The organism is Aquitalea sp. FG25, assembly GCF_057809375.1.
The window spans coordinates 1-56,465 of sequence record NZ_JBMDJV010000020.1; the positions used below are offsets into that span (position 1 = coordinate 1).

At 55.8% G+C, this 56,465-nt stretch carries 53 protein-coding genes (1 of these 53 running past the window's edge); 25 read left to right on the top strand and 28 right to left on the bottom strand.

The genetic code is table 11. The features are described 5' to 3' along the window. Nucleotides 1–21: 21 nt before the first annotated feature. Nucleotides 22–684 (bottom strand): DUF932 domain-containing protein, encoded by a 663-nt coding sequence (locus ACODR9_RS17025; RefSeq protein ID WP_488810589.1) that lies wholly within the window; start codon nt 682–684, stop codon nt 22–24. 411 nt (nt 685–1,095) lie between these two features. Continuing rightward, nucleotides 1,096–2,034 (bottom strand): LysR family transcriptional regulator, encoded by a 939-nt coding sequence (locus ACODR9_RS17030; protein WP_488810590.1) that lies wholly within the window; start codon nt 2,032–2,034, stop codon nt 1,096–1,098. Between the two features lie 70 nt (nt 2,035–2,104). Here ACODR9_RS17030 and ACODR9_RS17035 point away from each other — a divergent pair, with 70 nt between their 5' ends. The 4 genes from ACODR9_RS17035 (at nt 2,105) to ACODR9_RS17050 (ending at nt 9,294) form a co-directional block, all read left to right on the top strand. Next, nucleotides 2,105–3,529 carry an efflux transporter outer membrane subunit gene (locus ACODR9_RS17035; protein WP_488810591.1) on the top strand — a complete coding sequence of 475 codons (1,425 nt, stop codon included), beginning with the start codon at nt 2,105–2,107 and terminating at the stop codon, nt 3,527–3,529. Continuing rightward, nucleotides 3,526–4,620, top strand: a complete 1,095-nt coding sequence (locus tag ACODR9_RS17040; RefSeq protein ID WP_488810592.1) for an efflux RND transporter periplasmic adaptor subunit — start codon at nt 3,526–3,528, stop codon at nt 4,618–4,620. Before ACODR9_RS17035 ends, ACODR9_RS17040 begins: the two co-directional genes overlap by 4 nt. After that, nucleotides 4,617–7,667, top strand: a complete 3,051-nt coding sequence (locus ACODR9_RS17045; protein WP_488810593.1) for an efflux RND transporter permease subunit — start codon at nt 4,617–4,619, stop codon at nt 7,665–7,667. The genes ACODR9_RS17040 and ACODR9_RS17045 overlap by 4 nt, the downstream gene beginning before the upstream one ends. Before the next feature lie 667 nt (nt 7,668–8,334). Continuing rightward, complete coding sequence (locus ACODR9_RS17050) at nt 8,335–9,294, top strand: IS5 family transposase (RefSeq protein ID WP_488810594.1); 960 nt, start codon at nt 8,335–8,337, stop codon at nt 9,292–9,294. 215 nt (nt 9,295–9,509) lie between these two features. On the opposite strand, the gene ACODR9_RS17055 is transcribed toward ACODR9_RS17050, so the two are convergent. From ACODR9_RS17055 to ACODR9_RS17095, 9 genes are all read right to left on the bottom strand, one after another. Then, nucleotides 9,510–9,734 (bottom strand): hypothetical protein, encoded by a 225-nt coding sequence (locus tag ACODR9_RS17055; RefSeq protein ID WP_488810595.1) that lies wholly within the window; start codon nt 9,732–9,734, stop codon nt 9,510–9,512. Between the two features lie 97 nt (nt 9,735–9,831). Continuing rightward, nucleotides 9,832–10,140, bottom strand: coding sequence for an H-NS histone family protein (locus tag ACODR9_RS17060; RefSeq protein ID WP_488810596.1), 309 nt, complete (start codon nt 10,138–10,140; stop codon nt 9,832–9,834). 71 nt (nt 10,141–10,211) lie between these two features. Continuing rightward, entirely contained in the window at nt 10,212–11,309 is a 1,098-nt protein-coding gene (locus ACODR9_RS17065; protein WP_488810597.1) for a YagK/YfjJ domain-containing protein, read from the bottom strand. 239 nt (nt 11,310–11,548) lie between these two features. Next, nucleotides 11,549–12,958 carry a hypothetical protein gene (locus ACODR9_RS17070; RefSeq protein ID WP_488810598.1) on the bottom strand — a complete coding sequence of 470 codons (1,410 nt, stop codon included), beginning with the start codon at nt 12,956–12,958 and terminating at the stop codon, nt 11,549–11,551. Between the two features lie 182 nt (nt 12,959–13,140). After that, nucleotides 13,141–14,148: a DUF3987 domain-containing protein gene (locus tag ACODR9_RS17075; RefSeq protein WP_488810599.1), complete on the bottom strand. Its 1,008-nt coding sequence runs from the start codon at nt 14,146–14,148 to the stop codon at nt 13,141–13,143. Then, a complete protein-coding gene (locus ACODR9_RS17080; protein WP_488810600.1) occupies nt 14,066–14,596 on the bottom strand; it encodes a DUF3987 domain-containing protein in 531 nt (176 codons plus the stop codon). The genes ACODR9_RS17075 and ACODR9_RS17080 overlap by 83 nt, the downstream gene beginning before the upstream one ends. Then, on the bottom strand, nt 14,583–14,828 hold the full coding sequence (locus tag ACODR9_RS17085; RefSeq protein ID WP_488810601.1) for an AlpA family phage regulatory protein: 246 nt from the start codon (nt 14,826–14,828) through the stop codon (nt 14,583–14,585). Before ACODR9_RS17085 ends, ACODR9_RS17080 begins: the two co-directional genes overlap by 14 nt. Beyond that, nucleotides 14,821–15,450, bottom strand: a complete 630-nt coding sequence (locus ACODR9_RS17090) for a hypothetical protein (RefSeq protein WP_488810602.1) — start codon at nt 15,448–15,450, stop codon at nt 14,821–14,823. The genes ACODR9_RS17085 and ACODR9_RS17090 overlap by 8 nt, the downstream gene beginning before the upstream one ends. A gap of 204 nt (nt 15,451–15,654) precedes the next feature. After that, nucleotides 15,655–16,695 carry a tyrosine-type recombinase/integrase gene (locus ACODR9_RS17095; RefSeq protein WP_488810742.1) on the bottom strand — a complete coding sequence of 347 codons (1,041 nt, stop codon included), beginning with the start codon at nt 16,693–16,695 and terminating at the stop codon, nt 15,655–15,657. A 1,025-nt stretch (nt 16,696–17,720) separates the two neighbouring features. Here ACODR9_RS17095 and ACODR9_RS17100 point away from each other — a divergent pair. Together ACODR9_RS17100 and ACODR9_RS17105 are read left to right on the top strand one after the other, a co-directional pair. Then, nucleotides 17,721–17,849 carry a hypothetical protein gene (locus ACODR9_RS17100; protein ID WP_488810603.1) on the top strand — a complete coding sequence of 43 codons (129 nt, stop codon included), beginning with the start codon at nt 17,721–17,723 and terminating at the stop codon, nt 17,847–17,849. Nucleotides 17,850–18,176: 327 nt separating this feature from the next. Continuing rightward, nucleotides 18,177–20,360: a methyl-accepting chemotaxis protein gene (locus ACODR9_RS17105; protein ID WP_488810604.1), complete on the top strand. Its 2,184-nt coding sequence runs from the start codon at nt 18,177–18,179 to the stop codon at nt 20,358–20,360. Between the two features lie 148 nt (nt 20,361–20,508). On the opposite strand, the gene ACODR9_RS17110 is transcribed toward ACODR9_RS17105, so the two are convergent. Beyond that, nucleotides 20,509–21,357, bottom strand: coding sequence for a 23S rRNA (adenine(2030)-N(6))-methyltransferase RlmJ (locus tag ACODR9_RS17110; RefSeq protein ID WP_159876240.1), 849 nt, complete (start codon nt 21,355–21,357; stop codon nt 20,509–20,511). Between the two features lie 50 nt (nt 21,358–21,407). Further along, complete coding sequence (locus ACODR9_RS17115; protein ID WP_488810605.1) at nt 21,408–22,154, bottom strand: tRNA pseudouridine(65) synthase TruC; 747 nt, start codon at nt 22,152–22,154, stop codon at nt 21,408–21,410. A 498-nt stretch (nt 22,155–22,652) separates the two neighbouring features. On the opposite strand from ACODR9_RS17115, the gene ACODR9_RS17120 reads away from it, so the two are divergent. The 5 genes from ACODR9_RS17120 to ACODR9_RS17140 all read left to right on the top strand — a co-directional run bounded on the left by ACODR9_RS17120 (nt 22,653) and on the right by ACODR9_RS17140 (nt 28,275). Continuing rightward, on the top strand, nt 22,653–23,657 hold the full coding sequence (locus ACODR9_RS17120; RefSeq protein WP_488810606.1) for a BMP family lipoprotein: 1,005 nt from the start codon (nt 22,653–22,655) through the stop codon (nt 23,655–23,657). 124 nt (nt 23,658–23,781) lie between these two features. Further along, the gene (locus ACODR9_RS17125) at nt 23,782–25,308 is read left to right on the top strand and encodes an ABC transporter ATP-binding protein (protein WP_488810607.1); all 1,527 of its coding nucleotides are present in this window, start codon (nt 23,782–23,784) and stop codon (nt 25,306–25,308) included. After that, nucleotides 25,305–26,411, top strand: coding sequence for an ABC transporter permease (locus tag ACODR9_RS17130; protein ID WP_488810608.1), 1,107 nt, complete (start codon nt 25,305–25,307; stop codon nt 26,409–26,411). The genes ACODR9_RS17125 and ACODR9_RS17130 overlap by 4 nt, the downstream gene beginning before the upstream one ends. Further along, the gene (locus tag ACODR9_RS17135) at nt 26,411–27,373 is read left to right on the top strand and encodes an ABC transporter permease (RefSeq protein WP_488810609.1); all 963 of its coding nucleotides are present in this window, start codon (nt 26,411–26,413) and stop codon (nt 27,371–27,373) included. Before ACODR9_RS17130 ends, ACODR9_RS17135 begins: the two co-directional genes overlap by 1 nt. A gap of 215 nt (nt 27,374–27,588) precedes the next feature. Continuing rightward, nucleotides 27,589–28,275, top strand: coding sequence for a hypothetical protein (locus tag ACODR9_RS17140; RefSeq protein ID WP_488810610.1), 687 nt, complete (start codon nt 27,589–27,591; stop codon nt 28,273–28,275). 108 nt (nt 28,276–28,383) lie between these two features. On the opposite strand, the gene ACODR9_RS17145 is transcribed toward ACODR9_RS17140, so the two are convergent. Both ACODR9_RS17145 and ACODR9_RS17150 read right to left on the bottom strand, forming a co-directional pair. Beyond that, nucleotides 28,384–29,877 carry a hypothetical protein gene (locus ACODR9_RS17145; protein WP_488810611.1) on the bottom strand — a complete coding sequence of 498 codons (1,494 nt, stop codon included), beginning with the start codon at nt 29,875–29,877 and terminating at the stop codon, nt 28,384–28,386. 255 nt (nt 29,878–30,132) lie between these two features. Next, nucleotides 30,133–30,318, bottom strand: a complete 186-nt coding sequence (locus ACODR9_RS17150; protein ID WP_488810613.1) for a hypothetical protein — start codon at nt 30,316–30,318, stop codon at nt 30,133–30,135. A gap of 305 nt (nt 30,319–30,623) precedes the next feature. Here ACODR9_RS17150 and ACODR9_RS17155 point away from each other — a divergent pair, with 305 nt between their 5' ends. Next, on the top strand, nt 30,624–31,718 hold the full coding sequence (locus ACODR9_RS17155; RefSeq protein ID WP_488810615.1) for a methyl-accepting chemotaxis protein: 1,095 nt from the start codon (nt 30,624–30,626) through the stop codon (nt 31,716–31,718). 45 nt (nt 31,719–31,763) lie between these two features. Further along, complete coding sequence (locus tag ACODR9_RS17160) at nt 31,764–32,393, top strand: class I SAM-dependent methyltransferase (protein WP_488810617.1); 630 nt, start codon at nt 31,764–31,766, stop codon at nt 32,391–32,393. 102 nt (nt 32,394–32,495) lie between these two features. Here the strand turns inward: ACODR9_RS17160 and ACODR9_RS17165 are convergent, their stop codons facing one another. After that, the gene (locus ACODR9_RS17165; protein WP_488810619.1) at nt 32,496–33,845 is read right to left on the bottom strand and encodes a sigma-54 interaction domain-containing protein; all 1,350 of its coding nucleotides are present in this window, start codon (nt 33,843–33,845) and stop codon (nt 32,496–32,498) included. Between the two features lie 175 nt (nt 33,846–34,020). On the opposite strand from ACODR9_RS17165, the gene cydP reads away from it, so the two are divergent. The 4 genes from cydP to cydX all read left to right on the top strand — a co-directional run bounded on the left by cydP (nt 34,021) and on the right by cydX (nt 37,084). Continuing rightward, entirely contained in the window at nt 34,021–34,212 is a 192-nt protein-coding gene (cydP, locus tag ACODR9_RS17170; protein WP_488810621.1) for a cytochrome oxidase putative small subunit CydP, read from the top strand. Beyond that, a complete protein-coding gene (locus ACODR9_RS17175; protein WP_488810623.1) occupies nt 34,202–35,752 on the top strand; it encodes a cytochrome ubiquinol oxidase subunit I in 1,551 nt (516 codons plus the stop codon). The genes cydP and ACODR9_RS17175 overlap by 11 nt, the downstream gene beginning before the upstream one ends. Before the next feature lie 78 nt (nt 35,753–35,830). After that, entirely contained in the window at nt 35,831–36,970 is a 1,140-nt protein-coding gene (gene cydB, locus ACODR9_RS17180; protein ID WP_488810625.1) for a cytochrome d ubiquinol oxidase subunit II, read from the top strand. A 12-nt stretch (nt 36,971–36,982) separates the two neighbouring features. Beyond that, nucleotides 36,983–37,084, top strand: a complete 102-nt coding sequence (gene cydX / locus ACODR9_RS17185; protein ID WP_488810627.1) for a cytochrome bd-I oxidase subunit CydX — start codon at nt 36,983–36,985, stop codon at nt 37,082–37,084. A 19-nt stretch (nt 37,085–37,103) separates the two neighbouring features. Here cydX and ACODR9_RS17190 read toward each other — a convergent pair whose 3' ends face one another. Further along, nucleotides 37,104–38,009: a LysR family transcriptional regulator gene (locus ACODR9_RS17190; RefSeq protein WP_488810629.1), complete on the bottom strand. Its 906-nt coding sequence runs from the start codon at nt 38,007–38,009 to the stop codon at nt 37,104–37,106. A gap of 140 nt (nt 38,010–38,149) precedes the next feature. Here ACODR9_RS17190 and ACODR9_RS17195 point away from each other — a divergent pair, with 140 nt between their 5' ends. Further along, nucleotides 38,150–38,896 carry an SDR family oxidoreductase gene (locus ACODR9_RS17195; protein WP_488810631.1) on the top strand — a complete coding sequence of 249 codons (747 nt, stop codon included), beginning with the start codon at nt 38,150–38,152 and terminating at the stop codon, nt 38,894–38,896. A gap of 22 nt (nt 38,897–38,918) precedes the next feature. On the opposite strand, the gene ACODR9_RS17200 is transcribed toward ACODR9_RS17195, so the two are convergent. Beyond that, nucleotides 38,919–39,431: a diheme cytochrome c gene (locus ACODR9_RS17200; RefSeq protein WP_488810633.1), complete on the bottom strand. Its 513-nt coding sequence runs from the start codon at nt 39,429–39,431 to the stop codon at nt 38,919–38,921. A gap of 11 nt (nt 39,432–39,442) precedes the next feature. Further along, nucleotides 39,443–39,841, bottom strand: a complete 399-nt coding sequence (locus ACODR9_RS17205) for a DUF1924 domain-containing protein (protein ID WP_488810635.1) — start codon at nt 39,839–39,841, stop codon at nt 39,443–39,445. A 163-nt stretch (nt 39,842–40,004) separates the two neighbouring features. On the opposite strand from ACODR9_RS17205, the gene ACODR9_RS17210 reads away from it, so the two are divergent. Beyond that, on the top strand, nt 40,005–40,874 hold the full coding sequence (locus ACODR9_RS17210) for a 2Fe-2S iron-sulfur cluster-binding protein (RefSeq protein WP_488810637.1): 870 nt from the start codon (nt 40,005–40,007) through the stop codon (nt 40,872–40,874). Between the two features lie 9 nt (nt 40,875–40,883). Beyond that, nucleotides 40,884–43,175: a heavy metal translocating P-type ATPase gene (locus ACODR9_RS17215; RefSeq protein WP_488810639.1), complete on the top strand. Its 2,292-nt coding sequence runs from the start codon at nt 40,884–40,886 to the stop codon at nt 43,173–43,175. A 7-nt stretch (nt 43,176–43,182) separates the two neighbouring features. Here ACODR9_RS17215 and dkgB read toward each other — a convergent pair whose 3' ends face one another. Together dkgB and ACODR9_RS17225 are read right to left on the bottom strand one after the other, a co-directional pair. After that, nucleotides 43,183–43,989, bottom strand: a complete 807-nt coding sequence (gene dkgB, locus ACODR9_RS17220; RefSeq protein ID WP_488810641.1) for a 2,5-didehydrogluconate reductase DkgB — start codon at nt 43,987–43,989, stop codon at nt 43,183–43,185. 60 nt (nt 43,990–44,049) lie between these two features. Next, a complete protein-coding gene (locus tag ACODR9_RS17225; RefSeq protein ID WP_488810643.1) occupies nt 44,050–45,276 on the bottom strand; it encodes an MFS transporter in 1,227 nt (408 codons plus the stop codon). Between the two features lie 93 nt (nt 45,277–45,369). Between ACODR9_RS17225 and ACODR9_RS17230 the strand changes: the two genes are divergently transcribed. Then, nucleotides 45,370–46,458 (top strand): LysR substrate-binding domain-containing protein, encoded by a 1,089-nt coding sequence (locus tag ACODR9_RS17230; RefSeq protein WP_488810645.1) that lies wholly within the window; start codon nt 45,370–45,372, stop codon nt 46,456–46,458. A 151-nt stretch (nt 46,459–46,609) separates the two neighbouring features. Here ACODR9_RS17230 and ACODR9_RS17235 read toward each other — a convergent pair whose 3' ends face one another. After that, nucleotides 46,610–47,410 carry an acyl-CoA thioesterase gene (locus tag ACODR9_RS17235; protein WP_488810647.1) on the bottom strand — a complete coding sequence of 267 codons (801 nt, stop codon included), beginning with the start codon at nt 47,408–47,410 and terminating at the stop codon, nt 46,610–46,612. A 116-nt stretch (nt 47,411–47,526) separates the two neighbouring features. Here ACODR9_RS17235 and ACODR9_RS17240 point away from each other — a divergent pair, with 116 nt between their 5' ends. Together ACODR9_RS17240 and ACODR9_RS17245 are read left to right on the top strand one after the other, a co-directional pair. Further along, the gene (locus ACODR9_RS17240) at nt 47,527–48,504 is read left to right on the top strand and encodes a GlxA family transcriptional regulator (RefSeq protein ID WP_488810649.1); all 978 of its coding nucleotides are present in this window, start codon (nt 47,527–47,529) and stop codon (nt 48,502–48,504) included. A gap of 591 nt (nt 48,505–49,095) precedes the next feature. Further along, nucleotides 49,096–49,797 carry a methyl-accepting chemotaxis protein gene (locus ACODR9_RS17245; protein ID WP_488810651.1) on the top strand — a complete coding sequence of 234 codons (702 nt, stop codon included), beginning with the start codon at nt 49,096–49,098 and terminating at the stop codon, nt 49,795–49,797. A gap of 242 nt (nt 49,798–50,039) precedes the next feature. On the opposite strand, the gene ACODR9_RS17250 is transcribed toward ACODR9_RS17245, so the two are convergent. Further along, nucleotides 50,040–50,813 (bottom strand): hypothetical protein, encoded by a 774-nt coding sequence (locus ACODR9_RS17250; RefSeq protein ID WP_488810653.1) that lies wholly within the window; start codon nt 50,811–50,813, stop codon nt 50,040–50,042. A 193-nt stretch (nt 50,814–51,006) separates the two neighbouring features. Here ACODR9_RS17250 and ACODR9_RS17255 point away from each other — a divergent pair, with 193 nt between their 5' ends. Beyond that, nucleotides 51,007–51,351 (top strand): cupin domain-containing protein, encoded by a 345-nt coding sequence (locus ACODR9_RS17255; RefSeq protein WP_488810656.1) that lies wholly within the window; start codon nt 51,007–51,009, stop codon nt 51,349–51,351. 127 nt (nt 51,352–51,478) lie between these two features. Here the strand turns inward: ACODR9_RS17255 and ACODR9_RS17260 are convergent, their stop codons facing one another. The 5 genes from ACODR9_RS17260 to ACODR9_RS17280 form a co-directional block, all read right to left on the bottom strand. Further along, nucleotides 51,479–52,741: a Y-family DNA polymerase gene (locus tag ACODR9_RS17260; protein WP_488810658.1), complete on the bottom strand. Its 1,263-nt coding sequence runs from the start codon at nt 52,739–52,741 to the stop codon at nt 51,479–51,481. Beyond that, entirely contained in the window at nt 52,738–53,154 is a 417-nt protein-coding gene (locus ACODR9_RS17265; protein ID WP_488810660.1) for a LexA family protein, read from the bottom strand. The genes ACODR9_RS17260 and ACODR9_RS17265 overlap by 4 nt, the downstream gene beginning before the upstream one ends. 104 nt (nt 53,155–53,258) lie before the next feature. Further along, the gene (locus tag ACODR9_RS17270; protein ID WP_488810661.1) at nt 53,259–54,353 is read right to left on the bottom strand and encodes an MBL fold metallo-hydrolase; all 1,095 of its coding nucleotides are present in this window, start codon (nt 54,351–54,353) and stop codon (nt 53,259–53,261) included. A gap of 35 nt (nt 54,354–54,388) precedes the next feature. After that, nucleotides 54,389–55,390, bottom strand: coding sequence for an aldo/keto reductase (locus tag ACODR9_RS17275; RefSeq protein ID WP_488810663.1), 1,002 nt, complete (start codon nt 55,388–55,390; stop codon nt 54,389–54,391). A gap of 59 nt (nt 55,391–55,449) precedes the next feature. Beyond that, the gene (locus ACODR9_RS17280) at nt 55,450–56,019 is read right to left on the bottom strand and encodes a TetR/AcrR family transcriptional regulator (protein ID WP_488810665.1); all 570 of its coding nucleotides are present in this window, start codon (nt 56,017–56,019) and stop codon (nt 55,450–55,452) included. Between the two features lie 182 nt (nt 56,020–56,201). On the opposite strand from ACODR9_RS17280, the gene ACODR9_RS17285 reads away from it, so the two are divergent. Then, nucleotides 56,202–56,465: the start of a LysR family transcriptional regulator gene (locus ACODR9_RS17285; protein WP_488810667.1), read on the top strand. Its footprint extends 633 nt past the window's final position; only the first 264 of its 897 coding nucleotides appear in the window; it begins with the start codon at nt 56,202–56,204; its stop codon lies beyond the right edge, outside the window.

Consider the following 56,465-nt stretch of genomic DNA (forward strand, 5'->3'; position numbering starts at 1 on the left):
AGAAGCAATATTTCCAACGGCTCAAGAGTGTCTAGAGAAGCCGGGGCGATTCAGCTTGATGTTGCCGATGAAGCGATCCCAGGCCGACAAACCAAGGCCCAGTGCATCTTTTACCTGTTGCGGATCAAACACGGTGGAGTGGGGCACCTTCACCGCACCGGTACGGTCCTTCACCGCCATCTGCAAGGTGTTGTTACACACCACCCGTACCGAGGTGAACTGGGCGGTGGTGCACAGCGTGCCGTCACAACTGGTGGCTAACAGCAGATAGGCTTTCACCCGGTCTCCGCCTTTGAGCAGTGCTTCTTGCCCGGTCTTGGCCAGTGCCCATAGTTTGCGCCCACCTTTCAATACCCCAGCGGTTTCCAGTTCAAAGCCACCGGCACTGACCAGGTCGCGATAGAACTCCAGTACTTCAGATGGCTGTACCACCTTGTAACGCGGCGACACCACCGACAGCGGTGCCAATGAATCCGACCGATACAGCACCTTGGAATCAGCAAACGGCCGGATGTGCATGCCGTCGTCAGCGACGTTGAACAAGACATCACTCTGCTCGATACGCCAGTCCATACCGGCTTCCGTTAGCCACACTTCCAGCGGTTGCTGGGGAGAAAGCGGATTGCCCAGACCATGCCAGGGCGTGGCCCCGACAAAGGCCATGGATTCGATGAGATGGGACATAGATCACTCCAATGAAAACGCCCCAGACTCAGCTGGGGCGAGGGCATAAAAGACACCCAGAGTGGGTGTCGCTGTGCGGGTTCAAGGGAGTGATATGTGGCTGAAAAAAAATGGATTACATTCTCTTCCAGGCTGGTTGTCGTTCGGCGATTGCTGCCATTCAGCTTACCGGGCTGCTTGACCGGCAGTTGAACAGTTTATCTGGCCACGCTCATCAATGACGTGAATTTGGAAAACTTGTTTGGCTAGATTCAGGCCAATGGTATTGATTGTCATGGTGGGCCACTTTGTCAGTAACACCCCCGACTATCTCATCGGGCAAGCCGGCCAGGGGGGCGTCCATACCATTAACAAAGCCAGCGTAAACTGAATATCTATAATTTTTGTGGGGATTGCGTAAATTGGTGACGTTCAGTGGGCTTTTGGTGGAGTCTTGGCGAGGGGAGTTGAACTTTCCTCATCAGATGCTTCATGCATGTGTGTCATGTTCGTTTTAATAAAATCTATGAATTTTCGTGCAGGAGAATTTGCCAGATTTCTGGACGGAAATACCGCGTAGAGACATACGTCCCTCAGGCGCCATTCTGGCATGATCTTCACCAGCTCTCCTTTACGAACTGCCGGAGTGGCAAGGATTTCAGGCAGGTGGATAATACCCATGCCCGCATTGGCCAGTTGCTGCATGGCGATGAAACTGTTTACGGTTATCTTGTAATTCGGCCTGAGGATTATCGTTTCATTATTTTCACTGTACAGCTCGATTTCGCTCTGGTTACTCATGCCAATCCAGTAGGCGCTGAGTAAGGAGTCCGTACTTTCTATCACACCATATTGATCCAGGTAGGATGGTGCCGCATAAATGTGATGCGTGTTTGACAGCAGTGTCCGGCAAATGAGAGAGGAGTCTGGTTGCTGTCCCATGCGAATGGCCACATCAATTCCTTCCTGTACCAGATTGCGTGGGGTGTCATCAAATTCCAGTTGCATATTTACTTCGGGGTATAGCCTGCAGAAAGCGGCTACATCATCGACAAATGGCCCCAATGAAAATGGTCCTGGAACCTGCACGTGCAGCGTCCCCTTTATTGTTTCATCATTTAGCGTATCTAGCGCACCTTCAGCGGCTTCCACCATCGTTCTGCACGAGTCGAAAAAGTGCTTACCCTTGTCGGTCAGGACAACATGTCTGGTCGATCTATAAAGAAGCTGTACACCCAGTTCTTTTTCCAATTGTGCCACATGATGGCTGACAACGGAGGCGGACAGACCCAGCCGCTCTGCAGCTCGACGAAATGAGCCACTTTCGGCAACGCGGCTAAACACCATCATGCTGCGTATCTTATCAATCATTGTTCGATTTTCTGCAGTAATGAATTCAATTTGATGTGGATTCTAATGCATTTAGAACAGGGGTAGACTTATGAATTGCTTATTTTTGCATTCGAATTCCATGAGATTGACCATATGCATACCGCTTCTTGCCTGCCTTTGTCTGGCGGCCTGTGCCAGTGGGCCGGAATACCAGCGGCCAAAGATGGACCTGTCACCACAGTGGCATGCGCCAACTCCTGAAACAAAGCGCACGCCCCAGAGCAGCAACTGGTGGCAGCAGTTCAATGACCCCACGCTGCAAACTCTTCAAGAACAGGCTGAACATAACAGTAATACCTTGGCACAGGGTCTTGCAGCAATCCGTAGTGCCCGAGCGACACGCCAATCAGATCAGTCAGGACTTTGGCCCAGCCTGACCTTATCTGCTCAGAACTCAAATACCCAAAGCACCACAACGGGTGGTGGCAAGACGGTGACCCGTACCAATAGTGGCACTCTAGATGCTTCCTGGGAGCTAGACCTCTTCGGTAAAACCTCAAGAGCAGTGGAGTCAGATACCGCATTGATTCGTGCACGTCTGGCTGACTGGCATGATGCCCGAGTTTCATTAGCAGCTGAGGTAGCAACCGACTATGTCGACTACCGGATATGCCAGCTAAAGAAGGCCTATTACCTGAACCAGGCAACATCACAGGACAAGACCACCGAGCTGACTTGGGTATCACAGCGTGCCGGACTGACAGCGCTAGCAGATGCACAACTGGAAGATGCCTCTGCTGCAAGTACCCGTGCTTCGGCCTTGTCACAGCACACTGAGTGTGAGGTTCTGGTGAAGACGTTGGTGGCGTTGACTGGCATGCAGGAGCCGGTGTTGCGTCGCACGCTAGAACAAGGTGATGGGCAGCTACCACAACCCGAGGCCTTACTTGTAAACAGTGTGCCAGCTGATTTACTGCGCCAGCGACCAGATGTCGTAGCGGCGGAGCAAGAGCTCATTTCCACCATGGCCCTGATAGGGTCTGCCGAGGCCAAGCGCTGGCCCACACTCTCGCTCAGCGGCAGTGTCGAGCTTTCACGTTCTGTTGGCAGCGCGTTGACCTCCCCGTGGTCATTTGGACCCAGCCTTTCATTACCCCTGTTTGATGGCGGCAGCATCAGTGCTGGTATCGAAACAGCGAAGGCCAATTACGACAAATCGCTGGCTAATTACCGTCAAGTCGTGACTGATGCAGTTAAGGAGGTCGAACAAGCATTGGTAAGACTGGACAACATGGCCGCCCGAGAAGCGGCGCTCAAGCGCAGCGCTGATGGTTATCGTGCCTATCTGAATGCCCAATTGGCATATCAGAAAGTAGGTGGTAGCAGTCAACTAGATATCGAAAGTGCGCGTCGATCCAGTATCAGTGCAGATATCAGCTTGCTGGAGTTGCAGCAAAGCCGTCTGGAGTACTGGATTGCACTTTATAAAGCGGTGGGTGGTGGTTGGCTGGCCCCGCAAGGAGAGCAGAAGTGAATAAAAAGATTTCTTACCCTTATGTCGTAATCGGTGGCTTGTTACTGATGGGGGGCGTGTTCTGGCAGATCCACTCAGTAGCGCCTGCTCAAGCCCAGCAGCCTGCTGTGGCCAAGGCCGTGATGGCCGTTGAACTGGTGCGACCAGAAAGTGCCACTTGGCAGATGCGCTTGGCAGCAAATGGCAATATTGCTGCCTGGCAAGAAGCCATCATGGCCGCTGAAACCGGTGGATTACGTATTGCTGCTTTGCATGCCGAAATTGGTGATAAGGTGAAGCGCGGTCAACTACTGGCCGAACTGGCACGAGACAGTGTGTTAGCTGATATCCGTCGTTACGAGGCTGCTGTGGTATCGGCTCGTGCCACCCTGGCTCAGGCTCACAGTGATGCTGAGCGGGCTCGCCAAATCAAGGGGAGCGGTGCTCTGTCGGAGCAGAAAATCAATGACTACCAGATTACCGAGCAAACTGCACAGGCCAGTTTGGCACAAGCACAGGCACAACTGGATGCTGAAAAGGTGACTCTGTCGCAAACTCGCATCGTGGCTGTCGATGACGGCATTATTACCAGCAAGAGTGCCCTGCTGGGCAATGTTGTGAGTTCAGGGACTGAACTGTTCCGCTTGCAGCGACAGGGAAAGCTGGAATGGCAAGCAGAGGTTGATGCAAAGCAGTTGTCAGCAATTCATCCCGATAGTGTTGCCGAAGTCAGCCTGCCTGATGGCACGATACTGCAGGGCAAGGTACGTCTAGGTGCACCAACGTTATCAACGTCCACTGGCCGTGCCTACGTCTATGTCAGCTTGCCTGCCGGAGCCCGAGCCGGCATGTTTGCCAGCGGATACTTGCAAGCAGGTGAACAAAGCGTAATTACCCTGCCGCAGTCAGCCATGGTGTATCACGATGGTATCAGCTACGTGTATGAACTAGGCTCTGGTAACAAGGTAATCCGCCGACGCGTGAATGTGCTGACGACACGGCAGCAGCGGGTTGCTGTAACTGGCATCAAGGCAGATGCACGTATTGTAAAAGCAGGAGCTGCCTATCTGGCCGACGGTGATCTGGTAACAGTGAGCGGTGGCAGTCGATGAATTTTTCTGCTCTGTCCATTCGCAATCCGGTACCTGCCATTCTGCTATTCATCCTGTTGTCAATTGTTGGCTTTTACAGCTGGCATCGGTTGAGCATTCAGGATTTCCCGGATATGGATTTGCCAACCATCAATATTTCAGCATCGTTGGAAGGCGCCGCTCCGGAACAGCTTGAAACAGAAGTTGCACGCAAGATCGAAGACAAGCTGGCTTCTCTGCCACGGCTGGATCACATCACGACAACAGTTACGGAAGGCTCCGCCTCAATCAGTGTGTCCTTTGAAATCGATAAGGATAGTGAAGTAGCGCTGAACGAGGTGCGTAATGCAGTGGACGCAGTCAAGGCCAATTTGCCGTCCAAAATGAGTACACCAACAGTATCCAAGGTGACTGCTGCCAGCAAAGCTCTGATTACCTATGCCTTGTCAGCTCCAGGTATGAAGGAAGACGAGTTGTCGTGGTTTGTGGACAATGACGTTAACAAGGCCTTGCTATCTGTTAAAGGTGTGGCCTCGGTCGATCGCCTTGGTGGCGTTGATCGCGAAGTCCAGGTTGAGCTGATACCTGCCATGATGGCCGGGCTTAAGGTCAGTGTGGATGATATCCAGACTCAACTGAGTGCCGTACAGCAGAATAACTCTGGCGGGCGTGCCGAACTGGGCGGTGGAATTCAGTCATTCCGAGTGCCTGCCGCCTTACATACGGCCAGCGAAATTGCAGCACTTCAGATTCCGCTTTCCAGTGGTACGCGCATTCGTCTAGATCAGATTGCCCGCGTCAGTGACAACCATGCAGAGCGAACCACACTTGCCTTTGTGGATGGCAAGCCGGTAATCGGCTTTGAAGTGACACGACAAAAAGGCTTCTCCGATGTCACGATTCGGGCTGATATCCGACAGGCAGTGAGTCGATTTGCGCAGGCACACCCCCAGGTCAAAATCAGTGAAATCAGCAATACCGTTGAACCTATCGTAGACAACTACGACGGCTCGATGCATTTGCTGCTAGAGGGCGCCATTCTGGCAGTCATTGTCGTGTGGCTGTTCTTGCGTGATTGGCGTGCAACCTTAATTTCTGCCACCGCATTGCCGCTTTCCATCATCCCGGCCTTTGCCATTATGGATTGGATGGGTTTCAGCCTGAATACTATCTCACTGCTTGCATTGGCACTGGTGATTGGCATTCTGGTCGACGATGCGATCGTTGAAGTAGAGAATATCGCTCGCCATCGCAACATGGGTAAATCGGCTTTGCAGGCCGCCATGGAAGCTGCGGATGAAATCGGCTTGGCTGTCGTAGCCACCACGCTGACTTTGGTCGCCGTATTCCTGCCTACTGCGTTCATGGGTGGCATTCCCGGCAAGTTATTCCGACAATTCGGCATCACCGCATCGGCTGCCGTTCTGGCCTCCCTATTGGTGGCACGGCTCCTGACCCCAATGATGGCTGCTTATTTCATGCGTGCAGATCAGCACACACATGAACAGGCTGATGGGCCGCTCATGACCCGTTATCTGGGCTGGGTACGACGCTGTCTACAGTACCGTGGTCGTACCATTCTGGCTGCCGGTGTCTTTTTCATCTCTTCCCTGGCTTTATTGCCGTGGTTATCAACAGCCTTCATGCCTGCTATGGATGATGGGCAGTCACAAGTCTCCATCGAGCTGGCACCGGGAAGTACGCTGGAAGAAACCGCTGCAGTTGCCCATCAAGTGGAACGCGCAGTACTTAGCCTTCCGGATGTAATGCATGTATTTTCTGCCGTCGGTACCGCCAGTAGTGGTAGTGGGCTGGAAACCTCATCCAGCACGTCAGTGAATACGGCAACCCTCACCGTAGACATGAAGCCGCGCGGTGAACGCCGCAAACAAACCGTTGTTGAGGGGTTGATGCGTCAGCGTCTGGCCAGCATTCCTGGAGCCAAGATAACGGTAGGACGCGGTAATAGCGGCGAACGGCTTCAGGTGACGCTAGCCAGCGATGATGCAGAAGCGCTAGAGCGTGCCGCCAGTAATCTGGAGCATGATATGCGCACCCTTAAGGGGGTTGGAAATGTCACTTCTGGAGCCGCACTACAACGACCAGAAATTCATATCACTCCCGATTATGCCCGTGCAGCTCAACTGGGGGTGACCTCTGAGGCGATTGGTGATGTGGTACGTCTTGCCACCTATGGGGATTACTCATCCAGCCTGAACAAGCTAAACCTGCCGCAAAGGCAGATTAATGTCAGGGTGCGCAATGCTGCCGACTTGAGAATGGATATCGACCGGATCAGCCAGTTACGTGTTGCCGGTACAAATGGTCAGGTAGCACTAGCAAGTATCGCTGACATACGCATGAGCAGCGGGCCGTCACAGCTCGACCGTATCGACCGTTACCGTAATGTCACGCTAACTGTAGAGCTGAATGGCCGCGCACTTGGCGATGTTATGGCGGAAGTCCGCAAGCTAGCCGGGATGCGTAACCTGCCGCAGGGTGTACATCAGGTCGGGCAGGGTGAGCTGCAGAACATGAGCGAAATGATGGGCAGTTTCGGTATTGCCATGGCAATCGGCATTCTGTGTGTCTATTGCGTACTGGTACTGCTGTTCCATGACTTTTTACAACCTGGAACCATTTTGGTAGCGCTGCCTCTGGCAATCGTTGGTGCGCTGGTTGCATTGCTACTGACCGGTGGAAGCTTTGGCATGCCAGCGGTGATCGGGGTTCTTATGTTGATGGGCATTGTCACCAAGAACTCTATCTTGCTGGTTGAGTACGCCATCGTGGCCCGTCGTCAGCATGGAATGTCACGAATGGATGCTCTGCTGGATGCCTGTCATAAGCGCTCGCGCCCCATTTTGATGACAACCATTGCCATGGGGGCCGGCATGCTACCTATCGCCCTGGGAATGGGGGCAGACCCAAGCTTCCGCCAACCCATGGCCATTATCGTGATTGGTGGGTTGTTAACCTCGACCATGCTGAGTCTGCTTGTGGTGCCTGTGGTTTTCACCTACGTCGACGACTTAAAATGCTATATGACTAGCAAATTTTCAAAGTAGACCTTGCCAGACATTTAAAGAAGTATTGACTTTAAAAAAGCAGTTCTTATTTGAATGCTTTTAGTGCATTAAACTAGTGGATAGTGGTTCCATGCATAGTATCCACTGCAGGAAATGCGAATAAATTAGTACGAAGTAATAGTTGGATGGAGTATTCTAGTGTTGAATTATAAGAGGCCGCATTTCAAGTATTGTCAAATATTGAGAGCGATTCATTAAAAAATAACTTGCTATAATTGTGAGATTTACTTCATCTCCTTATTTCTTTGGAAACGGAAGTTTTGGCACTGCTAAAATGGAAAAGAAATGAAAATAAAATTAAATTAGTAATTGATCGCATCGAAATTATTTATAATTATCTTGGCCGTTTTCATTCCTCCAAGAGTGTAAGCACCATTTGCCCGGCAATGCCGGGCTTTTTTTATTTTCTAACTGGAAAGCAGTGAATCTGTTAAGTTAGGCAAATATGCTCATGTGCATATTTAGTTAACCGCTGTTTTTAATATTAATAATTGTAGTTGCTATGGTAAAATTAAATGCATAAAAAGTGCTGCAGGAGTAGCGCTTTTTATGCCCATATTAGGTAGGATCAGATTGCTAGGGAATCTCTGAAGAAGTCCTGGCCTTCCCGTTAAAATCTATCATCCCACCACACCGAGAAGTCGCGATGAACAAGCAACTGAGCTTCACCGATCTCGAACTGACCATCAAGAAAAAGCAGACACGCCGGGAAATCTTCCTGGCCGAAATGGACAAGGTCATGCCGTGGGACAAACTGGAAGCCGCCATCGCACCCTTCTATCCCAAACCCGGCAATGGCCGTCGTTCCTATCCCTTATCCAGCATGCTGCGCATCTATTGCCTGCAACAGTGGTACGCCCTGTCTGATCCAGCCATGGAGGAGAGCCTATATGAAATCGCCTCCATGCGGCATTTCGCACAGATCAATATTGAAGCAATTCTGGATGAAACTACCCTGCTCAACTTCCGCCATCTGCTGGAAAAGAACGCACTCACCGAAGCGCTGTTTCACACCATCAACCAGCATCTCGCTGCCAAAGGCCTGACGCTCAGGCAAGGCACCATCGTCGATGCCACCCTGATCAATGCGCCCAGCTCCACCAAGAATGCCAAGGGTGAGCGCGATCCGGACATGCACCAGACCAAGAAGGGCAATCAGTGGTACTTCGGCATGAAAGCCCATATTGGCGTGGATGCGCAGTCAGGCCTGGTTCATCACGTCCACACCACGCCGGCCAATACTGCCGACGTGACTGAAGTCGATCACCTGTTACATGGCAGAGAAACCGACGTCTTTGCCGATGCCGGTTATATCGGCGTGCAAAAACGTACAGAGCATGAAAACCGCAGTGTGAATTGGTGGATTGCCATGCGTCCGGGGAGGCGCAAAGTGCTGAGAACTAGTGAGGATGACCGCTCGGCTGAGACCGTTGAAAAGGTGAAAGCCAAGATCCGTGCCAAGGTTGAGCATCCATTCCGGGTGATCAAGCAGCAGTTTGGTTTCAGCAAAGTCAGATACAAAGGTCTCTCCAAAAATACGTCCCAGCTGTACATGCTGTTCGCGCTATCCAATCTCTGGCAGGCGAGAAAGACGCTGCTTGGCTGAAATGTAAAGACAAAGGCCTGGTTTCCATTGCCTTGTGGGTATTCATCTTTGTCGGTACTAGCCAAATTGGTTTACTGATCGGTTGGCACATCCCCTGGATGTGCTCTGGCTCAGCAAAATGCAGGCTTAATCAGACCTTCCTAAGAGAAGAGCAATAGCTCTTTTACTGGTGAGTGGAGATAGATAGCGACATGTAGGCGCTAATGCGTCAGTTGTTAGCACGGATTGTTCTTGTCTGCCGCTGTTTGTACAGAAGAGCCCGCCTCTGGCTTGGTTCTCTTTCTATGTTCGATCAGTACTCGACCAAGGCGTTCAAACGCTTCAAATAGCTCTTGGCTCATTTCGCAATTGGAACATTGATAGCCTACGATGATGTCAGATGTAAACGGCTTGGGTCTTGGTCTGAATCGGGTGATTAACCGTTTGATGAACGTAAACATAGTGCTCTCCTTGGGTTGTATGGTCACATAGGATAGGCACCATTAAATAAAAAAAGCGCTACCTTATGGAGCGCTTTTTTACTGGCATACAGTACGATCAGATTGCCAGATCATCCAGGCTGAAACCTTCATCCAGTAGTGCCTGTACCCATACCGGTTTACGACCACGACCAGTCCATGTCTGGGACTCATCATTCGGATTCTTGTACTTGGCTTCTACCGGCTTACGCACAGCAGCAGTCGCTTTGTTCAGTACGTCATCCAGGCTCAGGCCATGCAGCTTAACCAGTTCCAAGATCTGCTTCTTCGCTTCAGCTTTCTCAGCCGCTTGTTGCTGCTCGATGGCAGTAACGACTTTGGCATACAGTTCTTGCAGTTCAGTAAAGCTCAGTTCAGATAGATTCATTTTTGTTTCCATGGGAAGGTTTGTCTGTATTTCAGCAGGCACTACTCACCAAGTCAAGTATAAATAATCCGCTATCTAGTTAATTTAGGTTTCAATTGTGCAGAACAGCCAAAGGTTCTGATGTTCGGTTTGGTAATGCCCATTGCAGCCCCATCCAGGGCTATTGCTGATGCGATCTGGATATCTTCCTTGGCCAGGTAGGGTAGAGCTCGCTCAAGTAGATAGCGGCGTTTCTTAGGGTTTCTAAGATCTACCTTCCCTAAGCCACATTGCAGGTATTTCCGCTTGTCACGATTACAGTTGTAGTAGCTTCCTTTGTTGTCAGTAATCGTCTTAATCCAGTATTGTCCTATCTGATCTGAATAGTAGCAGTCGTTCTGAACTTTATTCCCATCAAAGATAAAAATGCAATGAGCATGATAGTTGCATTCTTCTGTATATTCAATTGACCATATCCATCCCAAGCAGTGCTTAAAGATCTTTGGTATATGACGATGATTCGCCCATAGGCTGCGTAGGTATTGACTAAAGGAAATAGCACTACAGCTTTTCTGGTGTTGATCTCGAATAGAGAGATCGATACGAATAACCAGTAGGCGTGGATAGCCTACCTGTTTGCATGACAGAATAAAACGTTTAGCTGTTGCATAGCTATTGCTTCGCATTGCATTCCAGATAGCCAATTGTTTTTGAATGTAAGGCGATAAAGCTTCACGCTGATATGTTTCAATAGCGTGATTGAAATGTTCAGCTACCACTGTGCCATCAGGAAGTACGCTACCTATCCCCATAGAGCGGCATTCTAGCACATCTAGCTTTGCGACTAGAAGTTCTACAAGAGGATGTATGAAAACATCAGGAAATGCATTTGTGAAGTAATGGAGTCGGGGAGTGCTGACTAGACTGCCTGCATGATCTACATAGTCAGGATTGGTGGTTGTGACATGTGCTAACGACGTCACATTATTACTAATGATGAAGATAGGTAAGGCTGCTGCAGCAAGCCATTCAGCTAGTTCAATTGTTCTGCTATAGGTAAGGATATGGCTGGCAAGAAGGCATCCAACTTGTTGTTGAAGAAGAGGGTAGTTGGATTTACATAAGCTCAGTTCTAAATTTCCTCCTGGTGACAGAGTGTAATTGTCTCTATTGATTGTTGACTTTTTCATTTCTTACACCCTTAGGTTTGTTTCTGGTTTTATAAGTATTCAGTTGTTAATGGTAATATTAATTAAGTTATATATATGCAGGTTGAATGCAATAATAAATATATACCACATTATTCTTGTGGTGATATTGGGTTGATTGTAGTGTTGCTTCCCTTTATTTGTTGAGTTTTATTTTTGCAAGTGCATTAAAAAATCAATTTGGTATGTACATGCTTATTTTCTAGTTAAATTGATTGGTTTTAATATTTGAACCATGAGCCGACTGTTTGTAACTTGTGTTTTTTGATGTTGTTTATTTCTAATAGTGCATCTGGGACATGTAGTCGAAAGTCCTGATCAATCAGGCTGTACATCGGCAATACGTTTTTGCAAAACTGATCAAAATCATGTTTGTTTGAAAAATCATGAGTTCCTATTCCCATTTTACGATAGTGCGAAAATTCATCTTCACAATTGGATACTGTTCCCTTTCCTCTCAAGATGGTGTATTTCCAGTACTCCATTACTTCTTCAATAATCTCACTCTCTGTTTCGTTATCGGTGCCGGTATAGAAGATCATGCAGTGATAGTAGAACCCTTTTCGTTCTAGATATTGAATGTGCCAAATGAAGCCATGGATAGTCGCTGGCAGTTTTTTGTTACGAATGCCTTTCAATAAATCGTCTAACGAGTCGGACAAGAGACGTAGATCATTCGTGTTAAAAGGTTGGCTGACTGTGCTGAGATCAAGCCTTGATATAGTAGGTGTATGATCCGTGTTTTTTAGCATCAAATTAAATTTTGCCACGGTGTCATTGTATTGCTTACTGGGTTCATATTCCCAATCGGTAATTTTCTCTTCGTTTGTGGGCTTTCTTAAGTAAGTACGAAACTTGTCAAGCCATCGGTCAAAGTGAGTTGCTGCCAGTTCGCCATTAGACATGATCTGATTAGGATGGTATCCAAGCCATTCTTCATTGGAAAGTGTTTCATGTAGAAAGATAAGCATCGGATGCAGTTGCATGTATGGCAGCTTTTCTTTAATAAGCCGTAAACTAATCCGATTTGATAGTGCATTGTAAGCTAATTTATGCTTGTCATTTTTAATGAATGTAGCCCTGTTTTGTAATTCGTCTATTTGAAAAAAATATTCACTTCCAATGCCGAGTTGTTTGGAGATTTTTTGTAAGTGCTTCAGGTCGTAGTAGATCTGATTGTGATCCGGGATCATAATTGTTGGTTTTTCATTTTCTGATTTTTTTTGTACTAAATAAGTGTCGATGGAGTAAATTGAAAAGCTGTCAATAGATGGGGCGGGTTGATGCTGTTGATGTTTTATATTGTGTTCGGGTCCATGAATTATTTGGTACTCCATGCTGTTGTATATGTTGCTGGGTGTGTAGATGTCATTCTTCCACGTACTTTCTACAAGCGGTGGATTTAATGGCATATTGATGTTTTGATTAAAAGAATTTGTTATCTGCGGTGTGAAATTTCCCCAGTAATGATTGTTTGGCATGTTCATGTTCATGTTCATGTTTGCTGTTGTTGGGAAAATGCCTGCTGAATTGTTGAAGCGAGTTGTGTACGGATGGGGGGTGATTAAAATTTCCTTCTTCTGGGTGTTATTCCCATTGCCTTTGCGATGTGGACCGGTCATGTATTTCATGGAAAATTCCTTTTTGGTTTAGTGCTGTGTTTCTAACTATCAATCAGTGGCTTTTCTATTGCTTTGACTGCGTTTCGTTGATTATTACACCCTGCTATTTTTGCTATTCCTGCTACAAATAGCAGGAATAGCAAAAATAGCAGGGCAGAGGACGGCTTGGTGTAGTGGCTAAATTTAAATGTCTATGGCAAGACGTATGGTGTTATATATTCTGTCTTTCCGATCTTGTACTGGTGGACCAGGCCTTGCTGTTTCAAGTACTCGGCAGCTTTATTTCTTTCGATTTTATCTCTTGGCATGCCGCGACCGTATTGAAGGATACGATTGAAAGGTATGTCATTTTTTCCTAATTTTTGGCATTCTGAAATAATGAAATGCAGTAGTTTTTCAGCCTGATTTTGTAGGGTGGTATGGTCGTGTTGCTGAGGGAATATTCCAATGAATTCATCAGCGAACCAGCTGCAGATTTCCTCTGCTCGATCTAATGTTATTTGACTTATTTCCCCAGAATACTGATCAAATATGTGAAGAAGCGCTGCGACTCTGGCGATATTATCAGGCAGCTTTGCGGCATATTCATGATGGTGTTCAAAATAACCGCCTGGTTCACATTCACGATTTACTTCATCTATAATTTGATGCCAACGCGCAGACGCATTTTTTGAAAAATTCAAGCACTTTCTTTCTGAGGCATTGTTATTGTCATTAAATATCTTATCAAGTAGCTTGTTTGTGAATGAGTAAAAGGTATTTAATTTCTCTTCTTTGTATTTTGCTGTGGATGGTGATTTTTTCCTTTCTGTAATTTCCATAAAAAAAATTCTTGCATCTAATCCCATTTCCTTTGAGTTTTTCCCATTCCCGGATCTGAATTGATCATATTGTGTTTTGTTTATCAGGGCTGTAAGGGATAGTCGATATTCGTTAAGGCTGATGTTCTCGATATTGTGTCGTGTTTTTTTTAAACTTTCGCTTCCCCAGGCTTTTAGTAGTAGTGTTGGGTTTTTAAATTCATTACTGTTAAATATTTCAGTAGCCTCCGCTGAGATTAGTGTAACTGTTTTGGGGTTGTTATTAAGCTCCTTGATGAGTCCAGCATTGGAGTAGTCACTGGCTGTGATAGATTTTTTTCCTTGGTGGTTTTGGTTTGTTTTGTTGGTGCTCTTTGAATTTATTGGTGGTTTTTTCATCTCCAGTTTGCGTAACTGTTCTTTTTAAATTTTTGTTTATGGCATCCCATACGGCTAGGTTTGCATTGTATTCTTCCTTTTCTTTTTGATATTTCTTGTCCAATTCTTGTTCGTACTCGAAAATTGGCTTGAAGAGTATTTCAATCGCCGTAGTTTTTCCTGTGCCTGACTCGCCAATTCCTGTGATATTTATGGTTGTTGGCCTTGTAAAGCCAGGTGTCGGGCTCACGTTATAATACCCTTGGGCTGCGGTGCTCATGACTGCCAGAGTTACAAGAGCAAATAACTCTTTGCTGACGCCGGTGTTATGATGTGCTTCATCAATTGCATCAGAAGCTATAAGTGGTAGCTGTTGAAGTGGGAATTTTTTCTTTTCCATTTCATAGCCTTGAAGAAGTGGTTGGAAGTTGTGTTGAAGCTCGTTTAAATAGCCATTATTTATTTTCATTTAAGCTCTCCGCTTTCGAAAAATATTCTGATTTTTCTAAAATCCATTTTTTAATATCACTTTCTAGCCAGCCAACTGATCTTAGTCCAAGCTTGAATGGTTTGGGAAAATCTTGATCGTAGTATGGGCTTTTAGAATTTAATTTATTGTAAATAGATGAGCGGCATAAACCTGTAATTGCGATAACATCGCTAATTCGTAGGACTTGAACGACGGCATGAGGATTAGACATGATTTACCCCCACGTAATGCCAGGTGGTAATGTCGATCAGAATTTTTCTTAAAACAGAAAAGGTGAACCAGCTTAAAAAGATGCTGATACGGTAGTGCACATGGCTATAGATAAAACGATAGCTAGCTGGAGTACAAAGCGTGGTGAACTTGTTACTTGAACATCTAGGGGAGTACAGCAGAGGGGTGTAGCAGAGGGTATTGCAGCGGTTGCATCGATCAGATGAGTCTGACGCAGAGGGGCCTCCATCGGAGTCGGATGAACCTGATGGTTTTGCACGCTTGGTTGTGCTACGGCGGGTGCTGCGCTGAGTGCGATGAGTATGAGTACGTTTTATACCCAACGAAACACGAGCACAGAGATTTGCGATCTGCTTGTAATTCTTTATATAGCTAACGATAGGTTCTAAAACCTGTTTTGCTTTTTTAAAGTGATCAACAAGTTGATTGGCAACGTCCTTTACTTTTTCTGATAAGTTAGGGACGAAATCTGCTTCCACGGCTTGTTCTTGGTATGCTTGCCACCGACTTTCCATTGAGTCGACTATCTCGCTACCTTGATCGAGGTAGTGAAGTGCGAGGTGGTGCTGTGTTAAAAATTCTTCTGTCACGGTGTGGTTCATGCTCACTCCTGTTCGGCTGAAGTAGAAAGGGCCAGCTAATCTGGCCTTTTTTACACTACTCCGCATCCTGCTGGCCTGTTAAGGCGTTCGAACAAGTTTGCATGCTCTAGTAAGGGTTCGATATGCCATCTGCTAATCAATGTCTTGTTTTTAATGAGTAAATGACAATGTCTTTGCTGCGCGGGGTGTTGTATTTCTGTTAGGCTAGCCCGCCACTTGGTCGTCATGATCAATAGCGATAAATGCTGCCCATGCCTCCATCACCGGGCGTCGCTGTTCAAGCAGGTCCGTACGGTGGTAGGCCGCTTCAACCTTGTTTTCCACGGTATGCGCTAGTGCACGTTCTGCCAGATCCCGAGCAAAGCCATTCTCACTGCACCAGTCACGGAAGCTGGAGCGAAATCCGTGTGCCGTCGCAACTCGCCCCTCGACATCACTGATTGCCTGAACACGTCGTAGGAATGAAGTCAGGACCATGTCTGACAAAACGATAGCGTCGCGAGGGGAGGGGAAGACTAGCTCTTTATGTAATCCTTGCTGCCCACGAAGAATTTCAATCGCGGTATCACTCGGTGGAACTCGATGTTGAACCTTGGCTTTCATGCGTTCTGCCGGGATGACCCACAGTTTTTGTTTCAGCTCGACCTCACTCCAGGTCATGCCTCGGACCTCGCCTGAGCGTGCTGCTGTCAGAATCAGGAACAGCAGGGTAGAGCGTGTCGCGTCGAAAGCTTTTCTTGCTTTGAAATGATCGGTATAAAACTTGGGAAGTACCTGCCATGGCATGGCTGGCTGGCGCTGAGTTCGAGCAGTCTTGCCTGGTTGCTGAGGTAGAAGATGCGTCACGACATCAACTGGATTGGACTGATTGTGTCCGTGCGCCCAGCCCCAAGCCATCACTGCATGCAGGCGTTGCTTAACTCGGCTGGCAGTCTCGGCTTTCTCAAGCCAGATTGAGCGCAAGACATCAGCGATGTGGCGTGGCTCAATTGTGTCTAGTGGCATATTGCCCAGTGTTGGATATGCAAACTTTTCTAGCGTGTTTATCCACTGTGCAGAGTGCTTTGCATTTCTCCAGCCTGGCTTCAGATCGGCATGAAGAAGTTCTGCTGCTTCGCGGAATGTCAGTGTTGGCTGGACTTCTGGTGATGGTTCTTTTGCGGCAAGGGGGGCTAGGCCCTGAGCAAGCCATGCTCGTAATTTCTGAGCAATTTTTTCTACTTCCGCTATAGCTACCCCGATCATGGTGGGCAAGGGTATTACTTGGGGTCTGTCTATCGTTGACGATGTTGCAATTATGGAGCAACAGGCTAGGTACTGAAGGAAAGTCATTTTGCACCCCTCTCCAATAGAGTCATTTTGTACCCCCAAATGATCCCCCGTTGATTAATATTATTAACATAACATGCTGATGTTAGAAATAAAAAAATATTAATTCGTTTCCCGCACTGGGAAGCCAAGGATATTTCCAAGTTGTTTTAATCGGTAGTTGCTGTCAGCGCGCAGTGCCAAGACATTGCACTACGCGCTTTAGAACCAACCCTCATTTGTTTTTCTTGCCACGGCATGGAAAACGGATGAGGGTTTTTGTTTGTGTTCGGGATGCAATAGATCTATCGCCTGCTGCTTTCTCTTTTCGGCACTGACTGGTGCTGCCTTCTGTTGATGCTTTCTCTGTGCCACTTGCTTGATGATGGTGTGTGCCCACGTGGTAGCCAGGCATGTCGGTGTCACGTCTGCAAATATTCTTGTGTTTCTCCGTTGGCTGCCGTTATTTGGTGATTAGGTTTTCTTAAGTGGTGATATTTTCACCATAAATTTCATCGTCATTAATATTTATTGATTAATTAAGCCATTTGCTTAATGCGAGTACGTCTCGCTCTATTTCGGTGCGCAGCAAGCATGGTGATGCTCGTGGGGGAATAATACTAAAGTAGTAGATGGTTGTCGGTGCTGCTTATGGGAATATGTGTGCTATGTATTATTTTTGAATCATCTTGATTTTTCACCGGTTTTTGTACGGCTTTGTCTGCGTGAGTTCATTTTTTGATATCGATTTTTTGTTTGCGCATTACACTTTGCTCACCAAGTGAAATGTTCTGTGCTATGCGTTGGCCTGGGTTGTTCATTTATTCTGTCGGGGTGATTGTTGTAAATAGCTATTGTATTTGATTTAAGGTGGCTGTGGCTGGCTTAACTAAAAATGATGCCCTCAGAAAAATTTAAACTGCAGCGAGTTGATATTTGTCATCGGTGTGATGCTGGTTTGTATGGAAACTGATGAAGAATTAACTAGTCTGCATATTGATGCCAAGGCTGCTTTGCCAGCCTTGAATTTTGGCATGAGCCTGATGGTTTGCATCTTTTCTCCACCGCAATCGCCCTTGGGCTGTGTGTGATGGCAGGGGGTGGGAAAATAAATGATGACTTGCATTTGATGTTGATCAAATGGCGTTGTGGTGGTGGAGATTATTGCGGATATTTTTCTTGTAAGACGCTTGTGTTTTGATCAGTGTGTGGTGATGTGTCGGTATCTGCCGCCGGCTGCGGTATGGCATGGGTGTGAGATGGATTTCTGCTTGTTTGAGTTTCAAGTGTATGTACTGCTGGGTGAACAACAGAGTGGATAGAACGGCATCGGCTGGTGGTGAATGGCGATCATTCGAGGCAGCCGTATCTTGGGTTTCTATTGCTCTGCCGGGGATATTTAATAACAGGGAGTTGGTATGAAAATAACAAAAGAAAAAGTCAAAGCAGTGGGGTTGAAGTCAGTCCAGGGGCGCATTGCGCTTGCGGCAGGCGCTGCCCTGGTCATCAGTTCCGTGGTGTTGCTAACGATTAATGTTGGTTCGTCGATGATGACCCAAAGCATGGTTAACGGGCGGATGAATGAATTGATCCGCACGGAAACCGAAGCCAAGTTGAGCAATCTTGCCTCCGCCCAGGCCGGTGCCATCCAGGCGCGCTTTGATCTGGCACTGGATGCGGCACGCACCATGGCGCATACCTTTGCATTGTCAAAAAGCAGCCTGCCGATGGGGCGTCAGCAGCTGAATGCGATTTTGCATAACGTTTTGCTGAGCAACCCTGAATTTAACGGCACTTATTCATGCTGGGAGCCGAACGCGGTGGACGGCGGGGATGGCCAGAACGCCGCTGCCGGGAATGGCAATAATCCCCAGACCGGGCGTTTTACGCCGTATTGGACCCGAAGCGAGAGTGGTGCCATTGCGGTACAGCCGCTGGTGGAGTACGACTCGGATGCCTTGCATCCGAACGGGGTACCCAAGGGCGGCTGGTATGCCGGACCGAAAGCGAGCAGCAAGGAAAGCGTACTGGGGCCTTTGCCATACATCGTGCAAGGCAAGAGCGTCTTTCTGGCGACCATGTCAGTGCCCATCATCATCAATGGCAAATTCATGGGGGTGGCCGGGGCAGACTACAACCTGGACTTCGTACAGAAAATCAGCCAGGAAACCAACAAGTCACTGTATGAGGGCAAGGGCAAACTGCTGATTTTGAGTGATCGCGGCTTGGTGGTGGCCGATAGTGCGCATCCAGACCTGATCGGCAAGCCTTTCACCCCCGAAGTGGGCGAGGCAAATGCCCAGGGCCTGCTTGCCGACATCCAGACCGGTAAGTCCAAGACCTGGACCGATGATGCATCCAATACCATGAATGCGCTGGCACCCATTCCGCTGGGGAAAACCGGAAAGCCATGGGCAGTGCTGATTCAGGTGCCGAAGGATGTGGTGCTGGAACAGGTTAATGCGCTCAATCATGACATTACCAGTCGTTCTGTCTTTACCACCCTGCTGCAGATTGGCATCGGTATTGCCATCGTTGTGCTGGCCAGCGTGTTTCTGTGGCGTATGTCGGGGCGCATTGCCAAGCCAATCCGGGATGCTGCTGAAATGGCGCAGAACATCGAAGATGGCGTTTTTGACACCCGGCTGACCGTGGCTTCAAGTGATGAGGTGGGCAAATTGGCGTCTGCCCTGAACAGCATGTCCGACAGCCTGCAGGAAAAGGTGAATCTTGCCGAGCAGATCAGCCAGGGTAATCTGGATTGCAACGTCAAGCTGACTTCGCCATCCGACCAACTGGGCAAGGCGCTGCAGAAAATGGTGGAAAACCTTAACCGGATGATCGGCAATTTGCAGAACGAAGCCCGGGCCATCGACAGAAACGCTAAGGACATGTCGGCTCTCAGTCAGGAGTTGTCCGAGGGGGCAGGTAGTTCGGCGGCCTCGATCGAGCAGATCAGTACTGCCATGGCGGAGATCAGCTCCCAGACCAAAAACAATGCCGACAATGCTGTGCGGGCCAGAAGCATTTCCCAGACTTCGCATACGGCTGCGTTGAATGGTGCGCGCGAGATGGGTGAAATGCTGACTGCAATGCAGGAGATAAAAGCCTCTGGCGACAATATCACCTCAATCATTCAGGCTATCAACGACATTACCGAGCAAACCAATTTGCTGGCCTTGAATGCGGCGATTGAAGCGGCCCGCGCCGGGGAATCCGGACGTGGTTTTGCCGTGGTTGCCGACGAGGTGCGTTCGCTGGCGATTCGCAGCGCCAATGCGGCGCAGCAGGTGGCCAAGCTGGTGCAGTCCTCCAGTGCCAAGACCGCTGTCGGCGTTAATGTGGCGAATAAAACGTCCGACTCGCTCAGGCAAATTGTGTCCAGTGCCGAAGAGTTGTCGGCACTGGTAGAGGGCATTTCCCTGGCATCGCAGGAGCAGGTAAGCGGTATCGAAGAAATTACCCTGGGCTTGCATCAGATCGACAATGCCACGCAGGCAGTCAGCACGCATGCCGAGCAGTGCGCATCCACTGCGGTGCAGCTTACCTCGCAGGCAAAGCTGGTACATGATCTGATCAAGGACTATCGCGTGAAAACCTAGGCGCAGCAAGGCGCGTAGCATCAGCCCCCGGCCTAGCTTGGGGGCTGAGCGGAGGCCATCATCAAAACATCTGCCTGCTGGCGACACGGCGGGCGCAATAAAAATGCCACCCGGCTGGGTGGCATTGTGCGATGGAGTGGGCGGTAGTTTACAGGTCGCCGCCGGTTTCCAGAATGAAACTGGCCTTGGCATCCTGACCCAGTTGTTCCACCAGGTAGGGCAGAACCTCCTTCAGCATGGCGGGCAAGGTCCACGGCGGATTCAGCAGAAACATGCCGCTGCCGTACATGCCAAAGCCGTCTGCCGATGGTGCCTGTACATGCAGCTCGGCGCGCAGCCAGCTCTTGGCGGGCAGTTTTTTCAGCTCTTTGGGCAGTTCTTTCATTTCGGCGCGTTGCAGGCAGGGGTACCACACCGCATAGATGCCGGTGGCAAAGCGCTTCAGCCCTTCTTTCAGTGCGGTGACCACATGCTGGTAATCGCGCTTGTCTTCATACGGCGGGTCGATCAGCACCAGGCCGCGACGCGGTGGCGGCGGCAGGATGGCCTTGATGCCTTCAAAGCCATTGGCCTGCTGCAGCTGGGTGCGGCGCGGATGACCGCCAAAATTCTGTTCCAGCAGCTGGAAGTCGGTAGGGTGTAGTTCAAACAGGCGCAGCTTGTCGCTTTGCGGCATCACGGCGGCGGCGCACCAGGGCGAGCCGGGGTAGTAGCGCAGCTCGCCATCCGGGTTCATCTCGCGTACCACGTCCACATAGGCCGCTACCGCCGGGGGCAGGTCGGTGCGGTCCCACAGGCGGGCAATACCACTCAGGTATTCGGCATTCTTGGCGGCATAACCTTCTTGCAGTGCATAGCCACCGGCACCGGCGTGGGTATCGATATACCAGTAGGGTTTGTCTTTCTGGCCCAGATAGTCCAGGACGGCAATTTCAATCAGGTGCTTGAGCACGTCGGCATGGTTGCCGGCGTGAAAGGCGTGGCGATAACTCAGCATGCATCAGCTTTCTAAGACAATGGCGGCATTGTAGCGGATTTGACCGCACATCAGACGGCGGGCAGCCAGTTGGCGGGGAGGGCATGTTCCCAGCCCAGTGCGCGTACCACGCTGGCAAAGTCCTCCGCCAGCGGGCAAGTCAGGGTGATGGCTGCACCGCTCAGCGGGTGGGTGATCTGCATTTCCATGCAGGCCAGCAGCATGCGCTGGCTGCCAAAGTGCTCGGCAAACATGCGGTTGTGCACGCCCTTGCCGTGGGTGGCATCGCCAATGATGGGGTGGGCGATGTGCTTCATGTGGCGGCGCAATTGGTGGCGACGGCCGGTCAGCGGCGACAGCTCCACCAGTGCGTAGCGGCTGCTGGGGTAGCGGTCCACGGCGATGGGCAACTCGACGGTGGCCAGGCGGTGGTAGTCGGTTTGCGCTTCCTGCGGGCCGGGCTGCACCTTTTCACCCAGCCAGGCCAGGTCGTCCACCCGGCGGCTGAGGGCGTGGTCGATATGGCCGGATTCTGCCGGATGGCCGCGTACCACCGCCAGATAGCGCTTGCTGACTTCCTGGCGTTCAAACTGCCAGCTCATCTCCCGCGCGCTGTCTTTGTCCAGCGCAAACAGCAGTACGCCGGAAGTGCCCTTGTCCAGTCGGTGCACCGGGTAGACGCGCTGGCCGATCTGGTCGCGCAGCAGCTGAATGGCAAAGCGGGTTTCATGGCGATCCAGCTCGGAGCGGTGTACCAGCAAGTTGGATGGCTTGTGAATGGCGATCAGCTGCGTGTCGCGGTAGAGGATGGGTAGCATGGCAGTGTTGATGAAGCGAAGGCGGCGATTGTAGGGCTTTGTGCCGGGCTTGGGTATGCCGATGGGGCATACGTGGCTGAATTGATACAGCAAGCCGGGCGTGATACGACAGAATGGGCTGGCAGGGTGTTGAGCTGGCAGTGAAATCTTGCGGCATTAGCAGGAAAACGTCATATTTTCTGTTCTGTCATGCCCGGACTGCATGTATTTTGTGGCACCAGTGCCATGGGCTGATCGTTTTTTGCCTGATCAATGCCAGCTTTGCGACAAGGTATTTCAAAGTGGAGAGGAAATTGTTTACAGTCAATTTCCCCCTCATTACAATTCTGCGCGCCACCAAGATGACGAAGCTGTATTTGTTGCCACCCACCGGCCTTGTCGCAATACAGTGTTGTCGGGCAAAAAATAGCCAATGCGGAAGTTGGGGCTTCCCCATACTGCATGATGCAGACGTTTGTCCTTCATGCATGTTGACCAACAAAACCAAGAGTTCCTGATATGACCATTCAATTGAAACGCGCAAGCCTTGCCGTTGCCCTGTCCATCCTGGCTGGCACAAGCTTCGCCAAGACCTTCAGCCCGGCAGTGATTTACGACCAGGCTGGCAAGTTCGACAAGAGCTTTAACGAAGCGGCCTATAACGGTGCCGAGCGTTTCAAGAAGGAATTCAAGATCAGCTACCGCGAAGGCACCATCGCGTCGGAAGCGCAGAAGGAACAACTGCTGCGTAACCTGGCGCGCAAGGATGCCGACCTGATCGTCTCCGTGGGCTTCTCCTTCACCCAGGCGGTGGAAACCGTGGCCAAGGAATTCCCCAAGGTGAAATTCACCATTATTGACTCGGTGGCCAAGGGTCCGAACGTACAGAGCATCGTGTTCAAGGAACAGGAAGGCTCCTTCCTGGTGGGCATGGCTGCGGCGCTGGCGTCCAAGTCCGGCAAGGTGGGTTATATCGGTGGCATGGATGTGCCGCTGATCCGCGCCTTTGGCTGTGGCTATGTACAGGGTGCCAAATACGCCAACAAGAAAACCGAAGTCATCCAGAACATGACCGGCACCACCCCGCAGGCCTTCAACGACCCGGCACGTGGCACCGAACTGGCCAAGAGCCAGTTTGACCGTGGTGTGGACGTGGTGTTTGCTGCTGCCGGTGGTACTGGTCTGGGCGTGCTGCAAGCTGCCAAGACGGCAAACAAGCTGTCCATCGGCGTGGATAGCAACCAGAACCACCTGTACCCGGGCTTTGTGCTGACTTCCATGGTGAAGCGCGTGGACAATGCCGTGTACGACACCTTCAAATCCGCCAAGGATGGTAGCTGGAAGCCGGAAGTGAAAGTGATGGGCTTGAAGGAAGGCGGCGTGGACTGGGCGCTGGATGCCAACAACCGCAAGCTGATTTCTGCCGACATGGAAAAGAAGATTGGCGCAGCCAAAAAGGACATCATCAGCGGCAAGCTCAGCGTGGTGGATTACCGCAGCAACAATAGCTGCCCGGTGAAATAAGTCTCTAGATTATCTTTTCCCGGCTGCGGCCCGGGAGGACTGCAGGCACGATGGCTTAGGCTCTCGTGCCTGTTTGGTTCTTGCTGGGTGCGCCGGGATTTATTGCATGCGGGGAAATACAGGCATGACTGATTTCGCCATCGAACTGGCCGGCATCAGCAAGCGCTTTGGCGCAGTGCAGGCCAATCGCGATGTGTCCATGCACATCGCCAAAGGATCCATCCACGGCATCATCGGTGAAAACGGTGCGGGCAAATCCACGCTGATGAGCATTCTGTACGGCTATTACCAGGCCGACGAAGGTTGTATCCGGGTGCATGGTCGTGAAGCGCGTATTCGTAACAGCCAGGAAGCCATCCGGCTGGGCATCGGCATGGTGCATCAGCATTTCATGCTGGTGGATACCTTTACCGTACTGGAAAACATCGTGCTGGGGGCCGAGGGTGGCCTGCTGCTGAAGCAGGGCATGGAACAGGCGCGGGCGCATTTGTTGCAACTGAACCGCGACTATTCGCTGGAAGTGGACCCGGACGCCCTGGTGGGTGAGCTGGGTGTGGGTTTGCAGCAGCGGGTGGAAATCCTCAAGGCGCTGTATCGCGGGGCCGATGTGCTGATTCTGGACGAACCCACCGCAGTGCTGACGCCGCAGGAGGCCGATCATCTGTTCTGCATTCTGCGAGCGCTGCGCGAACAGGGTAAGACAGTAATCCTGATCACCCACAAGCTGCGTGAAGTAATGGACATCACCGATGCGGTCAGCGTGATGCGCGCCGGCACCGTGGTGGGCAATGTACGTACCGCCGATGTCGACAAGGAAAAACTGGCCGACCTGATGGTGGGACGCAAGGTGTCGTTGAAGGTGGACAAGGCCGAGCGCGCACCCGGTGCTGCGGTGTTGGAGGTAGGCAATCTCAGCCTGACCGACGCACGTGGCGTCAAGCTGCTGGACGGGCTGAATTTTCAGGTGCGTGCCGGTGAAATTGTCGGCATTGCCGGGGTGTCCGGCAATGGTCAGTCAGAATTGCTGGAGGTGCTGGCCGGCATGGTGGAGCCGACTGCCGGTGAAATACGCTACCACGGCCAGGACTTGCTACAGGAAAAATCCAGCCAGCCGCGTGCGGCGCTGTACCGTCTGAAGGGTATTGCCCATGTGCCGGAAGACCGCTCGCGCGAGGGGCTGGTGAAATCCTTCCCCATGTTCGAAAACGCCATTCTGGGCTACCACGACGACAAGGCCATCAACCGGCACGGATTGTTTTCGCGCAAGGCGCTACTGGCGCGCACGCGTGATTTTATCCGCCAGTTTGATATCCGCCCGGACAATGCCCAATTGCGGGTGGGCCTGCTGTCCGGCGGCAATCAGCAAAAGGTGGTGCTGGCGCGCGAAATCCACGCCAACCCGGACTTGCTGCTGATTGGCCAGCCCACGCGCGGGGTGGATATCGGTGCTATCGAGTTTATTCACCGCCGCTTGGTGGAATTGCGCGACGCGGGCAAGGCCATCTTGCTGGTGTCGGTGGAACTGGAAGAGATTCTGGCCTTGTCCGATCGCATCCTGGTGATGGCGGGCGGGCAGATCAGCGGCGAGGTGGCGGCCAAGGATGCCGACACCGTATCGCTGGGTTTGTTGATGGGGGGGCATAAACAGTGAAATTCGGACAACCGTCCACCTTGCCGCGCTGGGCGCAATTAAGCGTGCTGCCGGTACTCAATCTGCTGGCGGCATTGCTGGTAACCGGCTTGGTAACCTGGCTGATTGGCGAAGACCCATGGGAATGCCTGCAACTGCTGGTCAGCGGGGCTTTTGGCAGCGGCGAGGGCATCGGCTACACGCTGTTCTACACCACCGGTTTTATTTTTACCGGTCTGGCCGTGGCAACAGCTTTTCATGCCGGGCTGTTCAATATCGGTGGCGAAGGGCAGGCCTATCTGGCTGGCCTTGGCGTCACGCTGGTGGTACTGGCCTTTGATCACACCCTGCCGCCCTTGGTGCTGGTGCCGCTGTGCATTCTGGCCGCCATGGGCTTTGGTGCTGCCTGGGCCTTCATTCCGGGCTGGCTGCAGGCCAAGCGTGGCAGCCACATTGTGGTGACCACCATCATGTTCAACTTCATCGCTTATTCGTTGATGTTGTACCTGATTGGCCATCAGTTGATTGAAACCGGTTCACAAAACCCCACCACCCGAGAGTTTGGCCAAGCTGCGTGGATTCCTGCCATTCATCAGGTGGCCGCTGGCATGGGCATCAGCCTGCCCAGCACCCCGCTAAACCTGACTTTTGTCATGGCCCTGCTGGCTTGCGGCCTGTTTTACCTGTTGGTGTGGCATAGCCGCTGGGGCTTCCAGCTGCGCACTGTGGGGGTGAACGAAAGTGCAGCGCGTTATGCCGGGATCAATGTCAGCAAAACCATCATGCTGGCCATGTGCATCTCCGGTGCGCTGTCCGGTTTTGCCGCCATTAATGAGTTGCTGGGCTCCACCCATCGCATGAATGTGTCCTTTACCAATGGGGTGGGTTTTGTCGGCATCGCGGTGGCGCTGATGGGGCGCAACCATCCGGTGGGCATCATCCTGTCCGCCTTGCTGTTTGGCGGGCTGACCCAGGGCGGGCTGGAGCTGTCGTTTGAAAAGCCGGTGATTACCCGCGAGATGATCATCTTCATCCAGGGTCTGATCATCCTGTTTTGCGGTGCGCTGGAAAACCTGTTCGAGCCCTTCATCGCCGGGCTGTTCAAACGCAAGGAGGGCAAGTGATGGAGCAATGGCTCAGTTTGCTGGATTCAACCATTCGCGTTGCCACGCCGCTGGTGCTGGCAGCCCTGGCCGGCATGTTCTCCGAACGCTCCGGCGTGGTGGATATCGGCCTGGAAGGCAAAATGCTGGTGGCGGCGTTTGCCTCCGGTGCGGCGGCCTTTGTCACCCATTCGCCCTGGCTGGGCCTGTTGGCCGGGGTGATGGCGGCAGTCAGCATGGCCATGGTGCATGCCTTTGTTTCGGTTACTTATAACGGCAATCAGCTGATTTCCGGCATGGCCATCAATACCATTGCCTCCGGCATCACGCCGGTGCTGGGGCTGGCCTGGTTCCAGCAAGGTGGCAATACGCCGCAACTGGATGATGACTCGCGCTTTCACGACATCACCCTGCCGTTTGCCGATGCCTTATCCAATGTGCCGGTGATCGGTCATGTTTACAGCAAGCTGCTGTCCGGTCACAGCATCCTGGTCTACCTCACCATTCTCATCATCCCCTTGGTGAGCTGGGTGGTATACCGCAGCCGCTTTGGCTTACGCCTGCGTGCGGTGGGTGAGAATCCGCATGCAGCGGATACCGCTGGGGTGTCGGTAGCACGCGTGCGTTATATCGCCTTGTTTTGGGGTGGGGTGCTATGCGGCCTGGCCGGCACCTTTCTGTCGGTATACCAGACCGGTTCCTTTATCAAGGAAATGACGGCGGGCAAGGGCTTTCTGGCGCTGGCGGCGCTGATCTTCGGTAAATGGCGTCCGCTGCCTGCGGTGGTGGGCTGCTTGCTGTTTGCCTTTGCCGATGCGGTGCAGATCCGTCTGGAAGGGGTGGATTTGCCCTTGATCGGACAGATTCCCTCGCAGGCCATCCAGGTGATTCCCTATGTGTTGACCGTGCTGTTGCTGGCTGGCTTTGTTGGCAGAGCGGTGGCGCCGAAGGCGATTGGTGTGCCTTTCGTCAAGTCACGTTAAAACCGGAAGGCTGTCTTTGCTGTCATGAAAAACCGGCTGTGGCCGGTTTTTTCATGTGCAGGACAAATGCAGCTGTGATGGGGTCGAAAACCGTCGGTGAATGCACTACAACAAGTGAATATCTGCGGGTTTGCTTACAAAGATCATGCCGAATGAAAACAAAAGCTGCGTAGTGGCAAATGCATGATCGAAAGATGAAATAAAACGGGGGACGTATGTGGCTAAGCGTACTGTTGCTGATATTGATCGGGCTGGCTGTTGCCGGTGTGGCTGGCCTGTTTGGCGGTGCCTTCCGGGCGTGGGATACCGGGCCGGTGTCCGATGCCGAAATTCAGGCGGTCGAACCACCGGTTTTGCCGGTGCTGGCCAAGCGGCGCGATGAGTCGTGGGCGCGCCGTCCCTGGCCGTACATCCGCGACCGACTTACCTTTCCGCCGCTGGATTTTCCCGCCGTCATCATTCATAGCAGCATCACCCCTGGCAAATGCTATCGCGTTGATCTGGCTGCCCTAAGCTGTACCTGCAATTACTTTTTGCTGCGTGGAGCGCGCGCCGCACTAGGCAGCAAGGAAAGGCTGTGCCGCCACCTGCGCCGGGTCTATGCCGAGCGTGGTGGCCTGTCTGCCATTGTGAATATGGTGCTGCTGGATGATGTGCATTTTTGCGAGACTGACCAGCTTTGGTCGGGAGAGGTGGACGGGGTGCCTGTAGCCATTGCCTGGCGCGAAGGGGATCCGTGGGTGACGCTGTATACCCGCAGCAATGCCATGAACCAGGCTGCAGAATTCGAGCGCTACAACTTTCATCTGGATCGCGCGGAATGGGCAGATGGACGGATGCCGCGCTTCAATGCGGCGGCAATTCGGCAGATGCTGGGTGACTGGTTTGGGTCTGGGGATTAAAGCAGGCTGTGCTGAGGTGGGATGGCCTGCATATTATTTTTAAAAATAAATTTTAACATTGCCATGGTGCTTGTTTATTTGTGATGGCATTGAAGTTTTTATAAAAATTTATAGCGTTTGCTGAAATTCCATTGCCTGGTACAGCGCGGTTTGCATATGTACGCGGGTGACTTTTACGTTGTGCTCGCCACGGCGATCGCGCAGCCGGAACTCCCGGCACAGTGCAAAGGGCTGGCCGGAAATGATAAGCAGGTTGGATGTCTGATCGCCCTGGCTGGCATGCAGGCGCAATGCGGGCTGAAAAGATTCATGCGGGCTGGTTAGCATGGGCATGACATCCACGGCTTCCGGGTCGTTGCCGATGAGTTCTGCACCGCAAGATACTTCGTTGGCGTATTCGGACACGGCAGTCCAGCGCACGGCGTAGAGCGATGGTGTGTGATGGGCAAGCTTGTCGGCGACCAGCAGTAGTTCACCGATTTGCAACGACTGATGGCCGGGGTTGCCGCGCAGCAGCAGCCCGCTATCACTCTTGTTTAGTGCCTGGAAAATGGAAATGTGCGAGCGCTGGGGTTTGAAGTCCAGTTTGCCTCGCAAGGGCAGGTTATCCATATTGCTGCCCAGTACCTGGCGGATGGCGCGCATCTGGGCAATCAGTGACATGGATTGCAGGACACTTTGCCGATTGTGTCGTCGTCGCTTGGGTGCGGTCCATGTCTGCGCCAGCTTTTGCGCTACGATCACGGTCAGTGCGCGCGTGGGTCTGCCGCCAGCGCTGTCTGTTGCGCCATAGTGCGACAGCGCGGTGATCACCATGCTCAGATCAAATGCCAGGCAATGTTCGTTGCGCTGCAGGCTGGCGGTATACAGCAGAAACTGCGGCGGGCTGCCACGGGTGAGGTCCAGCAGGTAGATGTGTCCGGGATTGGCCAGCTCTTGCTGTTGCAGCTGGCATAGTGCCACCTTGTCAGCCAGCAGTTCGGTTAGCTGGATGGCGGTTTCAATTTCCTCCCCGGACATGTGCTTGCCGTCGGTAATGCCCAGTAATTGCAGGTGTTGATAGCCAGTCAGTATGCTCATGCCCGATGAAATCGGCTGCGCCAGCCAGCCTTGCTGCAGGGCGGTGTAATACAGATAGTGGGTGGTCAGCCAGTAGCTGGCATTCAAATCCACATGGCAGCGCAAGGCAAAGCAGGCGTAGCGTTGGGCGATGTCCAGCGCCAGGCTCAGTTCCTGCTGGGCCCGGCGTCGCCAGGACAGTAGCGGGCGTGTGCTCAGGGTGGTTTTCAGTAATTGCTGCACCCCTTCCAGTTGCTGAGCAAGCACCTTGCTGCCCATGCGGGCCAGGCGCAGTACCGCGTGGTTGCAGGCATTTTCGCTAAATTGCTCTTCCAGTTGCTGCAGCCACTGCTTGCTGCGGTCAAATAGCTGGCGTTGCAGGCTCAGCCGTAATGAGGGGGAATCTTCGTTTTGCTGGATGAATGCCTGGATTTCCAGCAGCTGTTCACCACTGCCGTATGGATTGGCCGCAGGTAGTCGTTCCAGCCAGCTGCTGACTGTTTTCTGATTCTGATTGTTGCCGATTGCAGTATTCAGACGCATAGGGTCAATCCGGTTTTGTGTGGGGGCGACAGCAGCGTTGATGACCCTTGGTGTATTTTTGGTGTGCAGGGTGCAAGCGTGCTTTTTATTTTAGATGCTCAAGAAAAGCAGCAACGGCTTAAAAGGCGGCAGTATTGATCGTGTTGTAAAACTGGCTGATTTTAATAAATGGCGTGAAAGGTGACGATACGCATAACCACCTAGGCGATTAATTTATTATGGTTTTATTTAAAATAAATAAGCAATTTTAAATCATTAAATAATTAACGCTAACTTGATCAGCAGGATGTCCAGCAGGGGCAGCAAGAATAGCGGCTTGTCTGCAGTCGTCATTTCTTGCTGCACTATAGATAATCCTTTTGTTTTATCAATGGCTGGCCACGGATTAATCGGTATTTGAGGCTTGTCTGGATTTGCCTGATTATCAGCACTTGGCAGCATTGCTTGACTTCACGATATCCAAGTGTGCCGGTTGTGGTGCAATTGGCCTGCCGGTTGCTGGCTGGGTGGGCGCGGCGCTTGATGTGCGGTGACATGTTCTGCGGCTGACTAAAGTATCGCAATGCGATACTATCGTGCAGGATTGCCGCCATCGCACTGGGTGCGCGCTTGTGGTGGGCTGCGACCAGCTGCTTGAAGGACGGTGCTGTACAGCAATAATATGTATCCTGAATGAATCTTAAAGAGTGGCTTGGCATCCTGTCTGTGGCGGCTGGGGCGGCTCGTTTTCTGGTAAAGGTAGCATCATGTTTGGCATCAAGACAAAGCAGGATCTGGAGCAGGCTCGGCAACAAAGTCAACAGTTGCTTGATAAAAATCAGTCGCTTGCGGCAGAGGTGGCTGCGCTGCGTCAACAATTGGCCGATGCGGATGAGCGCGAGCGTAGCCTGCTGGGGCGTCAGCAGTTGCTGGATGGCGTAACAGCAAACTTCCCGCGCTTTGCTGCCTCGCTGGACGGCATGCGCGGGTCGTTCTCCGGTTTGTCGTCCTTGCTGAACGAGGAAGCTGAGGCGGCGCAGGCAACGGCGGCAGAGTCCGATACCAACCGGCGTGCTTTCGAGAAAATCGCCAGTGATTTGCAGGATATGCAACAGCGGATTGGCAGTGCCGGGGAGAAGGTGGAGGGCTTGTCGCGCCGGGCGGGCCAGATTGGCGGCATTGTGCAGCTGATTAAGGAAATTGCCGAGCAAACCAATTTGCTGGCGCTTAACGCTGCCATTGAGGCCGCACGCGCAGGCGAGGCCGGGCGTGGTTTTGCCGTGGTGGCCGATGAGGTGCGCAAGCTGGCGGAGCGTACGGCCAAGGCTACGACCGAGATCAGTGGTCTGGTCAGTGGCATACAGCTGGAAACCAGCCAGGCGCGCGAAGTGATGGAAATGGGGGCGGGCGATGCCGCCAGCCAGAGTGCGGAAAGCATGGCGGCCATGCAGAGCATGCAGCATCTGCTTGGCCTGTCGGTTCACATGCAACAGCGTATTGCCGCCTCGTCGCGGCTGGCTAATGTTGAGCTGGCCAATCTGGAAGAGCTCATGCTCAAGCTGGAGGTGTACAAGACCTTGCTCGGCCTGTCCGGCATGCAGCCGGGGGATGTGCCGGACGAAACGCAATGCCGTCTGGGGCGCTGGTATTACGAGGGTGAAGGGCGTGCCGCCTTTGCCAATCTGCCGGGCTATCGGGCCATGGAGTTGCCGCACAAGGCGGTGCACGACCATGCCCGTGCTGCGGTAAGTAGCTATCGCAGTGGCAATATGGATGCGGCGCTGGCGGCACTGGTGGCCATGGAAGAGGCCAATATGACGGTGATGGCTGGCATGGCCGACATGCTGGCGACAGACCGCTAGGCGGCCTGGGTCGGCTCCATCTTGGGTTTGACGGCGGAGGCTGAAATGACGACAACGGCAGACTGGGAACAGCGCTATCAGGACGCCGGTGCGGCGTATCTGTTTGGCACCGCGCCCAATCAGTACTTGGCCAGTAAGGCCGCCGGTTTTCATGCTGGGCAGCGTGTCATCTGCCTGGCCGATGGCGAGGGGCGGAATTCCGTCTGGCTGGCCGGACTTGGTTTGCGGGTTACCGCCGTAGAGCCCTCGGTCACCGCAGGGCAAAAGGCGGCACAACTGGCGGCGGCGCGGCAGCTGGAAGTTGATTTCTGTCAGCAGGACATGCTGGATGCCGCCTGGCCACCTGCTGCGCTGCAGGGCTGCCATGATTGGGTGGTGGCCATTTTCATGCAGTTTGCCAAGCCCGCTCAAAGGGACAAGCAGTTTGCCGACATGATGCGCCTGTGCCGGCCTGGCGGGCGGCTGCTCTTGCTGGGCTATACCCCGGCCCAGCTGGCTTTGGGGACGGGTGGCCCGTCCGAGATCGATCAGCTTTACACACCGGATTTGCTGCGCCAGGCCTTTGCCGATTGCCAGATCGAAGAGCTGCTTGAGTACCAGACCGTGCTGCAGGAAGGCTTGCGGCATCAGGGCCCATCGGCGTTGATCGGCATGATTGCCCGTCGGCCAGACTGAGCCTGCCGCCTGGCAGCTGCCCGCTACCCGATGGCCTGTCGCCAGGCTGGAACAGAGTTTGCTAGTAGGCAGCACCCAAGGTTGTTATTTTTTTGCCCCCGTCTACGTGGCGGGGGTTTTCTTTTCCAGCGCCGCCAGATAGCGGTACAGCGTGCGCTCGGTTACTTGCAGCCTCTCGGCCAGTGCCCTGCGGCTTAGTCCGCTGTGTGCGACAGCCCAATGCAGATAGGCAGCCTCCACCTCGGCCAGCGGACGCAGTGCGGAGCAAAATTGCAGCGCCGTGCTGGTATCGGTCGGTGCGGCAGCCGGTGGCGTGCCGGGCCATGGCTCGCTCAGCAGGTGCTCCAGCGTGATGGTGTCGCCGTCACTCAGCAGGCTGGCACGTTCCAGCAGATTGCGCAGTTCGCGGATATTGCCATGAAAGGGTTGTTGCATCAGCCACTGCCAGGCAGTGGGTTCCAGTTGCAGTTGACGGCCCGGTGCCACGCGCTCCAGCAGGGCGGTGGCCAGCAGCGGGATGTCCTCGCGCCGCTCGCGTAATGGTGGCAGGCGGATGGGAAACACCGCCAGGCGATAGAACAGGTCGGCACGGAAGCTGCCCTCGGCCACCATGGCTTCCAGATTGCGATGGGTGGCGGCAATCAGGCGGAAACTGGCTGGTATGCTGTTGATACCCCCTACGCGGCGAAAGCTGCCGGATTCCAGCAGACGCAGCAACTTCACTTGCTGTGACAGGGGGAGGTCACCGATTTCATCCAGAAACAGCGTGCCGCCCTGGGCCGCTTCCACCAGGCCCTGCTTGCGTTGCTGGGCACCGGTAAACGCCCCTTTTTCGTAACCGAACAGTTCGCTTTCCAGCAGAGTTTCGGTGAGGCTGGCGCAGTCCACGGCAATGAAGGGACGTTTGCCGGGGCCGCCATTCTGGTGGATGGCGCGCGCCAGGCCTTCTTTGCCAGTACCGGACTCTCCAATCAGCAACACGGCAGCGTGTGAGGGTGCGGCGCGCTGTGCCAGCAACAGCATGCTGCGAAAGGCTGGGCCACGTCCCACCATCTTGTTGGGGGCGGGCTGGCTGCTGGCCTGTGACAGCGGCGTCATTTTCTCGATGAACAGGTGGCGGTGGCCGCTGATATCGGCCAGTGGCATCAGTTCTACATCAACATGCTCGTCGCCGTGGGCGGTGCGGTGGATATGCAGCACCCGTTCCGGCTGGCCGCTGGCCAGCGTCATTTGCAGGGGGCAGGATTCGCCTTCTTCGTTACAGGGCCTGCTGTAACCATGCGACACCGCATAGCAGCGCCGCCCGGTCACTTCCTTGCCGTAGATTGCCTGGTATGAGGGGTTGGCGTGCAGGATGTCGAACTGTTCGGTAATGACGATGCGTGGTTCGTCCAGCTCGTCCAGCATGCGGCTGATGGTTTCCAGGCTGGCTTCATTTGTCAGAGGTGACATGGTGTTGTTTTTGTCATGACAGAAATGACATGTTAGCGCATAAATGCCCAGAAATCAGGGTGAAACAGGGGTTTTGCCGCTGGCATGGCACTTGCAATCAGGATGTACGGGAGGTGCCGCTGCCGGCATTGGCCGGCCATGCCGGGACTGCACCCCATTAACAGAGAGCCAGCCCATGAAGAAGACACCGCGCAAGCTGAGCCGCGAACTGGCCTGGATTATCGGCATCAAGGTTGTGCTGCTGCTGATTATCTGGAAAGCCTTTGTTGCACCCCATCATGTACAGGTCGATGCCGCCAGTGTGGCCGACAACATGCTGGATGTGGCACCGGCCAGCCAACACCTGGAGAAAAACAATGCTAGATAATGTCGTCGACCTGTCGCGACTGCAGTTCGCCGTGACGGCGCTTTACCACTTTCTGTTTGTCCCGCTCACCATCGGCATGGTGTGGCTGTTGGTGATCATGGAGTCCGTGTGGTTGATGACCGGCAAGCAGGTGTATCAGGACATGACCCGCTTCTGGGGCAAGCTGTTCGGCATCAACTTTGCGCTGGGGGTCACCACCGGCATCACCATGGAATTCCAGTTTGGTACCAACTGGGCGTATTACTCACACTATGTGGGGGATATTTTTGGCGCCCCGCTGGCCATCGAGGCGCTGATGGCGTTTTTTCTTGAGTCCACCATGATCGGCCTGTTCTTTTTTGGCTGGAACCGCTTGTCACGCAAGCAGCACCTGCTGGCCACCATCCTGATGGCAGTGGGCACCAATCTGTCGGCCTTGTGGATTCTGATTGCCAATGGCTGGATGCAAAACCCGGTGGGGGCCGAGTTCAGCTACCAGACCATGCGCATGGAAATGACCGATTTTGCCGCTGTGCTGCTCAATCCGGATGCCCAGGCCAAGTTTGTGCATACCGTCAGTGCCGGTTATGTCACCGGGGCCATGTTTGTGCTGTCCATTTCCAGCTGGTATTTGCTGCGCGGGCGCAATGTGGAGTTTGCCCGCAAGAGCTTCCGTATTGCGGCCGCCTTTGGTTTTGCCAGCGTGTGTTCGGTGATTGTGCTGGGGGATGAGTCCGGCTACACGGTGGGCGAGGCGCAGCAGACCAAGCTGGCCGCCATCGAGGCCATGTGGCATACCGAACCGGCCCCCGCATCGTTCAATCTGCTGGCCTGGCCCAATGAAACGCGTATGGAAAACGACTGGCAGGTGAGCATTCCCTGGGTGATGGGTTTGATTGGCACCCGCTCGGTCAGCAAGCAGATTCCCGGCATTCACGAAATCATGGCGCAGAACCGCTTGCGCATTCAGTCCGGCATGTTGGCAGTGCAGGCGCTGGAAACCCTGCGACGTGACCACCTGGACAGCGCGGCCAATAAGGTGCTGGCAGCGCACAAGAAGGATCTGGGTTTTGGCCTGCTGCTGAAGAAATACACTGCCGACGTTGCCCATGCCACCCCGCAGATGATTGATGCCGCCGCGCGCGACACCATTCCACGGGTGGCGCCGATGTTCTGGTCCTTCCGGCTGATGGTGGGCATGGGCATGGCCATGCTGTTGCTGTTTGGCTGGGCCTTCTGGGCTTCGCTCAAGGGCAATTTCCAGCACCGTCCGCGCTTGCTGAAACTGGCCTTGTGGTGTCTGCCGCTGCCGTGGTTGTCCTGCGAACTGGGCTGGATTGTGGCCGAGTATGGCCGCCAGCCGTGGACCATCTACGGCGTGCTGCCCACCCGGCTGTCGGTGTCCACGCTGTCGGTGGAGTCGCTGTACGGTTCGCTGGCTGGTTTTGTCGGTTTCTACACCGTGCTCTTGGTGGTGGAGATGATGCTGATGGTGCGCTTTGCCCGTCAGGGGCCGGGCAGCCTGGGGACGGGCCGCTACGACGAGGAAACCGCTCACTGAACGCTGCGTGCAACACCCCTGCAGCCGCGTTGCGCCAGGGATGTTGTGCTGTTTTGTGTGCCGCACAAAGGAATAATCATGCTGGATTATGCAAGTTTGAAAGTGATCTGGTGGCTGCTGGTCGGCGTATTGCTGGTTGGTTTTGCCATCATGGATGGTCACGATATGGGCGTGGGTACGCTGCTGCCTTTTGTTGGCAAGGACGATACCGAACGGCGAGTGGTGATCAACACCGTCGGCCCGCACTGGGATGGCAACCAGGTGTGGTTCATCACCGGTGGCGGGGCTATTTTTGCCGCCTGGCCGCTGGTGTATGCCACCGCGTTTTCCGGGTTCTACTGGGCGATGCTGCTGGTGTTGTGGGCGCTGTTTTTCCGCCCGGTGGGCTTTGACTACCGCAGCAAAATCGACAACCCTACCTGGCGTTCGGTATGGGACTGGGGCCTGTTTGTCGGTGGAACGGTGCCGCCGCTGATCTTTGGCGTGGCGTTTGGCAATCTGCTGCAGGGCGTGCCGTTTCATTTCGACAACAACCTGGTATCTACTTACGAGGGCAGCTTCTGGGGCTTGCTCAACCCCTTTGCCTTGCTGTGTGGCGTGGTGTCCAGCGCCATGATCACCTTCCACGGCGGGGTGTATCTGGCGCACCGTACCGAGGGCGCTATCCAGCAGCGTGCGCAGCGCTGGGTAAGGGTCTGTGGCTTGATCTGGCTGGCCGGTTTCACCCTGGCCGGCATCTGGCTGGCACTGGGTATTGATGGCTATGTCATTACCTCGGCGGTGCAGCCGGATGCGCTGCCGGACCCGCTGGCCAAAACTGTCAGCCGCGTTGCGGGGGCCTGGCTGGCTAATTATCAGCACTGGCCCTTGAGCATGCTGCTACCCGCCATTGCTTACCTGGGCTGCATTGCCGCCATGTTGCTGCTGCGTGGCGGGCGCAGTTTTGCCGCCTTCTGGGCATCGGCACTGGGCCTGAGCGGGGTGATTGCTACGGCGGGTGTCAGCATGTTTCCCTTCATCATGCCCTCATCCAGCCATCCGGCCTCCAGCCTGACGGTATGGGATAGCGTATCCAGCCAGCTGACACTGGGCCTGATGCTGGTGGTTACGCTGATTTTCATGCCGCTGATCATCCTGTACACGCGCTGGGCCTACCGGGTGATGGCCGGTAAGGTAACCGCTGCCTATGTGCGGGAAAACAATCACAGCGCGTATTGAAAGGAGAGCAGTATGTGGTATTTCGCATGGGTGTTGGGTATTGGTTTTGCCGTATCGCTGGGCATTCTGAATGCCTTGTGGGGTGAGTACGAGGAGGAGCGCAAGCTGCGTTAATACTGCGGCCTGGGTTTGTTCAGCAGGAAAAAAAGCTGGCCTGGGCAAAGTGGTGCAGTAGATGGTCGTACACCACGCGGATGCGGGCCGGTACCGGTCCGCGCTGCGGGCGGTACAGGTTGAGGTTCCAGGGGGCAGGTTGCAGGGCTGGCAGCAGGGCTTGCAGTCTGCCGGCCTTGATCAGCGGAATGGCGATAAACCCGGCTAGTTGGCCGATGCCGATGCCCGCTTCCACGGCGGCACATTCCGCACGCGTATCGGTGGCCATGAAAACTGGTGATGGCGGCTGCCATTGCTGGTCGCCCGCAAAAAACCATGGCCAGGGTTTGCCGGTGTTCGGGTCCAGGCTGACCGTGACCGGCAGCCTGGCCAGTGCTTCCAGTGAATCCGGCACGCCGCAGCGTGCCAGCAGTGCCGGGCTGGCCACAATGAAAAACGGTACCGGGGCCACCGCGCGGGCAATAAAGCGGCTATCGCGCATAAAGCCAACCCGCAGGCCGATGTCGATCTGCTCGTCCACCACATCGCTCATTTCATCAGACAGACGCAGATCAAAGCGCAGGCCGGCATGCTGTTGCAGCAAGCTGGCCAGTGCCGGTGCCAGATGACTTTCCCCCAGCGCAGCCGGCGCGGTGATGCGTACCAGGCCGCTGACATCCTGTTCTGTCTGTTCCCGCTGGTGGAACAGCGCGTCGATATCTTGCACCTTGCGTCTGGCATCCATGGCCAGTGCCGCACCAAAGTCGGTGATGTGGCTGTGACGGGTATTGCGGTGAAACAGCAATTCGCCCTGTAGTTGTTCCAGTTCCTTGATGGCGCGGGTAACCGCTTGCGGTGAGATACCCAGCCGCTGCGCCGCTTCCTTGAAGTTGCTGCTGTCGGCGGCCACGCAAAAAATACGCAGCATTTCCAGACGATTGAGCATGGGCTTCCTCCCGGTGTGTTAGCACGTATTATTCCATTTAATGGAATTGTGAAGTGGCAATAATTTCATTTATTGCGGCACTGGCAGGCGGAATACTGGAGCCCTTCACGGGATAGCCCGGTTAATCTGCGGAGAATGCCATGCAGCAGGAAATCAAGGATAAGGTGGTTGTGATTACCGGAGCCAGTAGTGGTCTGGGTGAGGCGACTGCGCGTCATCTGGCGGCACTGGGGGCTCGGGTGGTGTTGGGTGCGCGCCGGTTGGATCGGCTGGATGCGATTGCAGCAGACATCCGCAGTGCCGGTGGCCAGGTGGTTTGCGTCCCTACCGATGTGACGCGGCTGGCGGATGTGCAGGCCCTGGTTGCTGCGGGGTGCGCAGCCTTTGGCCGTATTGATGTCATCGTCAACAACGCTGGTCTGATGGCGATTGCACCGCTGCAGCAACTGCGTAGCGACGAATGGGACCGCATGATTGATATCAATATCAAGGGCGTGCTGTATGGCATTGCCGCCGTGCTGCCACTGTTCGAGCAGCAGGGCGGTGGGCAGGTGATCAACATCTCTTCGGTGGCCGGGCTGAAAGTGTATGCGCCGGGCGGTACGGTTTATTCCGGTACCAAGTTTGCGGTGCGTGCCATTTCCGAGGGCTTGCGCCAGGAAATGGCTGGCAAGGTGCGCGTGACTTCCATCGAGCCCGGTGCGGTGCAGAGCGAGCTGCCGCTGGGTTCCGGCGATGCTGCCTGCCGGGCCGAGGTGGAGGCCTTCTATCAGCAGCAGGCCATTCCGGCAGATGCGGTGGCACAGGCCATTGCCTATGCCATCGGGCAGCCTGCGGCGGTGGCCATCAACGAAGTGGTACTGCGTCCCACAGTGCAGGATTTCTGACTACGAGCCACCGGGGCGTGGCTTAGCGGGGAATCCTGACCCCGTCTTCGTCAAAGTCGCCGCGTGCCGCACCGCTGTGGCAGGCCTGGCAGTTGGATGCACTGCCGATGGATTTGCGCTTCCATACTGCCGGGCTGATTTCATCGTGTTTATGGATGAACCCGCCGCTGCGGGTGATGCGTGGCGGTTCGCCCGTTGCCGGTGGTTCTGCCGCGCCGCGCCCGCTGGCCGCTGCCGTGGCCAGATAGTTGCGGATGACTTTTTCGTCCTCTGCGGTCAGGGTGGCGTTGACGCCGTAATGATTCTTCAGCGTGTCCATCTGCTTTTTCCAGGCAGAGGCGGGCAGCAATCCGGGCGGATAAGCCATGTGGCAGCTACCACATTCGGTTTTCCAGACCGCCGGTGCCTGAGCCAGTGCGCGGCCTGTTTGCTTGGGGTGTTTTTCGCGGTTTTGGTGTTCTCCGTCCTCGGCCCACAGTGTGGCGCTGGCACCGGCAAGCAGAAGCAGGGCAGTCAACAGCATCGGTTTTTTCATGGTATTCATCCTTATTTCAGGCTGCTCAAAAATGTCACAAAGTCGCCTTTTTCCTGTGCCGTGCATTCCCGCTTGAACACATCATCACAATTGCGGCGAAACCATTTCTCCACCTTTTTTGCATCCGTGAAACGAGATGGCGTAACGACTGGCGCCATGGCATCGATCGGACGAAAAGCCGGCGTCTTGCCGGGCTGGCGCGGGTCGGCAGTGTGGCAGGCGGCACAGCTGATTTTCTTGCCGTTCTGTATGGTTTCCCGGTAGTACAAGGCCTTGCCGCGCTCGGCAGAAAACCCGGTAAATCCGCTATTGGCCTGCTTGGCCTGACTGGTGTAGTCGCTGATGATGGCAGGGCTTGCCATCACCGCCTTGCTAAGCAGAGCCAGGGTCAGAATCATCCATGGACGCATTGTTCATCCTCCTGTATTGAGCACAGGCTGATAGTAGTTTTGCCGGCTTAAGTGATGCTTAACGCGGGTCATTCCATGGTGTTACCCCGGTGGCGGGTTTAATCACGCATTAAGTTTCCCGTCGCATGATGCAGGCTTGTTCTAGTCTGATCGGAGAAGCCACATGGGTTTCAGGGTGTTTCACTGGGTGATGGTCGTGGTGTTTTTGTCGGCCTATTTCAGCGGAGATGACGCCGGGCTGGCACATGCCTGGCTGGGCTATGCTTGTCTGCTGGTATTGGGCTGGCGCGTACTGGCAACATGGCGGCGCATGAAGGGTTTTCCTGCGGGGTTGCGTCTGTCGCGCTTACGCAGTAGTGGGCAGTGGAGCCGGCTCCTTACCCTTGGCCTGCTGAGTGTCATGGTGCTGCTGGTATTAAGCGGCGTACTGATGGTGGATAACGCGGCGGTCATCAGCCATGGCCTGCAGTGGCTGATGCCACAGTCAGGTGCCGACGCGCTGGGTAGCCTGTTTGCTGGCTTGCCCTTGGTGGATGCTGCCGATGTCCACGCCATGCTGGCAACGCTGAGCTTGTGGCTGATTGGCCTGCATATCGGCATATTGCTGTTGTTTCGCCGCCCAGCGCTGGGTTTTATGCTGGGCTGGCCCAGGCCGAAGCGCGTTGAAACCAGCCCGCCCGGCATGACAGCCGCCCCCGTGCCGCAGCCGGTGCCGCCGCTTGATGCGACCATGCTGCAGGTGCGCTTGCACGGGGTGAATCACACGCTGGTGATGCCAGCTGGCCATCGTCTGCTGGATGCAATGGAGCAGCATGGGCTACAGCCGCCCTGTCGTTGTCGGGCTGGCATGTGTGGCGCATGCCGATGCAAGGTGGCGCAGGGCAAAGTGGTCATGCACAATAATCTTGTGCTATCCCAAGAAGAAATCGACGATGGCTGGATATTGGCCTGTCAGGCAGAAGCGGATGCGCCTTTGCTGGACATCAGTTTTGACCATGCCGCCCACCCGGTGGCGGCTCCTCACGATCACTAGGCTTCCCAGGTGAAAACAAACCAGAACCTGCTGTATGCGGTCTTACTGTCCTCCCCGCTGCTGGCTTTGCTGGCATGGGCGCTGCAGCGCCTGTCCGGCCTGCACCTGCCGGTGGATGCCATGCTGGCGGTATCGGCCATGCCGGCTGTGCTGCTGCTGTTGCTGGATTCATGGCGCGCCATCCGGCAGCGCGATGTTGGGGTTGATCTGCTGGCGCTGATGTCGATTGCCGGCTCTCTGGCGCTGGATCAGCCGCTGACGGCGGCCATCATCGCGGCGATGACCGCCAGTGGCCGCTGGCTGGACAGCTATGCCGCCGGGCGTGCCGAGCGCGAAATGTCCGGCCTGCTGGCGCGTGCGCCGCGTCATGCCAACCGGGTGGATGCCAATGGCCTGCAGCGGGTGGCGCTGGACGAGGTAAGGGTTGGCGACCGGCTGCTGGTGAAGGCTGGTGAAACCGTACCGGTAGATGGCCGGCTGCTGGATGCCGCCGCCTTGCTGGACGAGTCGGCCCTTACCGGCGAAGCCAAGCCGGTTGCGCATCAAACCGGCGCACTGCTGCGCAGTGGCACGCTGAACGCCGCAGCCGCTTTCAGCATGACGGCAACCACTACCGCCGCACAAAGTACCTTCAGCGGCATCGTGAAACTGGTGTCCGAGGCCAGCCAGGCGCGGGCACCGCTTACCCGCATGGCTGACCGCTATGCGCTGTGGTTCATTCCGCTGGCGCTGGGGCTGGCCGGCCTTGCCTGGCTGCTAAGCCACGACCCATTGCGGGCGCTGGCTGTTTTGGTGGTGGCGACGCCCTGTCCGCTGGTGCTGGCCGTGCCGGTGGCCATGCTGTCGGGGATCTCCCGCTGTGCCAGCCGTGGTGTGCTGGTAAAGGGTGGGGCGGTGCTGGAGGCGCTGGATCGTGCCACGCTGCTGTTTTTTGACAAGACCGGCACGCTCACCGGTGGCAAGGCCAGGCTGGTGGCCATTCACCCGGCAGTGGCAATTGCACCCGCCGAGGTACTGCGCCTGGCGGCTGCACTGGATCAGATGTCCTGCAATGTGATTGCCACCGCCGTGTTGCAGGCGGCACTGGAGCAGGGCGAAACCGACCTGCCCATGCCGCAGCAACTGGAAGAAACACCCGGAGCCGGCTTGAGCGGCATGCTGGATGGCCAGCGGCTGGTGTTGGGCAGCCATGCTTTTGTGGCCGGGCAGCTCAAGGCCATGCCCACCTGGGCAACGGCATTGCAGGCACGTCTGGATATCGAGGGAGCCAGCGCGGTATTTGTTGCGCGTGATGACGAACTGCTGGGCGTGCTGGAAATGTCAGACCAGCTGCGGCTGGAAACCCCGCGCGCCTTGCGCATGCTGCGCCGTAGCGGAATCCGGCAGATCAGCATGCTGTCCGGTGATCGCCAGGATGTGGCGGAAGCCATCGGCCATGGCATCGGTGTGGACCGGATTTATGCCGGGCTGCAGCCACAGGACAAGCTGCGTCAGCTGCAGCAGGCTGCCAGCCAGGGGGTGACCATCATGGTGGGTGATGGCGTCAATGATGCCCCGGCGCTCAGCGCTGCCGGTGTCGGTGTGGCCATGGGTGGGCAGGGGGCGGCAGCGGCGGCAGAGAGTGCTGGCGTTGTGTTGCTGAACGATAGGCTGGACCGGCTGGCCGAGGTGGTGATGACCGCACACCGGACCATGGCGATTGCCCGGCAAAGCGTCATGGCCGGTATGGGCCTGTCTTTGCTGGCGATGCTGGCGGCCGCCATGGGCTATCTGCCACCGGTTGCCGGGGCGGTGTTGCAGGAGCTGATTGATGTTGCCGTTATCCTGAATGCCCTGCGGGCGCTGGCACCGCACCCGGCGCTGCTACAGACCCGGCCTTTGACGACCGATGCCGCACAGCAGCTGAATGACGAGCATGCAAGGCTGCATCCCCTGCTGCAGCAATTGGCGGCACTGGCGCGCGGCCTGCCACAGCTACAGCATGCCCAGCAGCTGGAGGAGCTGGCACGGCTGGATGCCATGCTGACCCAGCAACTGCTGCCGCATGAAAAAATGGAAGAGCAGCATGTTTACCCGGCCATGGCGCAGGTGCTGGGCGGGGAGGACCCACTGGCTGCGCTGAGCCGCAGCCACCAGGAAATTTTCAAACTCTCCCGCAAGCTGGCCATGCAGATAGCCGCCTTGCCCCGGCCTGCATCACAGCTGGAAATGCTGGAGTTGCAACGCACGCTGTACAGCCTGGATACGGTGTTGCAACTGCATTTTGTCCAGGAAGACGAGCTGTATCAGAGCATGAGTTGATGTCGCCTCAGTCCCAGTCGGGAGCCAGACCGGCGGGGTTCACCTCGCGGCCATTACGCTCCAGGCTGGCAATAGCGGCCATGTCCCCGGCGCTCAGGCGCAGTTGTCTGGCCAGCAGATTGCTGGCCAGGTTTTCGCGACGGGTGGACGACGGAATCACGGAATAACCCAGCTGCATGGCCCAGGCCAGTGCCACCTGAGCAACCGTGGCCTGCTGGCGGCGGGCAATATCCGCCAGCAAGGGGTCGTGCAGCACCTTGCCATAGGCCAGGGTCATGTAGGAGGTGACGTGAATGCCTTCAGCCTGCAAGAAGCCAGCCAGCTTGCGGTTTTGCAGATAGGGGCTTAGTTCAATCTGGTTGGTTGCGATAGCCTCCTTGCCGACAGTTGCAATGGCCTGCCGGGTAAGATCGATATTGAAGTTGGACACACCGATACGACGTGTCAGCCCCTGTTGCTGCGCCTGCGCCAGTGCCGTCATGCATTCTTCCACGGTAATGCCGCGTTCTGGGGCTGGCCAGTGGATGAGCGTCAGGTCCAGGTGGTCGGTACGCAGCTGGTCCAGGCTGTGCATCAGGCTGGGCAGCAGTTTGTCGGCAGACATGTGCTCCACCCAGATCTTGGTGGTAAGAAACAGCTGGTCACGGGCGATGCCGGAGGCGGCAACGGCCTGTCCTACTTCTGCTTCATTGTCATAGATCTGGGCGGTGTCGATGGTGCGGTAGCCCAGTTCCAGGGCGGTGCTGACCGAATCGATAAGCTGCTGGCCTTGCAGGCGGAACGTGCCAAGGCCGAAGGCGGGAATCTTGCTCATGGTGTGTACCCCGTGGTGAATAAGTGGTGTGACTGGCCGGGCTGCTGCCCGGCCTGAACATCAGGGTTTGACCTGGCAGGTATCGGGGCGTGTGCCGCGTGCTGCCTGCCGCTGCCGGGCCAGCTGGGCGAGCACCAGCAGCAGGCCCGCCGCTGCGATCACGGCACCGACAATCGGCACAGCGCCATAGCCAAGCCCGGTGGAGATGGCGGCACCACCGGCAGCTGCCCCCAGCGCATTACCCAGATTGAAGGCACCGACATTGACCGAGGAGGCCAGACCGGGGGCTTCTGCGGCAGCCCGCATCACCCGCATCTGTAATGGCGGCACCACGGCAAAGGTGGCAATCCCCCATACCACAATGGCAAAGGCGGCACCGCCATGGCTTTGCGCCAGCTGCGGGAAGGCCAGCATGATGGCCACCAGCAGGGTAAGAAAAACGATCAGGCTGCCGTTGAGCGTGCGGTCGGCCAGTCGGCCACCAGCCAGATTGCCAATCGAGAAACCGATTCCCACCAGCACCAGCATGGCCGTGACAAAGCCCGGTGTGGCACCGGTCAGCTGTTGCAGCGTCGGCGCAATATAGGTGTAGAGCGTAAACATGCCGCCAGAACCCAGCACCGTCGTGGCCATGGCCGTCAGGACTTCCGGGCGGCTTAGTACCTTCAGCTCCCGTGCTACTTGCGGTGCTTGTCCGGCCGCGCCGCGCGGCAAGGCCAGCCGCAAGGTCAGCATGGTGATTAGCCCCAGCACGGCGGTAGCGGCAAACGACATGCGCCAGCCAATGGCCTGTCCCAGCCAGGTGGCCGCCGGCACACCGCCAATATTGGCAATGGTCAGCCCCATAAACATGGTGGCAACCGCACTGGCCTGCTTGTGGCGTGGCACCACGCTGGCCGCCACCAGTGAACCCAGCCCGAAAAATGCACCGTGATTCAGGCTGGTTACCAAGCGGGCCAGCAGCAGTGTGGTGTAGTCGGTTGATACGGCTGACAGCAGATTACCTACGGTGAAAATGCTCATCAGCACTATCAGGGCCCGGCGGCGTGGCCAGTGCGACAGCAGGATGGTCATCAGCGGTGCACCCAGCATCACACCAATGGCATAGGCAGTGATCAGCATGCCGGTTGCCGGAATAGAGGCGTGCACACCCTGCGCAATTACCGGCAGCAGGCCCATGGGGGAGAACTCGGTGGTGCCGATGCTGAAGGCGCCCATGGCCAGTGCCAGTAAAGACAGCCAGGCCTTGTCGCGATTGGACGGCGCAGTGTTTGCTAGCGTGCGCATTGCTGCCCCTCCAGGTGTTGGTGGTGCTGTGCTGGCAGGTCTGCCGTGTTGCCGGCAGTGGCAGGGTTGATGACGTAAAGGGTGGCGGTGGGCATGTGGCTGCTTTCCTGGTTGCTGGCGGCATCGCCCATCCTGGCCTGGCAAGGCGGGGTAGACAGCCATGGGGTGTCGACGAGGGAGTGCCTGCAGTCTGCCCGCTTTGCTTTTGCAGAAAAAGCAGGTTATAAACCAAATTATTTTGAATTAAATTCAACAATGAACATCACGCTGGATGAAATGCAGGTATTTGCCACCGTGGTGGATGCCGGGTCCATCACGGCTGCAGCCCAGCAGCTGGGTCTGACCGTGTCGGCGTGCAGCCGTTCGCTGGGGCGGCTGGAAGAAAAACTGGAAACCACCTTGCTGCGTCGTACGACGCGGCGGCTGGAACTGACCGAAGAGGGCCAGGCGTTTTTGCACAATGCCCGTGGCATCATGGATGCGGTAGCGCAGGCCGAGGAGCAGATGCGTGCGCGCCGGGCCATGCCCTCAGGGCGCTTGCGCATTGATGCGGCATCGCCCTTCATGCTGCATGTCATCGTGCCGCTGGTGCAGGCATATCGTGCGCGTTTTCCGCAGGTGGAGCTGGAACTGAACAGCAATGAAGGCATCATCGATTTGCTGGAGCGCCGTACTGATGTTGCCATCCGTATTGGCCAGATGAAGGATTCCACCCTGCATAGCCGGCTGATTGCCTATAGCCAGGTGCGCCTGCTGGCCAGCCCGGCCTACCTGGCGGCGCATGGTCAGCCGCAAACCATGGCCGAACTGGCCCGGCATGTGCTGCTGGGCTTCAGTGAGCCGGAGTCGCTCAATCTGTGGCCACTGCCCGGCAGCGATGGCGGGTACTTGCGGATAGTGCCGACAATACGCGCCTCCAGTGGCGAAACGCTGCGCCAGCTGGCGCTTGAGGGCAATGGCATTGTCTGCCTGTCGGATTTCATGACGGCGGCGGACCGCGCCGCCGGTAATCTGGTGCCGCTGCTGCCGACGCATACCCAGGAGATGCTGCAGCCGGTGCAGGCGGTGTACTACCGCAATACGGCGGTGTCGGCACGTATTGCCTCGTTTGTTGATTTCCTGATAGAAGCGCTGGGCGATCCGCTGCCACAACGGCAGCTTGCCGCCTGGTTGGGTGGCTGATGCCGCCTGATGTGTCGGCGGCGGCCCCGTGGCGATAACACGGTTGTGGATGCTGCCACCCAATGGTTGGCTGCCAGCAGCAGGCGCACTTGCCGCGTGGCCAGCGGGCTGAGGTCGGCATCGGGCGGCAGGCTGCTGGCAGGCAAGGCGCTTAGGCAAATACCGCCACAACCTGGCGCGACAGCGCCACCAGTTCGCCATCCGGTGCGTGCAGATGGGCATCCTGATTGGCATAGCCATCGCGCGCGGCAACCAGGCTGGCATCCATGCGCCACCAGCCCGCGTTATCAACCGGCTGGCCGTGGTGGACGAACTCCAGCTCCCAGCTGATGGTGCTGGCGGGGGCGTGCCCCTGCACCATGGACAGCGCCACCGGCGGAATGGCATCGGCCATGGCCACAATCTGTTCCTCTCCCATCAGGCCGGGGTCGCGCTGCCGCAGCAGGATGCGGTTGGCCGGCTGGGTGTGGCCGCTGAAGGGCAGGCCGCCTTCCACCCAGCGGTAGGCATAGTGACGGGTGAATTCCGGCGACATGCCGGGGATGAAGGGCAGCTCCGGGCCACCGCTGACCCCGTCCGCCAATGGCCGGGCCGCTGGCCTGAGCGACAGGGCGGAATCCCGCGAAGCACCAAACACCGCCACAAACATGGCCGCCACCTGATCACCAGCCAGCAGCCGTGCCGCCATTTGCACTGCCGAGCGGCCCTGGCGCAGCACTTCCACTTGCAGCGTCAGCTGGCCTGGAGCGGCAGGTGCAACAAAGGTGGTATGCAGCGACCACAGCGGCGCTAGATCCGGCATGGCGGTGCGCATGGCGCGTACCGCCAGTAGCGCCTGTATGCCGCCAAACAGGGTGCGGCCCTGCGCCCAGCTGGCATCCACCTCGGCATGAAACAGGCCCGGCTGGCCTGCGATGGGGCTGATACTGCGGCAAACGTCTTCGATATGCATGCTGGTTTCTTTGTATCTGGCGGCTGAAGTAAGCGATGGCTGGCAGTCTAGCAGTGACATTTTACTGGCTGCAGTGGCAATATCGACAATATTCATGTCAATACTGCCAATCACTCATGCATCAGGTACGTTTGCTTTTGCTGGACGGCTGCTATGCCGGCAGCGTGACCGGGTTTGTCGATCTGCTGCATTTTGCCAACCAGATTGCAGCACGCAAGGGCTGGCCCGCACCGTTTCACTGGCAGGTGTTCAGCCTGGATGGCCTGCCCGTGACAACCGCCTCTGGCATCCAGCTGACGCCGGACGGAGATACGGCGCTGGCCGAGGCGGCAGACACCCTGGTGCTGCCGCCGCTGACCTATCGGAACTTGAGCGAATTTGAAACCAGGCTGGCAGCCGAAACGACAGCCGGTGCCTTGGCTGTTCGCCTGCACGCGGCAGGTCGGCGCATTCTGTCTTTCTGTACCGGCGTACCCTTGCTGGCCGAGCATGGTTTGCTGGATGGCCGGAGCGCGACGGTAAGCTGGTGGTTGCACCACTGGTTTGGTCAGCGCTACCCGCAAGTGCAGCTGCAGGATTACGCCACCTGCAGCGAGGCCGATGGCGTATGGTGCGGCGGGGCAACCACCTCCTATATCGACCTGGCCCTGCGGCTGATCCGGCAGGAAGGCGGCGTGGAACTGGCCATGTCCTGCTCGCGCCTGATGCTGGCAGACCTTAACCGCGCCAGCCAGGCCCCTTATATGTCCATGCAGAGCTTTGCCGGTCATGGCGACGAGCTGGTGCTGCGCTGCCAGAATTGGCTGCAGCGACAGCTGGACCGGCCCTACCGCCTGGGCGAGCTGGCCGACAGCGTGGGTGCCAGCGAACGCACGATCATGCGGCGCTTTCAACAGGTGCTGGGCCAACCGCCGCTGCGCTACCTGCAGCAACTGCGGCTACAGGCGGCACGCCGCCTGCTGGAAACCAGCACGCTGTCACTGGACGAGATTGTTGGCCGGGTGGGTTACGTCGACGCCGCCAGCTTCCGCCGTTTGTTCCAGCGAGAACTGCACTGCACACCGGCAGAATACCGCCGCCGTTTTGCCGCCTGATGGCTGCGCCAGGCCCGCTGCTGCTGCATATCTGACTATTCTGTTTGTACTGGGACAGCCTGCGCCGTCGCCAGAGTAGGGCGGCATCTTTCAGATCTGCTGGCTATCAGGGATGGCGCAGCCAATAGCCTGCCAATCCCAACGCATTGCTGTTCATGTTTACCCTCCTGCCGCAGCTTATTAAGCTGGCCTGTGGCCCGATATGGTTGTAGCTGCTGATGCTTGGCAGCTTCCGACCCAGCGCTGACAGTAGATCCAGTGCCTATCAGTGACGGTCCTCGGCTAACGCAGCCCGTAACAGTCGACCCAGGGTCGGCTGCTCCTACCCAAAGCCAGCCTTAAGTTAATGTAGCGTGTTATCGACTACGTTTTCTGTCTAAGTGGCCTTATCACACTATTTGCTTTGGTTGGCACAGACCGACGCAATGGCAAAACCCTGCGCATTTCCTTTATGGCATTGACCGCAAGATATCCCCTTGTGCTGACGTGTGTACTGGTCTATCAACAGATAGCAAATAAAAGCGGTGATTTGTTCGTGATATCAATTCACTGCTCAATACCGATAATTCAAAACAGTGGTGGGGGAAGATCATGTTTGGCCAATTAACCGTAAGACAAAAACTGCTCGGGGGTTTTTCCCTGGTCATCATGTTGTTGTTCGTCCTGCTAGGCGTGGCGATTCTCAATATGAAAATCATCAATGCCAAGATTATGGATATGACGCAGGATCGCTACCCCAAGATAGCGCTCGCCAACAGCGTTACCGTGAAATCGATGGATATGGGCCGCGTCACGGTGATTCGTGATGTTGCCGACCAGACCAATCTGTTGGCCCTGAACGCTGCTATCGAGGCCGCCCGTGCCGGTGAAATGGGGCGTGGCTTTGCCGTGGTTGCCGACGAAGTGCGCAAGCTGGCGGAGCGCACCACTTCTTCCGCACGTGAAATCACCCTGATGATCAACGCAATCCAGCATGGCGTGACGCAGGTGGTCGGCAGCATGGATTCCAGCCTGGAAAGTGTGGAAGCGGTCAGCAGCAGCACCGAGCTTGCATCGCAAACGATAGAACGGATTGGCAATAGCACGCATTCAATTGAACGTACCATTGCCAATATCACCGAGGCGCTGGGTGAGCAGCGAATAGCCAGTCAAAGCCTGGCACAAAACATGGAACGGGTCTCGCAAATGGCAGAGGAAAACAGCGCCACGGTGGAAGAACTGGCCACCACTTCGGCCCAACTCAGTTCCCTCTCTCATGACTTGCAAAGTATTACTGCGCGTTTTCATCTGTAGAACGAAAGTGCTTGGATTGCTGAGTGCCGATCACCTTGGACAGCAGGTTAAGCACTCAGCATCGAACGACTTTGCTCATGTTCAACCGGTGCCACATACTTTAGTCGCCTTGGTGACCGGGCCTGTCCAATATTTTATGTAAAACGGTTGTTATGCCCAGCCACTCTCATTGGCTGCCTTGGCCAAACTTAGGATTGCTGTGCGCCATGGCACGCAGAGCCCCACACCGCCCCCTGCCGTGCTCAATCAAAGTTCAATATTGTTGCCGCATATTGATGGCTGGCCGCGATGTAGCGCTGTGTTTGCGGTGAGCACTGCTGGTTTGACGTCAGCATCCCGAAGGCATTGTCCAGGGCTAATCTGCGATAGTGCTCCACAACGCGCCCGGTACCGGCCAGGCGCTCCCGTGCCTGTAGCAGCTGGGCCTGCCGGGGTTCGGGCAACTGCAGCAGCGCAATCGAATCGGATAGCATCTGCCGCACATAAGCCTCGGCATTGGGGCCAAGCGCGCAGCAGACGTCGCTGTGTGATGCATGGCCGGAGGCCGAGTACGCCAGCGCGCTGCTAATCCGGCTGCGGGCGCTGCTGAGGGTTTCTCGCAGCAAAACCACGGTAGACAACGGTTTGTCTTCCACCAGCAGCCGGCTTATTCCACGGTCATTGATGGCTTCCAGTATCTGCTCGGCATCGTCATCCACCACAACTTCCTTATGTGGCGGCCACACATCCAGCTGCGCGTGGTTTCCCTGGCGGTGGCCGACATGAAAAATGAAATAGTCCGGGTAAATTCTCAGTTTGTCCGGTGCGTTTCCCAGCTGCAGTCTGTGCGCATCATAAAACCGGGTGGTGGCTGCCATCAGCAGTGCGCTTACCCCCATGGCGGCACATGGTGTGTTGACCACCACGCCAATGCGATCCGACGGTTGAAACCCTGGCAACACATCGTCGAGGCTGGCCTGGCGGCCTTGCAGCTGAAAAGCAAAATCGTGGGCAGAAATTACAGTGGTTGCGTGCAAAGCAAGCTCCTTCGGTTGCCACCGTGCGGATGAGTGGTTTGGTCTGGTGCCAGATTTCAATGCGCCATGTGTCATGCGTGTGTGTGAGGATTTTGCGGCCAATTCATCAACAAATCTGGTCGGAACCAGACAATTTCTGGCATGGATTCGAACGGATAATGGGGCGGTTTTCATCAGATTGTTTGGAGCCGACATGTCCGATTTCATCACTGTATTGCGTGAAACCTGCCCGATTCCGGTGGTCGATGCCACCAAGTGGCAGCGCATTGGGGGCGACCCGCACACCGTTAATCTCAATGCCTATCTTTCCCAGGATGGCAGCAAGATCATGGGAACCTGGATTTGTACTCCGGGCAAGTTTGAGGTGCATTACGAGAAATGGGAGTACTGCCACTTCCTTGATGGTTACTGCATCATCACCCCGGAGGGTGAACCGGCGGTGCACTTGAAAGCCGGTGACGTGTTTGTGATTGAACCTGGGATGAAAGGTACTTGGGAGGTGGTGGAGACCGTACGTAAATACTTTGTCTTTGCCTGAGTTTTCAGTCTGCCATCAAGCGCCACCGGTTTTGTGGCACGGTTGATGGCCGGTGCGCGTGTTGCAGCCGGTGCTGGATGTATCTGGCCGGCCCCGTGTTGGCCTTGCCTCCAGGCCTGGGCTTACGTCACGCCACCTGCACCACGTCCTCAATCCGGCTGGTGTAGCAGGGCGATTTCTGGTCTTGCCGCATCTGCCAGTCCTTGCTTAGCCCTTCTGCGCCCAGTCTTATCGTGCCACTGCCAAAGTCGCGGTTGAGCTTATCGATCACCGTCATCAAGTTGGCGCGTTTGGGGTTGGGCAGGGGGCTGAACATGTCCTGTTGCTGGATGGTTTGGCTGCCAATGTCCATCAGGATGACACCGGCTTTGTGGTAGCTGAACTCGGGTCGCCAGATGGCGCGCAGTGCGGCCTGGGCGGCGCGGTTGAGTTCCAGGGTGTCGGCGCTGGGGTGGATCAATGGCACGCAGGTGTAGCCGTGGTACTGGCCCAGATCGCGGAAGGGGTTGGTACGGATGCTGACGCCAATCAACCCGGCCACGCAGCCCTGGGTGCGCAGCTTCTCGGCGGCGCGGGCCACGTGGTGGCTGATGCTGGCCGACAGCGAGGGCAGGTCGTGGATCAAGCGGCTGAAGCTGCGGCTGGAGATGATCTGTTGCTTGGCCGGGGCTACGTCTTCCAGTGCCAGGCAGGCTATGCCGTTGAGCTCGGCCACGGTGCGTTCCACCACCACATTGAACTTGCGCTTGATCTGGCGCGGGTCGGCCTGTTTCAGGTCCAAGGCGCTGTGGATATGCATCAGTGTCAGCTTTTCGGCAATGCGTCGGCCAATGCCCCACACCTCACTCACGGCAAATTCTGCCAGCAGCCGGTCGGCTTCACGCGGGTTCAGCCAGTCCCATTCAAATACGCCATTCCACTCTGGCCGCTTTTTGGCCACATGGTTGGCCAGCTTGGCCAGTGTCTTGCTGGCACCCATGCCCACGCAGGTGGGCAGACCCAGGCCCTGCAGCACGGTCTGGCGGATACGATGGCCGTGGCTGTCCAGGTCCGGGATGCCGGTGACGTCCAGAAAGCATTCGTCGATGCTGTAAATTTCCTGCAGCGGGGCAAAGCGTGACAGCACGCGCATCATGCGGCGCGACATGTCACCGTACAGGGCGTAATTGCTGGAAAACACCGTAACCCGATGTTTGCGGCATAGCTGCTGCACCTGATGAAACGGCAGGAAGGCGGGTATGTCCAGCGCCTTGGCCTCGGCGGAGCGCGCCACCACGCAGCCATCGTTATTGGACAGTACGATGATGGGGCGGCCGCTGAGATCGGGGCGGAACACCCGCTCGCAGCTGGTATAGAAGCTGTTGCCATCCACCAGGGCGAAGGTGCTCATACCAGCCGCCGTACCACGGCAATCACCACTCCCCAGATTTGCAGGGTGTAATCGCCTTCAGCCGGAATCAGCGGATAGTCCGGCGCATCGGCCATCAGCGCCAGCAGGCCCTGCTGCTTGTGCAGGCGGCGCAGTACAAAGCCGTCCTCATGGGCGGCCACCACCACATTGCCATGCACCGGGCTGCGCGCCTTGTCGATCAGCACATAATCACCCTTGAAAATGCCGTGGATGGCGTTGTTGCTGGCCAGCATCAGGAAGGTGCAGTCCGGGTCGTCCACCAACAGGGTGTTGAGGTTGATATTGTCTTGTACGTAGTCGTCCGCCGGGCTGGGAAAGCCGGCGCGCACGCTACTGGCCATCAGTGGAATGCGTAGCGGGCTGGAGCGGGACAGGGGGATGGGGTGATGCATGGCAAAGCTCGATATGATTGTGTACAAAATCAAATATAGCAGAAAGATGCCATGCAAGGCGTAGATTTTATTGCCGGATGGCGCGGTGGCTGGCCGGGCGCTGCTTACTCCAGGGCGCAGCTTGCCGCTGCCGGTGGCCCTGCCTGATCCGGCAGATGGCCAAGCACCGGGCGGCGCCACCATGCGCGGGTTTCTGCCGGTTGGCGGATGTCCAGCCTTTCGCCAAAGCAGGGCGTGCGCAGCGGTACGCCAGCTTGTGCGGCCAGTGTGCTGATGTGTTCTAACGGCTCGGTCCAGCCATGCAGTGCCAAATCGAAAGTGCCATTGTGGATGGGCAGCAATACCTTGCCGCGCAAGTCGAGGTGGGCTTGCAGGGTTTGCTCGGGGTGCATGTGCACATCGGCCCAGTCTTTGTCGTAGGCACCGTTTTCCAGCAGGGTGAGATCGAAGGGGCCGTGGCGCAGGCCAATGTCACGGAAACCGTCGAAATAACCGCTGTCGCCACTGAAAAATACCCGGCTGGCGCTGCTGCGAATCACCCATGACGCCCACAGGGTGCGGTTGCCGTCCGTCAGGCTGCGGCCGGAAAAGTGCTGGGCCGGTGTGGCGGTAATGTGCAGCGGCCCGGCATCCACGCCTTGCCACCAGTCCAGCTGGCGGATTTTTGCTGACGGAATGCCCCAGGCTTGCAGGTGTTTGCTCACGCCCAGCGGGGTAATGAACAGGCGGGTTTTGTGCTGCAAGGCCAGTACGGTGTTGCGGTCCAGGTGGTCGTAGTGGTCGTGCGAGATGATGACCACATCCAGTGTCGGCAAGTCTTGCACTGCGATGGGGGGCGCATGGAAGCGCTTGGGGCCTGCAAAGGTAAGCGGCGAGGCGCGCTGGCCGAACACCGGGTCGGTCAGCAGGAAAACACCATCCAGCTTGAGCAATACGCTGGAATGACCCAGCCGCCACAGGCTGTTATCTGGCGCGGTGGCCAAGTCTGCCGGGTGCAAGGGCTGCGGCTGGATGGGCTGCGTTGGTACTGCCTGCGGCGATTTATCGGTAAAAAAACGCAGCATGATGTTGAGTGTGGCCAGCAAGCCGCCAGCATGGCGCGGCTGCGCATTACGGTAACGGCCACGGTGTTGCAGGCTGCCATGTGGTGACGGCAGCCATGCATTTGGGGCCGGAGCGTCGGTGGTGAAGGCGGGCATCGGTGTCTTTCCGGGAGGTAGGAGGTGACCAGCGCTCAGGCGCAGCTTCTTTCCATGGCGGCCAGCGGCGTCTGGTTGTCCGCTTCATCGACAAACCAGTCGGGAAACAGCGGCATCGGGGCGCTGGCGGTATCCAGCAAGATCAGCTCCGCCGGTGACAGCTGCAGGGTGGCTGCGTGCAGGCAGTCCTGCTGCTGTACGGGTACGATGCTGGAGACCGCGTCTCGTGACAGCATCCAGGCCAGGGCAATCTGGGCCGTGCTTGCTTGATGACGGGCGGCCATCTCGCGCAGCTGCTCGGCCAGGCGGTAACTGGTGCGCTGGCCTTCGGGCAAGTCGGGGTTGCTCGGGCAGCCTTTGGCCTGCACCGGGCTGCCGCTGGGGTAGGGCTTGCCTGCCGGTGGGTTTTTCACGATCAGCCCCAGGCCATAGCTTTGCAGCATGGGCAGGGTTTCGCGCTCCATACCGCGCCCGCTGAGTGAATAGTGCATCTCACCAAAGCAGAAGGGGGTCCAGCCATTGGCCTTTTGCAATTCCAGCGCCCGCGCGGCCTTCCAGGCCGGCCAGTTGGCAAAACCCAGAAAGCGCACCTTGCCCGCCCGCACCATCTCGTCCAGCGTTTGCAGGGTTTCTTCCAGCGGGGTGTGCGGGTCTTCATGCGGCACTACGCACAGATCTATCCAGTCGCTGCCCAGCCGTTGCAGGCTTTGCTCTAGCGACCATGTGATGTCGCTACGAGACAGGCCGGGGTGACGGTGCGTGGTGGAAGGGCGCGAGCCAAGCCGACTGCTGATCAGCACTTCGGCACGGCGTTTGCCCAGCGCGCTGGCCAGCATGGATTCGGCAGCGCCATCCATGTAACTGGCGGTATCAAACAGGTTGATGCCCGCATCCATGGCCTGGCCGATCAAGCGTGCTGCCTGCTGTGTCCCGGTGATGGCGGCGTCCTGGCCCGCGCTGCCTGCTTCTGGCCGCAAGGCGGCACAGGTGAGGCGGGAGATGGTGGGGCCGCCAAGGCCCAGTCGCGCATATTGCATGGCAATCTTTCTGTTGTGAGTACTCACTCATTGGCAAATCAAAAAAATAGCAGCAAAACTCAGCGTACCGAGCCGGACCAAAACACCTGAAAACCGGCGCTCTTATAGGCTTGGCCATTGGCCGGGTCACGTACCACAAACTGGATGGTGGTTTCTGCCAGCGCCATGAACACTGCATCGGCAAAGCCGCCGGGCAGGGCAGAGAGGCCGTTGTTGTCGGTGCAGGCCTGGGCAACACATTTGATGTCGGACAGCTGGCTGGCCACCGTGCTGCGGGTTTCATCGGTTACCTTGTCCGACACCACCAGCTGGTTCAGCGTCTTGAAAAAGGGCAGATTGCTCACGCCCCAGTCGATGTACGCATCCCACAGTGCACGTACCTGCTCGTCCAGACTGTCGTGCACGGCCATGTGCTGGCGCAGGGCAGCGGCCAGATCCAGCTTCAGGTGGGTGTAAAGCGCATTGAACAGTACATCCTTGGTGGCGAAGTAGCGGAACAGCGTGCCTTCGGCCACCCCGGCGCCACGGGCAATCGAAGCGGTGGACGCAGCCAGGCCCTGCGCAGCCATGATGTCGGCGGCAGATTCAAGCAGGGCGATGCGTTTTTCTTCGCTGCGGGGGAGGGCCATGTGATGCAGATTAAAGTGAGTACATACTCATTTTATGCGGGGCTGGCGCGCGGGGGCAAGCATTTTGTCGGGTGGCCGGAAAAATAATGCAGCAATGTGGCAACGGCCTGGCTGCAGATTGTGCTGGCGCATTGCGCCATCTTGAAAAATAATGCGCCAGTCCAAATGAGATATTTTCAGCAATGGCCCGTGAAAACCTGAACGACCTGCGTACTTTTGTTGTTGTTGCCCGCGAAGGCAGCTTTACCCGCGCAGCGGCCAAGCTGGGTGTATCGCCCTCGGCGGTGAGTCATACCATGCGTGGGCTGGAGGAGAGCATGGGCATGCGCCTGGTTACCCGCACCACGCGCAGTGTGGCGCTAACCACGGCGGGTGAGCAGGTGCTGGCGATTTTTGCCCCCCGGCTGGACGAAATCGAAGCCGAGCTGTCGGTACTGCGCGAGCAG

Coding starts and splice junctions, on each gene's coding strand:
- ACODR9_RS17050 (WP_488810594.1), top strand. CDS start 8,335: ATGAACAAGCAACTGAGCTTCACCGATCTCGAACTGACCATCAAGAAA.
- ACODR9_RS17075 (WP_488810599.1), bottom strand. CDS start 14,148: ATGAAAAAACCACCAATAAATTCAAAGAGCACCAACAAAACAAACCAA.
- ACODR9_RS17065 (WP_488810597.1), bottom strand. CDS start 11,309: ATGAAAAAGTCAACAATCAATAGAGACAATTACACTCTGTCACCAGGA.
- ACODR9_RS17235 (WP_488810647.1), bottom strand. CDS start 47,410: ATGCATATCGAAGACGTTTGCCGCAGTATCAGCCCCATCGCAGGCCAG.
- cydP (WP_488810621.1), top strand. CDS start 34,021: ATGAAGAAGACACCGCGCAAGCTGAGCCGCGAACTGGCCTGGATTATC.
- cydX (WP_488810627.1), top strand. CDS start 36,983: ATGTGGTATTTCGCATGGGTGTTGGGTATTGGTTTTGCCGTATCGCTG.
- ACODR9_RS17070 (WP_488810598.1), bottom strand. CDS start 12,958: ATGAAATACATGACCGGTCCACATCGCAAAGGCAATGGGAATAACACC.
- ACODR9_RS17120 (WP_488810606.1), top strand. CDS start 22,653: ATGACCATTCAATTGAAACGCGCAAGCCTTGCCGTTGCCCTGTCCATC.
- ACODR9_RS17165 (WP_488810619.1), bottom strand. CDS start 33,845: ATGTCACCTCTGACAAATGAAGCCAGCCTGGAAACCATCAGCCGCATG.
- ACODR9_RS17280 (WP_488810665.1), bottom strand. CDS start 56,019: ATGGCCCTCCCCCGCAGCGAAGAAAAACGCATCGCCCTGCTTGAATCT.
- ACODR9_RS17245 (WP_488810651.1), top strand. CDS start 49,096: ATGTTTGGCCAATTAACCGTAAGACAAAAACTGCTCGGGGGTTTTTCC.
- ACODR9_RS17275 (WP_488810663.1), bottom strand. CDS start 55,390: ATGCAATATGCGCGACTGGGCCTTGGCGGCCCCACCATCTCCCGCCTC.
- ACODR9_RS17195 (WP_488810631.1), top strand. CDS start 38,150: ATGCAGCAGGAAATCAAGGATAAGGTGGTTGTGATTACCGGAGCCAGT.
- ACODR9_RS17125 (WP_488810607.1), top strand. CDS start 23,782: ATGACTGATTTCGCCATCGAACTGGCCGGCATCAGCAAGCGCTTTGGC.
- ACODR9_RS17045 (WP_488810593.1), top strand. CDS start 4,617: ATGAATTTTTCTGCTCTGTCCATTCGCAATCCGGTACCTGCCATTCTG.
- ACODR9_RS17260 (WP_488810658.1), bottom strand. CDS start 52,741: ATGAGCACCTTCGCCCTGGTGGATGGCAACAGCTTCTATACCAGCTGC.
- ACODR9_RS17200 (WP_488810633.1), bottom strand. CDS start 39,431: ATGAAAAAACCGATGCTGTTGACTGCCCTGCTTCTGCTTGCCGGTGCC.
- ACODR9_RS17265 (WP_488810660.1), bottom strand. CDS start 53,154: ATGCATCACCCCATCCCCCTGTCCCGCTCCAGCCCGCTACGCATTCCA.
- ACODR9_RS17095 (WP_488810742.1), bottom strand. CDS start 16,695: ATGATCGGGGTAGCTATAGCGGAAGTAGAAAAAATTGCTCAGAAATTA.
- ACODR9_RS17055 (WP_488810595.1), bottom strand. CDS start 9,734: ATGTTTACGTTCATCAAACGGTTAATCACCCGATTCAGACCAAGACCC.
- ACODR9_RS17090 (WP_488810602.1), bottom strand. CDS start 15,450: ATGAACCACACCGTGACAGAAGAATTTTTAACACAGCACCACCTCGCA.
- ACODR9_RS17190 (WP_488810629.1), bottom strand. CDS start 38,009: ATGCTCAATCGTCTGGAAATGCTGCGTATTTTTTGCGTGGCCGCCGAC.
- ACODR9_RS17085 (WP_488810601.1), bottom strand. CDS start 14,828: ATGTCTAATCCTCATGCCGTCGTTCAAGTCCTACGAATTAGCGATGTT.
- ACODR9_RS17035 (WP_488810591.1), top strand. CDS start 2,105: ATGAATTGCTTATTTTTGCATTCGAATTCCATGAGATTGACCATATGC.
- ACODR9_RS17105 (WP_488810604.1), top strand. CDS start 18,177: ATGAAAATAACAAAAGAAAAAGTCAAAGCAGTGGGGTTGAAGTCAGTC.
- ACODR9_RS17030 (WP_488810590.1), bottom strand. CDS start 2,034: ATGATTGATAAGATACGCAGCATGATGGTGTTTAGCCGCGTTGCCGAA.
- ACODR9_RS17145 (WP_488810611.1), bottom strand. CDS start 29,877: ATGCGTCTGAATACTGCAATCGGCAACAATCAGAATCAGAAAACAGTC.
- ACODR9_RS17225 (WP_488810643.1), bottom strand. CDS start 45,276: ATGCGCACGCTAGCAAACACTGCGCCGTCCAATCGCGACAAGGCCTGG.
- ACODR9_RS17155 (WP_488810615.1), top strand. CDS start 30,624: ATGTTTGGCATCAAGACAAAGCAGGATCTGGAGCAGGCTCGGCAACAA.
- dkgB (WP_488810641.1), bottom strand. CDS start 43,989: ATGAGCAAGATTCCCGCCTTCGGCCTTGGCACGTTCCGCCTGCAAGGC.
- ACODR9_RS17135 (WP_488810609.1), top strand. CDS start 26,411: ATGGAGCAATGGCTCAGTTTGCTGGATTCAACCATTCGCGTTGCCACG.
- ACODR9_RS17115 (WP_488810605.1), bottom strand. CDS start 22,154: ATGCTACCCATCCTCTACCGCGACACGCAGCTGATCGCCATTCACAAG.
- cydB (WP_488810625.1), top strand. CDS start 35,831: ATGCTGGATTATGCAAGTTTGAAAGTGATCTGGTGGCTGCTGGTCGGC.
- ACODR9_RS17230 (WP_488810645.1), top strand. CDS start 45,370: ATGTGGCTGCTTTCCTGGTTGCTGGCGGCATCGCCCATCCTGGCCTGG.
- ACODR9_RS17060 (WP_488810596.1), bottom strand. CDS start 10,140: ATGAATCTATCTGAACTGAGCTTTACTGAACTGCAAGAACTGTATGCC.
- ACODR9_RS17140 (WP_488810610.1), top strand. CDS start 27,589: ATGTGGCTAAGCGTACTGTTGCTGATATTGATCGGGCTGGCTGTTGCC.
- ACODR9_RS17205 (WP_488810635.1), bottom strand. CDS start 39,841: ATGCGTCCATGGATGATTCTGACCCTGGCTCTGCTTAGCAAGGCGGTG.
- ACODR9_RS17025 (WP_488810589.1), bottom strand. CDS start 684: ATGTCCCATCTCATCGAATCCATGGCCTTTGTCGGGGCCACGCCCTGG.
- ACODR9_RS17160 (WP_488810617.1), top strand. CDS start 31,764: ATGACGACAACGGCAGACTGGGAACAGCGCTATCAGGACGCCGGTGCG.
- ACODR9_RS17080 (WP_488810600.1), bottom strand. CDS start 14,596: ATGAAAATAAATAATGGCTATTTAAACGAGCTTCAACACAACTTCCAA.
- ACODR9_RS17240 (WP_488810649.1), top strand. CDS start 47,527: ATGCATCAGGTACGTTTGCTTTTGCTGGACGGCTGCTATGCCGGCAGC.
- ACODR9_RS17110 (WP_159876240.1), bottom strand. CDS start 21,357: ATGCTGAGTTATCGCCACGCCTTTCACGCCGGCAACCATGCCGACGTG.
- ACODR9_RS17255 (WP_488810656.1), top strand. CDS start 51,007: ATGTCCGATTTCATCACTGTATTGCGTGAAACCTGCCCGATTCCGGTG.
- ACODR9_RS17270 (WP_488810661.1), bottom strand. CDS start 54,353: ATGCCCGCCTTCACCACCGACGCTCCGGCCCCAAATGCATGGCTGCCG.
- ACODR9_RS17210 (WP_488810637.1), top strand. CDS start 40,005: ATGGGTTTCAGGGTGTTTCACTGGGTGATGGTCGTGGTGTTTTTGTCG.
- ACODR9_RS17150 (WP_488810613.1), bottom strand. CDS start 30,318: ATGCTGCCAAGTGCTGATAATCAGGCAAATCCAGACAAGCCTCAAATA.
- ACODR9_RS17100 (WP_488810603.1), top strand. CDS start 17,721: ATGGAAACTGATGAAGAATTAACTAGTCTGCATATTGATGCCAAGGCT.
- ACODR9_RS17175 (WP_488810623.1), top strand. CDS start 34,202: ATGCTAGATAATGTCGTCGACCTGTCGCGACTGCAGTTCGCCGTGACG.